This window comes from Pseudomonas sp. TH41, assembly GCF_016650695.1.
Lineage (GTDB): Bacteria > Pseudomonadota > Gammaproteobacteria > Pseudomonadales > Pseudomonadaceae > Aquipseudomonas.
The window spans coordinates 802643-859608 of the sequence record NZ_JAEKFH010000005.1; the positions used below are offsets into that span (position 1 = coordinate 802643).

General features: G+C 59.9%; 58 protein-coding genes (2 of these 58 running past the window's edge). 9 read left to right on the forward strand and 49 right to left on the reverse strand.

All coding sequences use genetic code 11. The annotated features are described in order from the left end of the window. Both JFU37_RS22110 and JFU37_RS22115 read left to right on the forward strand, forming a co-directional pair. Positions 1 to 774 carry the 3' portion of an ion transporter gene (locus JFU37_RS22110; RefSeq protein WP_201118767.1) on the forward strand. 51 nt of this gene lie to the left of the window's left edge, so 774 of the gene's 825 nt are visible here — the last part of the coding sequence; its start codon lies off the left edge, out of view; its stop codon occupies positions 772 to 774. Between the two features lie 212 nt (positions 775 to 986). Beyond that, positions 987 to 1985, forward strand: a complete 999-nt coding sequence (locus JFU37_RS22115; protein ID WP_201118770.1) for a sulfate ABC transporter substrate-binding protein — start codon at positions 987 to 989, stop codon at positions 1983 to 1985. Between the two features lie 178 nt (positions 1986 to 2163). Here JFU37_RS22115 and JFU37_RS22120 read toward each other — a convergent pair whose 3' ends face one another. Beyond that, positions 2164 to 2793 (reverse strand): hypothetical protein, encoded by a 630-nt coding sequence (locus JFU37_RS22120; RefSeq protein ID WP_201118772.1) that lies wholly within the window; start codon positions 2791 to 2793, stop codon positions 2164 to 2166. Positions 2794 to 3028: 235 nt separating this feature from the next. Between JFU37_RS22120 and JFU37_RS22125 the strand changes: the two genes are divergently transcribed. Beyond that, positions 3029 to 4234: an MFS transporter gene (locus tag JFU37_RS22125; RefSeq protein ID WP_201118774.1), complete on the forward strand. Its 1206-nt coding sequence runs from the start codon at positions 3029 to 3031 to the stop codon at positions 4232 to 4234. A gap of 94 nt (positions 4235 to 4328) precedes the next feature. Here JFU37_RS22125 and JFU37_RS22130 read toward each other — a convergent pair whose 3' ends face one another. Together JFU37_RS22130 and JFU37_RS22135 are read right to left on the reverse strand one after the other, a co-directional pair. Beyond that, positions 4329 to 4733, reverse strand: a complete 405-nt coding sequence (locus JFU37_RS22130; protein WP_201118776.1) for a type II toxin-antitoxin system HicB family antitoxin — start codon at positions 4731 to 4733, stop codon at positions 4329 to 4331. Then, a complete protein-coding gene (locus JFU37_RS22135) occupies positions 4733 to 4945 on the reverse strand; it encodes a type II toxin-antitoxin system HicA family toxin (protein ID WP_201118779.1) in 213 nt (70 codons plus the stop codon). The genes JFU37_RS22130 and JFU37_RS22135 overlap by 1 nt, the downstream gene beginning before the upstream one ends. Positions 4946 to 5280: 335 nt before the next feature. Here JFU37_RS22135 and JFU37_RS22140 point away from each other — a divergent pair, with 335 nt between their 5' ends. Both JFU37_RS22140 and JFU37_RS22145 read left to right on the forward strand, forming a co-directional pair. Further along, positions 5281 to 6000: an SDR family oxidoreductase gene (locus JFU37_RS22140; RefSeq protein WP_201118781.1), complete on the forward strand. Its 720-nt coding sequence runs from the start codon at positions 5281 to 5283 to the stop codon at positions 5998 to 6000. 149 nt (positions 6001 to 6149) lie between these two features. After that, positions 6150 to 7028 (forward strand): LysR family transcriptional regulator, encoded by an 879-nt coding sequence (locus JFU37_RS22145; RefSeq protein ID WP_201118783.1) that lies wholly within the window; start codon positions 6150 to 6152, stop codon positions 7026 to 7028. A 203-nt stretch (positions 7029 to 7231) separates the two neighbouring features. Here the strand turns inward: JFU37_RS22145 and JFU37_RS22150 are convergent, their stop codons facing one another. From JFU37_RS22150 to ccmA, 10 genes are all read right to left on the reverse strand, one after another. Then, positions 7232 to 7636 (reverse strand): hypothetical protein, encoded by a 405-nt coding sequence (locus tag JFU37_RS22150; protein WP_201118786.1) that lies wholly within the window; start codon positions 7634 to 7636, stop codon positions 7232 to 7234. 14 nt (positions 7637 to 7650) lie between these two features. Further along, positions 7651 to 8853, reverse strand: a complete 1203-nt coding sequence (gene ccmI, locus JFU37_RS22155; protein WP_201118796.1) for a c-type cytochrome biogenesis protein CcmI — start codon at positions 8851 to 8853, stop codon at positions 7651 to 7653. Beyond that, positions 8850 to 9320, reverse strand: coding sequence for a cytochrome c-type biogenesis protein (locus JFU37_RS22160; RefSeq protein WP_201118798.1), 471 nt, complete (start codon positions 9318 to 9320; stop codon positions 8850 to 8852). The genes ccmI and JFU37_RS22160 overlap by 4 nt, the downstream gene beginning before the upstream one ends. Beyond that, positions 9317 to 9853, reverse strand: coding sequence for a DsbE family thiol:disulfide interchange protein (locus tag JFU37_RS22165; protein WP_201118800.1), 537 nt, complete (start codon positions 9851 to 9853; stop codon positions 9317 to 9319). The genes JFU37_RS22160 and JFU37_RS22165 overlap by 4 nt, the downstream gene beginning before the upstream one ends. After that, positions 9850 to 11838 (reverse strand): heme lyase CcmF/NrfE family subunit, encoded by a 1989-nt coding sequence (locus JFU37_RS22170; protein ID WP_201119501.1) that lies wholly within the window; start codon positions 11836 to 11838, stop codon positions 9850 to 9852. Before JFU37_RS22170 ends, JFU37_RS22165 begins: the two co-directional genes overlap by 4 nt. Positions 11839 to 11844: 6 nt before the next feature. Then, complete coding sequence (ccmE, locus tag JFU37_RS22175) at positions 11845 to 12300, reverse strand: cytochrome c maturation protein CcmE (RefSeq protein ID WP_054596313.1); 456 nt, start codon at positions 12298 to 12300, stop codon at positions 11845 to 11847. Then, positions 12297 to 12473 carry a heme exporter protein CcmD gene (gene ccmD / locus JFU37_RS22180; protein WP_008055370.1) on the reverse strand — a complete coding sequence of 59 codons (177 nt, stop codon included), beginning with the start codon at positions 12471 to 12473 and terminating at the stop codon, positions 12297 to 12299. The genes ccmE and ccmD overlap by 4 nt, the downstream gene beginning before the upstream one ends. Then, on the reverse strand, positions 12470 to 13225 hold the full coding sequence (locus JFU37_RS22185; protein WP_201118801.1) for a heme ABC transporter permease: 756 nt from the start codon (positions 13223 to 13225) through the stop codon (positions 12470 to 12472). The genes ccmD and JFU37_RS22185 overlap by 4 nt, the downstream gene beginning before the upstream one ends. Before the next feature lie 79 nt (positions 13226 to 13304). Continuing rightward, a complete protein-coding gene (ccmB, locus tag JFU37_RS22190) occupies positions 13305 to 13973 on the reverse strand; it encodes a heme exporter protein CcmB (RefSeq protein ID WP_059407539.1) in 669 nt (222 codons plus the stop codon). Further along, positions 13970 to 14605 (reverse strand): cytochrome c biogenesis heme-transporting ATPase CcmA, encoded by a 636-nt coding sequence (gene ccmA, locus JFU37_RS22195; protein WP_201118802.1) that lies wholly within the window; start codon positions 14603 to 14605, stop codon positions 13970 to 13972. Before ccmA ends, ccmB begins: the two co-directional genes overlap by 4 nt. A 196-nt stretch (positions 14606 to 14801) precedes the next feature. Between ccmA and fliK the strand changes: the two genes are divergently transcribed. Together fliK and JFU37_RS22205 are read left to right on the forward strand one after the other, a co-directional pair. After that, positions 14802 to 16376, forward strand: coding sequence for a flagellar hook-length control protein FliK (gene fliK, locus JFU37_RS22200; protein ID WP_201118803.1), 1575 nt, complete (start codon positions 14802 to 14804; stop codon positions 16374 to 16376). Next, on the forward strand, positions 16373 to 16702 hold the full coding sequence (locus JFU37_RS22205) for an EscU/YscU/HrcU family type III secretion system export apparatus switch protein (RefSeq protein ID WP_201118804.1): 330 nt from the start codon (positions 16373 to 16375) through the stop codon (positions 16700 to 16702). Before fliK ends, JFU37_RS22205 begins: the two co-directional genes overlap by 4 nt. Before the next feature lie 123 nt (positions 16703 to 16825). Here JFU37_RS22205 and JFU37_RS22210 read toward each other — a convergent pair whose 3' ends face one another. The 14 genes from JFU37_RS22210 to flhA form a co-directional block, all read right to left on the reverse strand. Beyond that, positions 16826 to 17218, reverse strand: coding sequence for a DUF2802 domain-containing protein (locus tag JFU37_RS22210; RefSeq protein ID WP_201118805.1), 393 nt, complete (start codon positions 17216 to 17218; stop codon positions 16826 to 16828). Next, a complete protein-coding gene (locus JFU37_RS22215; RefSeq protein ID WP_131061597.1) occupies positions 17219 to 17704 on the reverse strand; it encodes a chemotaxis protein CheW in 486 nt (161 codons plus the stop codon). A gap of 73 nt (positions 17705 to 17777) precedes the next feature. Then, positions 17778 to 18668, reverse strand: coding sequence for a CheW domain-containing protein (locus tag JFU37_RS22220; protein ID WP_201118806.1), 891 nt, complete (start codon positions 18666 to 18668; stop codon positions 17778 to 17780). A gap of 299 nt (positions 18669 to 18967) precedes the next feature. Beyond that, entirely contained in the window at positions 18968 to 19756 is a 789-nt protein-coding gene (locus JFU37_RS22225) for a ParA family protein (protein ID WP_201118808.1), read from the reverse strand. Positions 19757 to 19799: 43 nt separating this feature from the next. Next, positions 19800 to 20693 (reverse strand): flagellar motor protein MotD, encoded by an 894-nt coding sequence (gene motD / locus JFU37_RS22230; protein WP_201118810.1) that lies wholly within the window; start codon positions 20691 to 20693, stop codon positions 19800 to 19802. A gap of 15 nt (positions 20694 to 20708) precedes the next feature. Then, entirely contained in the window at positions 20709 to 21449 is a 741-nt protein-coding gene (locus JFU37_RS22235; protein WP_201118812.1) for a flagellar motor protein, read from the reverse strand. Beyond that, complete coding sequence (locus JFU37_RS22240; RefSeq protein WP_201118814.1) at positions 21449 to 22588, reverse strand: protein-glutamate methylesterase/protein-glutamine glutaminase; 1140 nt, start codon at positions 22586 to 22588, stop codon at positions 21449 to 21451. Before JFU37_RS22240 ends, JFU37_RS22235 begins: the two co-directional genes overlap by 1 nt. Before the next feature lie 49 nt (positions 22589 to 22637). After that, positions 22638 to 24896 (reverse strand): chemotaxis protein CheA, encoded by a 2259-nt coding sequence (locus JFU37_RS22245; protein WP_201118817.1) that lies wholly within the window; start codon positions 24894 to 24896, stop codon positions 22638 to 22640. Positions 24897 to 24943: 47 nt separating this feature from the next. Then, positions 24944 to 25732 (reverse strand): protein phosphatase CheZ, encoded by a 789-nt coding sequence (locus tag JFU37_RS22250; protein ID WP_201118819.1) that lies wholly within the window; start codon positions 25730 to 25732, stop codon positions 24944 to 24946. A 22-nt stretch (positions 25733 to 25754) separates the two neighbouring features. Next, on the reverse strand, positions 25755 to 26126 hold the full coding sequence (locus JFU37_RS22255) for a chemotaxis response regulator CheY (protein ID WP_003183998.1): 372 nt from the start codon (positions 26124 to 26126) through the stop codon (positions 25755 to 25757). 167 nt (positions 26127 to 26293) lie between these two features. Beyond that, positions 26294 to 27034, reverse strand: coding sequence for an RNA polymerase sigma factor FliA (fliA, locus tag JFU37_RS22260; RefSeq protein ID WP_007894214.1), 741 nt, complete (start codon positions 27032 to 27034; stop codon positions 26294 to 26296). Further along, complete coding sequence (gene fleN, locus JFU37_RS22265; RefSeq protein WP_008001746.1) at positions 27031 to 27861, reverse strand: flagellar synthesis regulator FleN; 831 nt, start codon at positions 27859 to 27861, stop codon at positions 27031 to 27033. The genes fliA and fleN overlap by 4 nt, the downstream gene beginning before the upstream one ends. Positions 27862 to 27977: 116 nt before the next feature. Then, positions 27978 to 29306: a flagellar biosynthesis protein FlhF gene (flhF, locus tag JFU37_RS22270; RefSeq protein WP_201118822.1), complete on the reverse strand. Its 1329-nt coding sequence runs from the start codon at positions 29304 to 29306 to the stop codon at positions 27978 to 27980. Between the two features lie 11 nt (positions 29307 to 29317). Then, the gene (gene flhA / locus JFU37_RS22275; protein ID WP_201118824.1) at positions 29318 to 31447 is read right to left on the reverse strand and encodes a flagellar biosynthesis protein FlhA; all 2130 of its coding nucleotides are present in this window, start codon (positions 31445 to 31447) and stop codon (positions 29318 to 29320) included. Between the two features lie 474 nt (positions 31448 to 31921). Between flhA and JFU37_RS22280 the strand changes: the two genes are divergently transcribed. Then, positions 31922 to 32320, forward strand: a complete 399-nt coding sequence (locus tag JFU37_RS22280; protein WP_201119502.1) for a DUF6124 family protein — start codon at positions 31922 to 31924, stop codon at positions 32318 to 32320. 125 nt (positions 32321 to 32445) lie between these two features. On the opposite strand, the gene flhB is transcribed toward JFU37_RS22280, so the two are convergent. The 20 genes from flhB to JFU37_RS22380 form a co-directional block, all read right to left on the reverse strand. Next, complete coding sequence (flhB, locus tag JFU37_RS22285; RefSeq protein ID WP_201118826.1) at positions 32446 to 33585, reverse strand: flagellar biosynthesis protein FlhB; 1140 nt, start codon at positions 33583 to 33585, stop codon at positions 32446 to 32448. Between the two features lie 3 nt (positions 33586 to 33588). Further along, positions 33589 to 34371 carry a flagellar biosynthetic protein FliR gene (gene fliR, locus JFU37_RS22290; protein WP_201118828.1) on the reverse strand — a complete coding sequence of 261 codons (783 nt, stop codon included), beginning with the start codon at positions 34369 to 34371 and terminating at the stop codon, positions 33589 to 33591. A 3-nt stretch (positions 34372 to 34374) separates the two neighbouring features. Next, positions 34375 to 34644: a flagellar biosynthesis protein FliQ gene (gene fliQ, locus JFU37_RS22295; RefSeq protein WP_201118830.1), complete on the reverse strand. Its 270-nt coding sequence runs from the start codon at positions 34642 to 34644 to the stop codon at positions 34375 to 34377. Then, positions 34641 to 35399, reverse strand: a complete 759-nt coding sequence (gene fliP, locus JFU37_RS22300) for a flagellar type III secretion system pore protein FliP (protein ID WP_201118840.1) — start codon at positions 35397 to 35399, stop codon at positions 34641 to 34643. The genes fliQ and fliP overlap by 4 nt, the downstream gene beginning before the upstream one ends. Beyond that, on the reverse strand, positions 35399 to 35863 hold the full coding sequence (gene fliO / locus JFU37_RS22305; RefSeq protein ID WP_201118843.1) for a flagellar biosynthetic protein FliO: 465 nt from the start codon (positions 35861 to 35863) through the stop codon (positions 35399 to 35401). Before fliO ends, fliP begins: the two co-directional genes overlap by 1 nt. Continuing rightward, the gene (gene fliN / locus JFU37_RS22310; protein ID WP_201118845.1) at positions 35864 to 36322 is read right to left on the reverse strand and encodes a flagellar motor switch protein FliN; all 459 of its coding nucleotides are present in this window, start codon (positions 36320 to 36322) and stop codon (positions 35864 to 35866) included. Positions 36323 to 36377: 55 nt separating this feature from the next. After that, positions 36378 to 37346 carry a flagellar motor switch protein FliM gene (gene fliM, locus JFU37_RS22315; protein ID WP_201118848.1) on the reverse strand — a complete coding sequence of 323 codons (969 nt, stop codon included), beginning with the start codon at positions 37344 to 37346 and terminating at the stop codon, positions 36378 to 36380. Between the two features lie 9 nt (positions 37347 to 37355). Then, complete coding sequence (gene fliL / locus JFU37_RS22320) at positions 37356 to 37856, reverse strand: flagellar basal body-associated protein FliL (protein ID WP_201118850.1); 501 nt, start codon at positions 37854 to 37856, stop codon at positions 37356 to 37358. 565 nt (positions 37857 to 38421) lie between these two features. After that, positions 38422 to 39792 (reverse strand): flagellar hook-length control protein FliK, encoded by a 1371-nt coding sequence (locus JFU37_RS22325; RefSeq protein ID WP_201118852.1) that lies wholly within the window; start codon positions 39790 to 39792, stop codon positions 38422 to 38424. Positions 39793 to 39875: 83 nt separating this feature from the next. Beyond that, complete coding sequence (locus JFU37_RS22330; RefSeq protein WP_201118855.1) at positions 39876 to 40244, reverse strand: Hpt domain-containing protein; 369 nt, start codon at positions 40242 to 40244, stop codon at positions 39876 to 39878. 30 nt (positions 40245 to 40274) lie between these two features. Further along, complete coding sequence (locus JFU37_RS22335; RefSeq protein WP_201118857.1) at positions 40275 to 41981, reverse strand: ATP-binding SpoIIE family protein phosphatase; 1707 nt, start codon at positions 41979 to 41981, stop codon at positions 40275 to 40277. Between the two features lie 5 nt (positions 41982 to 41986). Next, a complete protein-coding gene (locus tag JFU37_RS22340; RefSeq protein ID WP_201118859.1) occupies positions 41987 to 42292 on the reverse strand; it encodes an STAS domain-containing protein in 306 nt (101 codons plus the stop codon). 202 nt (positions 42293 to 42494) lie between these two features. Continuing rightward, positions 42495 to 42944 carry a flagellar export protein FliJ gene (gene fliJ / locus JFU37_RS22345; RefSeq protein ID WP_201118861.1) on the reverse strand — a complete coding sequence of 150 codons (450 nt, stop codon included), beginning with the start codon at positions 42942 to 42944 and terminating at the stop codon, positions 42495 to 42497. A 6-nt stretch (positions 42945 to 42950) separates the two neighbouring features. After that, complete coding sequence (fliI, locus tag JFU37_RS22350) at positions 42951 to 44309, reverse strand: flagellar protein export ATPase FliI (protein ID WP_201118863.1); 1359 nt, start codon at positions 44307 to 44309, stop codon at positions 42951 to 42953. Next, on the reverse strand, positions 44299 to 45099 hold the full coding sequence (fliH, locus tag JFU37_RS22355; protein WP_201118866.1) for a flagellar assembly protein FliH: 801 nt from the start codon (positions 45097 to 45099) through the stop codon (positions 44299 to 44301). Before fliH ends, fliI begins: the two co-directional genes overlap by 11 nt. A gap of 7 nt (positions 45100 to 45106) precedes the next feature. Next, positions 45107 to 46126 (reverse strand): flagellar motor switch protein FliG, encoded by a 1020-nt coding sequence (fliG, locus tag JFU37_RS22360; protein ID WP_201118868.1) that lies wholly within the window; start codon positions 46124 to 46126, stop codon positions 45107 to 45109. Further along, complete coding sequence (gene fliF / locus JFU37_RS22365) at positions 46119 to 47906, reverse strand: flagellar basal-body MS-ring/collar protein FliF (RefSeq protein WP_201118870.1); 1788 nt, start codon at positions 47904 to 47906, stop codon at positions 46119 to 46121. Before fliF ends, fliG begins: the two co-directional genes overlap by 8 nt. Before the next feature lie 15 nt (positions 47907 to 47921). After that, a complete protein-coding gene (gene fliE / locus JFU37_RS22370; RefSeq protein ID WP_008072611.1) occupies positions 47922 to 48251 on the reverse strand; it encodes a flagellar hook-basal body complex protein FliE in 330 nt (109 codons plus the stop codon). 237 nt (positions 48252 to 48488) lie between these two features. After that, a complete protein-coding gene (locus JFU37_RS22375; protein ID WP_201118873.1) occupies positions 48489 to 49874 on the reverse strand; it encodes a sigma-54-dependent transcriptional regulator in 1386 nt (461 codons plus the stop codon). Between the two features lie 5 nt (positions 49875 to 49879). Next, positions 49880 to 51085 (reverse strand): sensor histidine kinase, encoded by a 1206-nt coding sequence (locus JFU37_RS22380; protein ID WP_201119503.1) that lies wholly within the window; start codon positions 51083 to 51085, stop codon positions 49880 to 49882. Between the two features lie 437 nt (positions 51086 to 51522). Here JFU37_RS22380 and JFU37_RS22385 point away from each other — a divergent pair, with 437 nt between their 5' ends. Next, positions 51523 to 55020 (forward strand): glycosyltransferase, encoded by a 3498-nt coding sequence (locus JFU37_RS22385; protein WP_201118875.1) that lies wholly within the window; start codon positions 51523 to 51525, stop codon positions 55018 to 55020. A gap of 61 nt (positions 55021 to 55081) precedes the next feature. Here JFU37_RS22385 and JFU37_RS22390 read toward each other — a convergent pair whose 3' ends face one another. Both JFU37_RS22390 and JFU37_RS22395 read right to left on the reverse strand, forming a co-directional pair. Continuing rightward, complete coding sequence (locus JFU37_RS22390; protein ID WP_201118877.1) at positions 55082 to 56557, reverse strand: sigma-54 dependent transcriptional regulator; 1476 nt, start codon at positions 56555 to 56557, stop codon at positions 55082 to 55084. 168 nt (positions 56558 to 56725) lie between these two features. Then, positions 56726 to 56966, reverse strand: partial view of a flagellar protein FliT gene (locus tag JFU37_RS22395; protein WP_201118879.1) — the 3' portion only. Its footprint extends 56 nt past the window's final position; the window shows 241 of its 297 coding nt (coding positions 57-297); its start codon lies off the right edge, out of view — the gene reads right to left on this strand; its stop codon occupies positions 56726 to 56728.

Here is a 56966-nt window from a genome sequence, read left to right on the forward strand (position 1 = left end):
AGCGACACCACGGCAGGACGTCGCTTCGACGGCATCCTGCTGTTGATCATCCTCGCGAGCATCATCATCGTGATGCTCGACAGCATCGACGCTATCCATCAGAACTACGCCAATGTACTGGCGTACATCGAGTGGGGCTTCACGATCATCTTCGCTATCGAATACGGCTTGCGCCTGTACTGCTCGCCCAAGCCATTGCGCTATGCGTTCAGCTTCTATGGGTTGGTGGACTTACTGGCGATCGTGCCCGGCATCCTCGCGCTGTATTACGCCGATGCGCAGTACCTGCTGATCATCCGGATCATTCGGATGCTGCGGATTTTCCGTGTACTCAAGCTCAGCCCGTACCTCAAGCAAGCCAACTATTTGATGTCGGCGCTGCGCGGCAGCAAACAGAAAATCGTGGTGTTCCTGGTCAGCGTCTGCACATTGGTGACCGTGTTCGGCACGCTGATGTACGTGATCGAAGGTCCGGAACACGGCTTCACCAGCATTCCCAAAGGCATCTATTGGGCTATCGTGACGTTGACCACTGTGGGCTTCGGCGACATCGTGCCGAAGACACCGCTGGGTCAGGTGATTTCGTCGGTAGTGATGATCACCGGTTACTCGATTATCGCGGTGCCGACCGGAATTTTCACCGCCGAACTGGCCACCGCCATGCGCGGCGAACAGCTGCAACACGACTGCCCGGTGTGCCAGAAAAACAGCCATGAACATGGCGCGGCGTTCTGCTCACGTTGCGGCAATCAGTTGTTCAAAAAAATGGAATAAGCAAAGTTATTTTTAATCTTTAAAGGACTATGTGAGCCCGGCTATAGTCGCTAGCAAAATGGTGGCAACACCTCTTCGATGACTGACAACTAACCCGTAGGAGCTGCCGAAGGCTGCGATCTTTTGATCTTGCTCTTAATTGACCTCGCAAGGATCAAGATCAAAAGATCGCAGCCTGCTGCAGCTCCTACCCAAAAAACAAGGAATGCGCAGTGAAAAAAATCTTTGGCGCCTCACTTCTGGCCGCCGGCCTGGCACTGACCAGTGTGGCTCAGGCCGCACCGACCCTGCTTAACGTTTCCTACGACGTGATGCGAGACTTCTACAAAGACTACAACACTGCCTTCCAGAAACATTGGCAAGCCGAGCACAACGAAAACATCACCTTGCAGATGTCCTTCGGCGGCTCCAGCAAACAGGCGCGCTCGGTGATCGACGGCCTGCCAGCTGACGTCATCACCATGAACATGGCCACGGACATCAACGCCCTGGCGGACAATGGCAAACTGGTCCCCGACAACTGGGTCACCCGCCTGCCGAATAACAGTGCACCGTTCACCTCGGCCACCGTGTTCATCGTCCGCAAAGGCAACCCGAAAGCCCTGAAAGACTGGCCCGACCTGCTCAAGGACGGCGTTCAAGTGATCGTGCCAAACCCGAAAACCTCGGGCAACGGCCGCTATACCTACCTGTCGGCCTGGGGTTATGTGCTGAAAAACGGCGGTGACGAAAACAAGGCCAAGGACTTCGTCGGCAAACTGTTCAAACAAGCGCCGGTGCTGGATACAGGCGGTCGCGCAGCCACCACCACGTTCATGACCAACCAGATCGGCGACGTGCTGGTGACCTTCGAAAACGAAGCGGAAATGATTGCCCGTGAGTTCGGCCGTGACCAGTTCGAAGTGATCTACCCAAGCGTTTCTGCTGAAGCCGAGCCGCCGGTGTCGGTGGTCGACAAAGTGGTCGAGAAGAAAGGTACTCGCGCAGCGGCTGAGGAATACCTGAAGTACCTGTGGTCGCCGGAAGGTCAGGAAATTGCAGCGGCAAACTACCTGCGTCCGCGTGATCCGGCGGTGCTGGCCAAATACACCGATCGCTTCCCGGCTGTAGACTTCCTGTCGGTGGAGAAGACCTTTGGTGACTGGCGCACCGTGCAGAAGACTCACTTCAATGATGGCGGGATCTTTGACCAGATTTACAGCGGCCAGTAAGTCCTGAGCCCAACAAAAAGGCGACCTGAGAAGGTCGCCTTTTTTATAGCCGCATGCTCGGCCCTGTAGGAGCTGCCGAAGGCTGCGATCTTTTGATCTTGATCTTGATCTTGATCTTTTCGGAACCAATGAAAATCAAGATCAAAAGATCGCAGCCTTCGGCAGCTCCTACAGGCCTTTACATCGGTGGCGTGACGCCGTCCTTGCCGGCCGAGATGGATTGAGCCGTCAGCGTTCCGTCAGCACTTTGGGTGACGAATGTCACGATTTTCACTCCCACCTTCAGCAAGCTGCGATCACCCGGCACCAGGTTCACGATCGGCACATCTTCCGGCACCAGAATCTTCTGCTGGCCGCCCTTGTAATTGACGGTCAGCACACGGCCATTGCTCACGACCAAATCGCCCACACTGCCATTGGTCATGCTGCTGCCTTTGGCCAAATCAAAGGGCCGATGGCCGTCGCCGCTGCCGGCCAGTTCCGGTGGGAAGACGTGGACTTCCAGCGCCTTGAGGGTGCCATCTTCCTGCGGAATGGCCGCCGAACCGATGTAGCTGCCGGGTTTGATGTCGTCGATATTGGCCAGGGTGACGGCGCGGATTTTCGTGTCATTGGTCAGATTAATGATCACGTTTTCACCGCTGTTGACGTGGACTTTCAACACGTCGGGGCTGACCCCGGTGATCTCGCCGCGCACGCCGATGCGCATGCCTGGCGCGTCGGCCGCCTGGGCCAGGCCCGCGGTAAATAAGGTGATCAAGGTAAACGCTGAAGCGCCGCGAATCAGGTGACGGAACATCGCATTCATGAAAGTGCCTTCCGGTTATGAAACGTTAGGTGTGAACATAAGCATGCTATCGAACAGGGTGTAAGTGAATGTATCATCCACGCTCTATGTCCGGACGCAAGGTTCATCGGCGGTCAGCCAGGCCTGCGTCACTCATTCCGCAATGGAATGAGTGCTATCACGCCAACCCCTCTTCCGCCGTTTTGGCCTGCCGCTTAGCCTGCGCGCATTCCCCAATTGTTCAGCGAGACCTGTTATGAACCCAGCGACCCAAGTGCCTCACGGCACCGCGACGATGACCCGAGGCATGGTGCTGCTGTTCGCCTTCTGCTGCGGCGCCATTGTTGCCAATATTTACTACGCCCAGCCGATCATTGGTTTGATCGCACCGGACATCGGCCTGACCAGCACCATGGCCAGCCTGATTGTTTCGCTGACCCAGATTGGTTACGCGCTGGGCCTGTTCTTCCTGGTGCCGCTGGGTGATCTGCTGGAGAACCGCCGGTTGATGATCATCACCACTATGGTGGCGATTGCCAGCCTGCTGGGTGCAGCGTTGACCGATCAGCCGAACCTGTTTTTGCTCATCTCGCTGTTGGTGGGTTTCAGTTCGGTGTCGGTGCAAATCCTGATTCCACTGGCCGCGCACCTCGCGCCGGAAGAATCCCGTGGCCGAGTGGTCGGCGGGATCATGGGGGGGTTGCTACTGGGGATTCTGTTGGCACGGCCCGTGTCCAGCGTGGTGGCTGACCACTTCGGCTGGCGGGCGATGTTTGTGATTGCGGCGGTGTTGATGGCGGCGATCAGCATCGTGCTGGCGCTGACCATTCCCAAGCGCCAGCCTGATCACAGCGCTTCTTATGGCCAGTTGCTGGGTTCTCTGTGGACGCTGTTGCGCCAACAACCGGTATTGCGTCAGCGCGCGTTTTATCAAGGTTGCATGTTCGCCACCTTCAGCCTGTTCTGGACCGCCGTGCCGCTGGAACTCGCGCGTAATCATGGATTGTCGCAAACCCAGATCGCGATCTTCGCCCTGGTCGGTGCTATCGGCGCTATCGCCGCGCCCATCGCCGGTCGACTGGCCGATGCCGGACACACCCGCAGCGCTTCGCTGCTGGCCTTGTTGTTCGCAAGCCTGAGCTTCCTGCCGGCGTTCGTCCATCCGGTCTATAGCGTCATCGGCCTCGCGGTCACCGGCGTGGTACTCGACTTCTGCGTGCAGATGAACATGGTCCTCGGCCAACGCGCGGTGTACGCACTCGACGCCAAAAGCCGCGGTCGTCTGAACGCGCTGTACATGACCAGCATCTTTATCGGTGGCGCGTTTGGGTCCTCGGTGGCCAGTGCGGTGTATGAACACGGCGGCTGGTTGTGGATCGTGATTGTGGGTAGCGTGTTTCCGTTGTTGGCGTTGTTGCGGTTTTTGAGTGTGTCCAAAGAGGCTTCGTTGGCGACGGCATAATCGCTAAAAGCTTCGCGAGCAGGCTCGCTCCCACAGGGTTACTGACAACTTGTGGGAGCGAGCCTGCTCGCGAATGCGATGTACCTGATCCCCCTCAATGTCGAACCAACTTCTCCATCGCCGCATCGGCCAGAAAGGAAGAGCGGCTTTTGACATTATGTTCACGCACATATCGATCAATGCGCTGAATAACATAGCCAGGCAACGTCACGTTGACCTTCTCGGTCTTGCCCATATACGGCGCGATGTCCAGCTCGAGCATTCCCCAGCCCATGTCGGCAAAATCCGGATTCCCGCGATGTGCAGCCGCCGATGTCGGCATCGGAATCGACTCCCCGTCAGCGGCCATCTCCTGAAGCATGATGTGCGCAATCTCGACGGCCGCATTGTAGGCGTCTTCAAACGTATCCCCGGCCGTTACGGCGCCTGGAATATCGGGGATCTGGATACCGATGGCGGTGTTCTCGTCGCCCCACTCGATACAGATTGGATATTGCATTATGGATCTCCTGCATAACTGGCTTCCGGGCAATACAGCCCGGCTCGCCTCCTGATGCTTTTGACCGTCCCGATCGGCAAATCCTTTTTCGGATGCGGGACGGGTATCGTGTACGGGTTGTATCGGTGTTTGAAGAGGTGATGACTGCCGGTAATCCGATCCAGTATCCAGCCGGCCTCCTCCAATTCCTTGATCAATTGCCTGCTCTGCACCAATAGCCTCCTTGCTCAGGCCCAACAAACGTAACCCTAGAGTTATCTTTACTCAAGCACATAAATCCGTATGGCGACGTTCGGTTGTTTTACAGCATGTGATTCATACCGCTTCATTCCGCCCAGGCATGACTCCTATGCCCTCCGCTTGCGTTCCGCCCTCACTGCCTCATGCCGGCGCGGTATGTCATCGGTCAGGATGGCGTAATTCGTTACGCCGAGGTCAACCCGGATTACACTCAGCGTCCTGAGCCTGAAGCGATGCTGGATGCTATTCGCGGCTGACCCTTTCAACTGCCGCCTGACCCGCGGCACGTTCGTTCGAGGAGCTTGCAATGACCCGACGTACCTTTCTCATCACCGGCGCCAGCAAAGGCATTGGCCGAGCAGTGGCCGAGCATCTGGACCGTGCGGGTCATCGGGTGGTTGGCATTGCTCGATCACCTGACTTGAGCTTTCCGGGCATGCTGTTTCCGCTGGACCTGAGCGACAGAGCGCTGACTCAGGAAGTGCTGGCGGATCTGGCCAGGACCTACGAGTTCGACGGCCTGGTGAACAACGTCGGCTTGGTGCGCCCGCAAGGGCTGGGCGAAATCGACCTGGATACGTTCGATGACGTGATGCGGGTCAACCTGCATTCGGCCTTGCAGGCCACTCAAGCCCTGCTGCCAAACATGCGCGCCAACGGCTGGGGCCGGGTGGTGAACATCTCCAGCTTGACCGTGCTTGGCATCACCCAACGCACGGCTTATGCAGCCGCCAAAGCGGCGCTGATCAGCTTCACGCGATCATGGGCGCTGGAGCTGGCGCAAACCGGTGTCACCGTAAACGCTGTGGCGCCCGGTCCGACGGAAACTGAACTGTTTCGTGCGAACAATCCGCCGGGCAGTGAGGGCGAGGCGCGTTACCTGACCGGCGTGCCGATGGGACGTTTGGGACAGCCACAGGAAATCGCGGCGGCGATTGCGTTTTTGTTGTCGGAGCAGAGCGGGTTTATTACCGGGCAGACCTTGTTTGTCGACGGAGGCGCTTCGATCGGCAAAGCTTCATTCTGACCGGCAACACAAATCCCCTGTGGGAGCGAGCCTGCTCGCGAAGGCGGCTCCACATCCAACAATGATGTTGGCTGATACACCGCTTTCGCGAGCAGGCTCGCTCCCACAGTGGATCTTTGGTGATTTTCAGCACTGCACAAGGACTTAAGATGGATCGCCTCAGCGCAATGGAAACTTTCGTCTACGTGGTGGAAACCGGTTCATTTTCCGCCGCTGCCCGGCGCCTGAATATCGGCCAGCCCGCCGTGTCGAAGGCCATCGCACAACTGGAGGCGCGGCTGGCTGTTCGGCTGCTTTTGCGCTCGACCCGCGGGCTGACGCCCACCGAAGCCGGTCTGGCGTTTTTCGAACGGTCCAAGCGCGCCATCGAAGAAGCCGATGAGGCCGACAACGCCGCACGCGGTGCCGCCAGCGGCCTCACCGGCAACTTGCGCATTTGCGCCGCTGTGACCTTCGGCCGACTGCACATCGTTCCACACCTCGGACCGTTCCTTGAGCAAAACCCGGAACTGAACATCGACCTGATGCTCGACGACCGCAACGTCAATCTCGTGGAAGAAGGCGTCGACATCGCCCTGCGCATGGGAGCCTTGAGCGACTCCGGCCTCACGGCCCGCAAGATCGCCGAATGCCGGCGCGTGGTGCTGGGTACCCCGGCGTACTTCGAAAAACACGGTGAACCCACCTGCCCGGCTGACCTGTGCACGCATCAGGCAGTCGTTTACACGTTGGGCGGTGGCGCCCATTGGCAGTTCCGCAACAAGACAGATGAGCAAGCCGTGATTATCAACGGCCGAATCCGCGTCAATGCCGCCGAAGGATTGCGTGAAGCCGTGCTCGCCCACCAAGGGCTGACCATGGCGTCCGAGTGGATGTTTGCGCCGGAGTTGACCAGCGGTGCGGTCAGGGAAGTGATGAAGGATTGGCGGCTGCCGAATCTGGACCTGTGGGCCGTGTTCCCGACCGGCAGAATGGCCAGCGCCAAGGCTCGTGCGTTTGTGGAGTATGTGCAGGGGTTGTTGGCTTGAGAAATCGCCGAATCAAGATCAAAAGATCGTCCGAACGCGGCCCGAGCCTTCGCCAGCTCCTACATTGACCGCGAACACCCTATCGTCGCACACGATCCTGTAGGAGCGAGCTTGCTCGCGATGAACGTGAACGATGACGCGTAGGCCTGGAAAATGCGCCGCCTTCGAATTCATCGCGAGCAAGCTCGCTCCTACCTCTATGGTTACTGCCCGAATTGCCGTCCCAGGCCACCCGGCACGCCATGGATATCCGTTTCTTCCCATGGCCCGTTCGGGCTGATCGACCGGCTCCAGCCGTTATCCCAGCGGTAGTAGGTGCGCTGGCGGTAGAACGTATTGGTCTGGTCATCCAGCACATAAACACCGAGCTTCGGGTCCCAGTGGCTGTTGCCACCCGGTGGCGGCGCGAAGCTGGCGGAGGTGCGTGGCAGCGGTTTGGCGGGCTTGGCTGGAATGCCCGGCTTGCCGGGCGTGGGTGATGTAGACGGCGTGGGTCTGGGCTGCGAGGGCGGAATCGGTGGCAGCGACGTCGGCTCGGGCCGTTGGACCGCACACGCGCTTAACCCCAGAACCAGGCTAATGAGGGTGATGCGAGCGATGGCGGTCATGGCGGTGCTTCCTGTTATTTATCCGGGCTGTCGATGGTCAGTTGTTGCGGCGCGGTCGTGCTGCTGGCCAGAGGCTGGCTACGACCGATCCACTCGCCGGCAGTCGGTTGGCCGGCGCGGGAGATGCGCGCAACCAGTTGGACTTCAGGGAAGTTCGACAGTTTCAACTGCGGCATCATTGCGTCGGCATCGCCCAATTCGACGGTTGCCGGCAAGTCGGCCACGGTCAGGCGCTTGGCGGCCAGCGGTGCCGGTGGACCCGAGGTGGCGCGGGCAAAGATGAACACGCTGTCGCCCGGTTGGACGTTGGCTTTCAGGCCTGGCGCCAGATCCACGCGGACCTTGAGCAGCGCCGCAACCTTGGCCGCAGGTGCCTGGGCAACCTTGCCGCCGCTGGCTTCGAGTTTCTCCGTGGCCCGGGTGATCCCGCCTTGCAACGCCGTACGGGAGTTGTCGTCCGGCGGCAGTTGCGCCAGCAGCCGATTCCAGTAGTCGATGGCGTCTTGATAGCGCTGGCTTTCAAACGCAGCAATACCGAGCAGACCAAGACTGGTGACTTCTTTCGGATCAGCTTTCAGCGCTTCATCCGTCAGCGCCTGAACCTTGTCCGACCACTTCTTGCCGTCGGCGAAGTATTGGGCTTGAGCCCATTGCCCGAGCAGTTCCGGCTGACGGCCGGCCAGGTTCACGGTGCGTTCGAAGATCTTCGCCGCGTCGGCGGGACGGTCCTGAGCCATGTAGGTACGACCGAGGAAATACAAGCCTTCAGCCGAATCCGGTTGAGCCGCGACTGCGCGTTCCAGGCGACGGGTCATCTCTTCCATCGATTGTGGCGCCTGGGAGAATTCGCGGGTCAGTTCGACTTTGTCGCTGGCCCCGAAATGCAGGTACAGCCCGAGACCCAGCACCGGCACCAGAATCGCCGCCAGCAATGGCAACGGCTTGCCCAGTCGCGACACGCGCGGCGCCTCGACGCCTTCGGTATCCGCCAGCAACTCACGGGCCGCTTCGGCGCGACCGGTGTCCATTTGCGCGGCGTCGAGAACGCCCTCTTCCTGCTGAGTCTGCAACTCAGCCACGCGCTCTTGATACAGCGCGACGTTCAGGGCAGTACGATCCTCTTCAAGCTGGGCGCGGCGGCCACGCAGAACGGGGATCAGCAGAAAACTCAGGGCAACCAGAAGTAGCAGACCTGCAGCGAGCCAGAAATCAATCATTCTTGGTTTTTATCCAACAGGTGGTCGAGGCGCTCGCGCTCATCAGAGGAAAGCTCATCCTTGGTATCAGCGCGTTGCACGCGACGGCGGCGGACGATCACCGCGATGATCACAAAACCGCCCAGCAACAAGCCGGCCGGGCCGAACCAGAGCAAGGCGGTCTTGGCGTTGAGGGCGGGTTTGTAGCGGACGAAATCACCGTAGCGGTCGACCATGAAGTCGATGATCTGCTGATCGTCCTTGCCCTCGCCGAGCATGCGAAAAATCTCTTTGCGCAGGTCCGCGGCGATCGGTGCGTTGGAATCGGCGATGTCCTGATTCTGGCACTTGGGGCAACGCAGTTCCTTGGTCAGCTCGCGAAAACGCTCGCGATCGCCTTCTTTGGCAAACTCGTAGGTGTCGATGGCGGCGTGAGCCACGCCGGCCATGCTCAAACCCAAAACGGCGGCAGCTATCCAGCGCTTCATGGCTTGGCCTCATCCACCAGCGCCTGATACTTGGCCGCCAGTTTTTCGCGCCAGACCTGCTCGTCAATCACGCCGACGAATTTGTCGCGGATGATGCCTTTGGCGTCGATAAAGAAAGTTTCCGGAGCGCCGTACACACCGAGATTCAGGCCCAGGGTGCCTTCATCATCGCGGATGTCGAGTTGATAGGGGTTGTGGAATTCCACCAGCCACTTCAAGGCGTCGGTGTTGACGTCCTTGTAGTTGATGCCATAAATCACCACGCCCTGCTGGGCCAGTTTGTTCAGCACCGGGTGCTCGACCCGGCAGGAAATGCACCAAGTGCCCCAGACGTTGACCAACGCCGGTTTACCCAGAATGTCGGCCTGGCTCAAGGTCTTGTCGCCCTGCACGGCCGGCAGGGAAAACTCCGGGAACGGCTTATTGATCATCGCCGAAGGTAACTCGGCCGGGTCCAGGTACAGCCCGCGATAAAGAAACACAGCGACCACCAGAAAAATCACCAGTGGCAACAGCATCAACCAACGTCTCATGCAGTGGCTCCCGTCATGCCCAGTGCTTCACGCACGCGGCTTTTCACCTTGACCCGATAACGGCGATCCAGCGCCGCCAGCAACCCACCCAAACCGGTCAGCAGACCACCGAACCAGATCCAGCGCACAAACGGTTTGACGTGGACGCGCACGGCCCAGGCGCCATCGCCCAGCGGTTCGCCGAGCGCAACGTAAAGGTCGCGGGTGAAACCGGCGTCGATCCCGGCCTCGGTCATCACCGAGTTCTGCACGGTGTAGAGACGTTTTTCCGGATGCAGCACGCTGACTTCCTTGCCATCGCGGATCACCCGAATAGTGCCTTTGTCGGAAGTGAAGTTCGGGCCTTCGACGTGCTTGGCGCCTTCGAACACAAAGTGATAACCGGCCAGGTCCATGGACTCGCCCGGTGCCAGGCGCAAATCGCGCTCGGCACTGTTCTGGCTCGACAGCACGACACCCAGGGCGCACACGGCGATGCCCAAGTGCGCGACCTGCATGCCCCAATAGCTGCGGGTCAGGGTCGGCAGGCCTTTGATCAGACCTTTGTGACGAGTCTTGTCGACGATGTCACGCACACCGGCCAGCAATACCCACGCGGCAAGCATAAAGGTCGCGATCACCGCCCAGTTGAAATCGCCATAGGCGACGCCGGCCACGACGGCCAACGCGGCGCTGCCGAGCAACACAGGAGTGAGCATGCCCATCAGCCATTTGACCGGGGTGTCTTTCCAGCGCACCAGCATGCCGACCGCCATCACTACCATCAGCAACGCCATCAACGGAATGAACAGCGCATTGAAGTACGGCGGGCCAACCGACAGCTTGGCGCCCGTCATCGCATCCAGAATCAGTGGATACAACGTGCCGAGCAGGATCATCGACGCGGCCACCACCAGCACCAGGTTGTTGCCCAGCAGCAGGGTTTCCCGGGACCAGAGGTTGAAGCCGACGTGGCTCTTGACCACCGGCGCACGCAGGGCGAACAACGTCAGCGAACCACCGACCACAAACAGCAGGAAAATCAGGATGAACACACCGCGCTCAGGGTCGGATGCAAACGCGTGAACCGAGGTCAGCACGCCGGAGCGCACCAGGAAGGTCCCGAGCAAGCTCAACGAAAACGCGGCGATGGCCAGCAACACCGTCCAGCTCTTGAACACGCCCCGTTTTTCCGTGACCGCCAACGAGTGAATCAGCGCCGTACCCACCAGCCAAGGCATGAAGGAGGCGTTTTCCACCGGGTCCCAGAACCACCAGCCACCCCAGCCGAGTTCGTAGTAGGCCCACCACGAGCCGAGGGTGATACCAATGCCGAGGAAAGCCCAGGCGACGATGGTCCACGGACGCGACCAGCGAGCCCACGCGGCATCAAGGCGACCGCCCATCAGCGCCGCGATGGCGAAGGCGAAGGCGACCGAGAATCCGACGTAACCCATGTACAGCATCGGTGGGTGAACGATCAGGCCGATATCTTGCAGCAGCGGATTGAGGTCGGCGCCATCGCTGGGCACTTGCGGCAGGATGCGCTTGAACGGGTTGGACGTGAGGATCAGGAACAGCAAGAAACCGGTGCTGATCATGCCCATTACTGCCAAAACCCGCGCCAACATGACCTGCGGCAACTGCCGGGAGAACACCGACACCGCGAACGTCCAGCCGCCGAGAATCAATGCCCAGAGCAGCAACGACCCTTCGTGCGCGCCCCAAACGGCGCTGAATTTGTAGTACCAGGGCAATGCGCTGTTGGAGTTGCTGGCGACATAGCCGACGGAGAAGTCGTCGGTCATGAACGCGCAAGTCAGGCAACCGAAGGCAAACACCAGAAAGGTGAACTGGCCCCAGGCAGCTGGCTGAGCGAGGCTCATCCACAAACGGTCACCGCGCCAGGCTCCGAGCAATGGCACGATGGCCTGAACCAGCGCGAAACACAGCGCCAGAATCATGGCCAGGTGGCCCAGTTCGGGAATGAAGATTCCAGACGTCATCATCAGTTAGCCCTCTTTGGCGGGAGTGGGTGCCGACTGGCCGCTATCTTTCAGCGCCTTGGTCACTTCCGGCGGCATGTATTTCTCATCGTGCTTGGCCAGGACTTCGTCAGCGACCACCACGCCGTCGGCGTTGAGTTTGCCCAAGGCAACAATGCCCTGCCCTTCGCGGAACAGATCCGGAAGGATCCCGCGGTAGGTGATGGTCACGGATTTGTTGAAGTCGGTGACGATGAACTTCACGTCCAGCGAGTCGCCGGAACGTTGCAGCGAGCCTTTCTCGACCATGCCGCCCGCACGGATGCGCGTGTCTTGGGGAGCTTCACCGTTGGCGATCTGGGTCGGGGTGTAAAACAGATTGATGTTCTGCTGCAGGGCGCTCAGGGCCAGGCCGACGGCAGCGCCGACACCGACCAGGATGGCGAGAATGATGATAAGACGCTTTTTACGCAGCGGATTCACTTGCCGTTCTCCCGGCGCAGACGACGCGCCTCTTGTTGCAGATACCGCTTGCGGGCCAGGATCGGCGCCGCCACGTTAAGGGCCAGCACTGCCAGGCAAATGCCATAGGCTGACCAGACATACAGGCCATGATGGCCCATGGCGAGGAAGTCGCCGAATGAAGCAAAACTCATCGAGCGGCCTCCAGACTGTTCTGCACTTCTGCCTTAACCCAACTCGCCCGGGCTTCGCGCTTGAGCACTTCGAGGCGCATGCGCAGCAGCAATACCGCGCCGAAGAAACAGTAGAAACCCAGCACCGTCAGCAGCAACGGCAGCCACATCTCGGCCGGCATTGCCGGTTTTTCGGTGAGGGAGAAGGTCGCGCCCTGATGCAGGGTATTCCACCACTCCACCGAGTATTTGATGATCGGGATGTTGATCACGCCGACAATCGCCAGCACCGAGCAGGCTTTGGCGGCGCTGTCACGATTACTGATCGCGTTGCCCAGCGCAATAAGACCGAAGTACAGAAACAGCAGAATTAACATGGACGTCAGTCGTGCATCCCAGACCCACCACGAGCCCCAGGTCGGTTTGCCCCAGATCGCACCGGTGACCAGCGCCACGGCGGTCATCCAGGCACCGATGGGGGCCGCGCATTGCAGGGCGACATCGGCCAGTTTCATCTTCCACACCAGTCCGACGATGCCGCACACGGCCAGCATGATGTAGCAGGACTGCGCCAGCATGGCGGCCGGAACATGGATATAGATGATGCGAAAGCTGTTGCCTTGCTGGTAGTCCGGCGGCGCAAAGGCCAGGCCCCAGACGACGCCAACGCCGATCAGCAGCAACGCCGCGACGCTCAGCCACGGCAGCAGTTTGCCGCTGATGCCGTAAAACCATTTGGGCGAGCCGAGCTTATGAAACCAGGTCCAGTTCATTACTGTTTCCATCACGGTTGCTGCTCTTCAACACGAGGCAGCAAAGGGTCTTTACTGGTTAATTTTTAACCAGACCTCATTATTCGCCGACACTGATCTTCAGGCCAGCAGCTATTGCAAAGGGTGTCAGGGTTATCGCCAGGGCGGTCAGGCTACCAAGCCACAACAGATAACCGGTCGCCGGCATTCCCTGTAATGCCGCCTGCAAGGCGCCACTGCCGAGAATCAACACCGGGATATACAGCGGCAGAATCAGCAGCGCCAGCAACAGGCCACCCCGCTTCAATCCCACCGTCAAGGCTGCGCCCACCGCACCGAGCAGGCTCAGCACTGGTGTACCGAGCAACAGGGAAAGCAGCAACACTGGCAGACAGGCGGTTGGCAAACCAAGCATCAACGCCAGTAAAGGTGCGAGCAAAACCAGTGCCAGGCCGGAAAACGACCAGTGTGCCAGCACCTTGGCCAAAACCAGAAGAGGCAGGGGGTGCGGCGAAAGGACCCACTGCTCAAGGGATCCATCTTCGAAATCACTGCGGAAAAGCCCGTCCAGCGAGAGCAGAACCGATAAAAGGGCCGCTACCCAGACCAGTCCCGGAGACAAGGTTTGCAACAATTGAGACTCGGGGCCGACCGCCAACGGGAACAGGGACACCACGATCGCGAAGAATACGAGCGGATTGGCCAACTCCGCAGGGCGGCGGAACAGCAAACGGGCCTCACGGGCGACCAACAGGCCGAAAACACTCATACGGCCCAGTTCCCCAGATCAATGTCGCGATAGCCGGCCGGCATTCGAGTCAGCGTGTGGTGAGTGGTCAACACCACCATACCGCCCCGTTCACAGTGGGCGGCCAGGTGTTCTTCGAGTTGTGCGACGCCTTGTTTGTCGAGCGCGGTGAACGGTTCATCGAGGATCCACAGTGGCGGGCTGTCCAGGTACAAGCGCGCTAACGCCACGCGTCGTTGTTGCCCGGCAGACAGGGTGTGGCAAGGAACATCCTCGAAACCTCGCAGTCCGACCGCCGCCAGCGCCTGCCAGATAGCGTCATGGGAGGCCGGTTGATGCAGGGCGCACAGCCAGCTCAAGTTCTCTTCCGGGGTCAGCAGGTCCTTGATGCCGGCGGCATGGCCGATCCACAACAAATTGCGCGCCAGCTCGCTGCGTTGCTCGTTCAGCGGCTGGCCGTTGAGCAGCACTTGACCGGCGGTCGGTTGCATCAGGCCGGACAGCAAGCGTAAAAGACTGGTCTTGCCGCTGCCATTGGGGCCGCTGATTTGTACCATTTCGCCACTGGCCAGTCTCAATTCGAGATTTTCGAAGAGCAGCCGAAGGTCTCGCTCACAAGCGAGGGCAACGGTTTGCAGGACTGGACTGGTCAAGAGATCACGGGCCTTTACGGTTCAAGTCGGCGGCGGAGCGGCCGCTAAAGAGATGCAGCATAGATGCATTGGCGGCCTGTTCTAGAGAGCTGCGTCAAACAATTGCAATGTTTTCGCCACTCCCCGAAAGACGGGCGGCATTATACATGCCATGCCCGACTCTAAAGAGTGCAATTTCCTCAGGTTGTGACCGCGTATGACAGGCGAAATGAACATTCTCCCGCTACCGCAAACAGCGCCCGCGACCACGCGACCGCTGGTGGTGAATGGCGATTTGCTCCAGCTGCAGACGCCGATGGAGGGCTTGATCACCGCCGGTCAGACGGCGCAAGCCGAAGTGCTGTCGCTCAAGCAGGCGGATCAGACGTTTCAATTGTTGCTCAAGGTCACCCTCGACAGCGGCCGCCAGACCACGGTCCAAGCCACCAGCACCCAACCGTTGCCACAAGGCACCAGTCTGGCGATCACCCAGCCCTCGGCAAGCAACCTGGCGATCACGGTGCAACAGGCCATCGCTTCCAGCGTCGCCACCCTCACCCGCATCGACACGGCACAACTGCCGGTCGGCACCTTGCTACAAGGCAAAGTGTTGACCTCGCAAGTGATGCCGCAGGTTGCGGGCCAGCCGACGGTGTTTCGTTCGATGGTCAGCCTGCTCAACACCGCGTTGAGTGGCAGCACGCTGAGTATCGACAGCCCGACACCCCTGCGCATCGGCACGCTATTGAGCGCCTTGGTCCAGGACACGCAGACGCTGAAATTCGTGCCATTGAGCAGTCGCCAGGAACAGCTGGCAGTCACCCAACAACTGGTCAGCCAGCAAAGCCGCCAAGGCTCGCTGGATGGTCTGATCAGCGTCCTGCAAAACCTGCCGCAGTCCGATCAGACTTCCAGCGACCTGCGCGCTGCCGTAGACAAATTGCTCGCCGGCCTGCCCGATGTTCAGCAGCTGAGCTCACCAAAAGGTCTGGCCCAGGCGCTGGCCAGTAGCGGCCTGTTCCTCGAAGCAAAACTGCTGACCGGGCAAAACCCGACGCTGGCGCCGGACATGAAAGGCGATTTGCTCAAGCTGATCGCCCAACTGACACCGGGGCTGCCGACCAACACCACCCTCGGCGCAATCATCGCCGCCAACACCCTCGCCCAGACGATGCCGAGCTTCGTGCGCAGCGCCCTCGGCATGCTCGGCCAGGTCAGCGCCAAACCGCCGCCGACCAGTTTCCCGATCCCCGAGCGCTTGTTGCAGAGCATGGACGGTGAAGGTGATCTGGAACACTTGTTGCGACTGGCCGCGGCAGCGGTTTCGCGCCTGCAAAGCCATCAATTGTCGAGCCTGGAACAGACCGGTGTCACTGACGATGGTCGACTGCTCAGCACCTGGCAGCTGGAAATCCCGATGCGCAACGCGCAGGACATCGTGCCATTGCAGGTCAAGTTCCAGCGCGAAGAAGCGCCCGAGAAAGAACAACCGCACGAGCGCCGCGACGAACGCGAGCCCAAGCAACAACTGTGGCGAGTGGACCTGGCCTTCGACATGGAGCCGTTAGGCCCGTTACAGGTTCAGGCGCAGCTGATCAAAGGCAGCCTCTCCAGCCAACTCTGGGCCGAACGCCCGTACACCGCCCGCCTGATCGAAAGCAATCTGGCCGGGCTACGCGAACGCTTGCTGGCCTCAGGCCTCAACGTCGGCAATCTCGACTGCCACCTCGGCACACCGCCGCAAGGCCCACAAACCCGCCTCGAACAACGCTGGGTCGACGAAACCGCATGAGAAATTCCGACACACCACGCCAGGCCATTGCCCTCAAATACGACGGCACCCACGCCCCTACTCTCACGGCCAAAGGTGATGAAGAACTGGCTGAAACCATTCTGAAGATCGCCCGCGATTATGACGTGCCGATCTACGAAAATGCCGAGCTGGTGAAGCTGCTGGCAAGGATGGAATTGGGGGAAAGTATTCCGGAGGAGTTGTATCGCACGATTGCCGAGATTATTGCGTTTGCGTGGCGTCTGAAGGGCAAGTTTCCGGCGGGGCATGATGCTTATGTGGTGATGGTGGAGAAGGACATTACCGAGCGCGGGGATGATTATTGATTCTTTGATTCTTTGTTGAATGCAAAAAGATCGCAGCCTCGTTTCACTCGACAGCTCCTACGGGGTTATGTGTACACCTGTAGGAGCTGTCGAGTGAAACGAGGCTGCGATCTTTTGATCTTCTCAGTTCTTGTGAAGCTTGCTCATCAACTCCGCCTCAGCCTGGGTCAACCCACAAGACTGAGTCAGTTCATCGACGCTGGCGCCCATCCCCACCAATCGTGCCGCCTGGGCAAACGACAGGCTCGACGGATCGCGCTGTTCCAGCTGAGCCAGCTTGTCCGGCAACGGCCCGACCACCGCACGCAGTTCGTGCAGGTCTTCACCCATGCGCACGTTGCCGCTCTGGTAGTTATCGACGCGCTTGGCCAGGTCCTTGATGCGTTGATCACGCAGCGCATCGCCCTTTGCCTGTTGCGCGGCGATCAGCCGTTGGCCGCGAATGTACGCCAGAAACATCGCCAGCGTGCCTGCCCAAAACAGGAACAGGACAATGACCGCCACCTCAAGAATCAATCAGATGTTCTCCAGGTCCGACCATTCTTCTTCGCTCATCATCTTGTCCAGCTCGACCAGGATCAGCAGTTCATTGTTCTTGTTGCACACGCCTTGAATGAACTTGGCGGACTCTTCATTACCCACGTTCGGCGCAGTTTCGATTTCCGACTGACGCAGGTAAACCACTTCGGCGACGCTGTCGACCATGATCCCGACAACCTGTTTGTCGGCTTCGATGATAACGATACGGGTGTTGTCGCTGATCTCGGCATTCATCAGGCCGAAGCGCTGGCGGGTGTCGATCACGGTGACCACATTACCGCGCAGATTGATGATGCCCAGCACGTAGCTCGGGGCACCCGGGACCGGGGCGATTTCGGTGTAACGCAGGACTTCCTGAACGCGCATCACGTTGATGCCGTAGGTTTCATTGTCCAGTTTGAAGGTTACCCATTGCAGGATCGGATCTTCGGAACCCTTTGCAGACGACGCCTTATCATTCATACCCTGACCCCTCGAAAAACCGCCCTAGCGGTGTGTGTTCTGTGCGATGGCAAGCAACTTGCCCCGCGTGTTTTTATGTCGGTTTATGGGGCGGCTTGCTGCCGCCCAAGTCCATGTGCTTCGCCCCGCCACTGGCGATCAACTCGGCCAATTCGGAAACGTCGAGCAATGCACACATGTGTTCAATCACCGTGCCTGCCAGCCATGGCCGTTGACCACGATGGCTGCGCCATTTGATTTCGTTCGGGTCCAGGCGCAACGAGCGGCTGACTTGATGCACCGCCAGCCCCCACTCATAGCCCTGAACCGAAATAACGTATTGCAGGCCCTGACGGAAATCTTCGCGATAGCGATCGGGCATGACCCAACGCGCGGTATCCAGCACTTTCAGGTTGCCGGCCTGGCTCGGCAGGATCCCGAGAAACCATTCCGGCTGGCCGAACAGCGGCGTCAGTTCGTGACCGGCCAGGGAATAAATCGAGCCCAGGCACACCAGCGGCACCGCAAGGGTCAAACCGGCCACATCGAACAGCAGGCATTCGAACGGCTCGGCAGCCCAAGCCGGGCGACCGTCGGTTTCCACCGGTGGCGGCGTATTGCTGGGCGGCAGATGGACTTCGACTACCGGTGGCACCAAGGCTTGCAACAACGGTGCGATGGTCGACACTGGCGCCAGAACCGGTGCCGGCGCCTCGATCACTGCGACCGGCGTTTTTGTCACTGGCGCCGCTACCGGCGCCGCAACCACCTCAGGTTTGTGTGCATCGCGAGCCTGCTCTTCGAGCACCGCCGCCTGGAACTCGTCCAGTGCAGCTTCAACCTCGACAGCCTCAACAACCGCGACCACTTCTACAAGCGCTTCAACTTCAACTGACAGTTCTTCGGTCGCATCCTGCAGCAAGCTGTCCAGATAAGACTGGAGCGCCAATTGCGGACGCGAAGTAATCTTCACCGGCCGGTTCATGCGCACACCTTTGTAGGAGCTGCCGCAGGCTGCGATCTTTTAGCCATTTCAGGAGCGCTGCAAAGCAAGATCAAAAGATCGCAGCCTGCGGCAGCTCCTACAGGGATTGGGTTCATGTCAGGCCCCCTGCGGAACAGCTCGCTGCGCGAGCGAGAGGTGACCTTCACTGGCCGGTTCATTGGCACACCCCCACCGTAGGAGCTGCCGCAGGCTGCGATCTTTTGACCATTTCAAGAACGCCGCACAGCAAGATCAAAAGATCGCAGCCTGCGGCAGCTCCTACAGGGATTGGGTTCATGTCAGGCCACCTGCGGAACGAGCTGCTGAGCAAGCAAGTGCTTGAGCAGTGCGCGGTAAGCGAGAACGCCACGGCTCTTGCCGTCGAATTGCGAAGGCGTCAGCCCTGCCCGACTGGCGTCACGCAAGCGGGTATCGACCGGGATGTAGCCCTGCCAGATTTCTTCCGGGTACTTGTCACGCAAAACCCGCAGCGTCCCCAGGGACGCTTGGGTGCGGCGGTCGAAAAGGGTCGGCACGATGCTGAAGGGCAGCGCCTGTTTGCGTGAGCGATTGATCATCGCCAGCGTGTTGACCATCCGTTCCAGGCCTTTGACTGCCAGGTGTTCGGTCTGCACCGGGATCACCAACTGCTGGCTCGCCGCCAAGGCATTGACCATCAGCACGCCGAGCAACGGCGGACTGTCGATAACCGCGTAATCGAAGTCCTGCCACAATTGCGCCAGGCTCTTGGCAATCACCAGGCCCAAACCGCTCTGGCCTGGCGACTGGCGTTCAAGAGTCGCCAGCGCGGTGCTCGACGGCAACAACGAAATACTGTCGTGACTGGTGGGCAACAACAACTGACCGGGCAAACCTTGCGGCACGCTGCCCTTGTGCAGAAACAGGTCGTAGCTGCTGTGTTCCAGGCTGTCGGGGTCGTAGCCAAAGTAACTGGTCATGGAGCCGTGGGGGTCGAGATCGACCATGACCACGCGCTTGCCCGCCTCGGCCAGTAAACCGGCTAAAGCGATAGAGGAAGTGGTTTTACCGACACCACCCTTTTGATTGGCGACTGCCCAGACTCTCATTCAGATAGTTCCTCCCGGTCGACAGGGTCGACCGAGAAATAGCTCAGCGTGTTAATGCGGGTGACGGAGAATTGACGGCGCTCTCTCGTCCCGGCGACTTGACTGGGGTCGGTGCAGTTTGTGTGCCAGCACGCTTTAATGCCGCATCCGGTTTCGCATTTGCGGTACCGGTACCGGTAAGGCTACGACGGACATCAAGATTTCGTGACACCACCAGCACGACGCGACGGTTACGCGCCCGGCCTTCGGCGGTGGCGTTGTTGGCCACTGGCTGGAATTCACCGTAACCCACCGACGCCAGACGACCCGGGTTCACACCCTGCATCGCCAACATACGCACGATACTGGCCGAACGGGCTGACGACAGCTCCCAGTTGGTCGGGTATTGCGAGGTACGGATTGGTTGGTCGTCGGTGAAACCTTCGACGTGAATCGGGTTGTCGAACGGCTTCAGAATCCCGGCGACCTTGTCGATGATGTTGAATGCGATATCACTGGGCATGGCGTCACCGCTGCCGAACAACAGGCTGGAATTGAGTTCGATCTCGACCCACAGTTCGTTGCCGCGCACCGTCATCTGGTTGGAGCTGATCAAGTCGCCGAACGCCGCGCTGATGTCATCGGCGATGCTCTTGAGCGGGTCATTGGCCGCCTGGGCGATGCCGGCATCGATCTGCTCGCTGTCCTTGACCAGCGGCTTGGCCGGGGTCACGGTCTTCGGTCGCTCGTCACCAACCGGGATCGGCTTGAGCGCATGGTCGGAGTCGGTAAAGACCCCGATCAATGCTTCCGAGATAACTTTGTATTTGCCTTCGTTGATCGAAGAGATCGAGTACATCACCACGAAAAAAGCAAACAGCAAGGTGATGAAGTCGGCGTAGGACACCAGCCAACGCTCGTGGTTGACGTGTTCTTCAGGCTGACGACGACGAGCCATAATCCATTACCCCCATCAATCCATGAAGCCCTGAAGCTTCAACTCAATAGAGCGAGGGTTTTCACCTTCGGCGATCGACAGCAGGCCTTCAAGCAACATTTCGCGATAACGCGACTGGCGCAACGCGGCGGACTTGAGTTTGGCGGCAATCGGTAGCAGCAGCAGGTTGGCACTGGCCACACCGTAGATGGTGGCGACGAAGGCCACGGCGATGCCGCTGCCCAGTTGCGACGGATCACCCAGGTTGCCCATGACATGGATCAGGCCCATCACCGCACCGATGATGCCGATGGTCGGCGCATAGCCGCCCATGCTTTCGAAGACTTTGGCAGCTTCAATGTCGCGGCTTTCCTGCGTGTAGAAATCCACTTCCAGAATGCTGCGAATCGCTTCCGGCTCGGCACCGTCCACCAGCAGTTGCAAGCCTTTGCGCGAGTAGCTGTCGGGCTCGGTATCAGCCACCCCTTCCAGACCGAGCAAACCTTCCTTGCGCGCCGTCAGGCTCCAGTTCACGACACGATCGATACCACCGGCCAGGTCCACGCGCGGCGGAAATAGGATCCAGGCCAGTATCTGCATGGCACGCTTGAAGGCGCTCATCGGTGATTGCAGGAGCGCTGCACCGATGGTCCCGCCGAGTACGATCAACGCCGCCGGGCCGTTGGCCAGCGCACCGAGGTGCCCGCCCTCAAGGTAGTTGCCGCCAATAATGGCGACGAACGCCATGATGATCCCGATAAGGCTTAAAACATCCATCAGATACACGCCTCGACCAAGTGCTTGCCAATGTCGTCGAGGCTGTACACCGCATCCGCGAGTTCAGCTTTGACGATGGCCATCGGCATGCCGTAGATCACGCAGCTGGCTTCGTCCTGAGCCCAGATCGAGCTACCGCCCTGCTTGAGCAGACGCGCGCCTTCGCGACCGTCGGCGCCCATGCCGGTCAGCACGACCGCCAGAACTTTGTCACCGTAGGTCTTGGCCGCGGAACCGAAGGTAATGTCCACGCACGGTTTGTAATTCAGGCGCTCGTCGCCCGGGAGGATTTTCACCGCACCACGGCCGTCGATCATCATTTGCTTGCCACCCGGTGCCAGCAACGCCAGGCCCGGACGCAGGATGTCGCCATCCTCGGCTTCCTTGACATTGATGCGGCACAGCTTGTCCAGACGTTCGGCGAACGCTTTGGTGAAGGCGGCCGGCATGTGCTGGACCAATACGATCGGCGCCGGGAAGTTGGCCGGCAACTGGGTCAGCACCCGCTGCAGGGCCACCGGGCCGCCGGTGGAGGTGCCAATGGCAACCAGTTTGTAGGCTTTGCGTTTCGGTGCTGGAGAGGACGGGCTGTGCGATGCAGGGGCGTGCGTACGCGCCGGGATCGGTGCCGGTGCCGGACGCGCCGGTACGCTGCTGCCATAACTGCTGACGCTCGCAGGCGCCGGTGACGGGGCTGGCGTGGCGACGTGTGCCGGCGCGCTGTAGGTGTTGGCACGACGGTTACTGCGCGAGATGCTGAGAATCTTCTCGCACAGCAGTTGCTTGACTTTCTCGGGATTGCGCGAGATGTCTTCGAAATTTTTCGGCAGGAAATCCACCGCGCCAGCGTCCAGTGCATCCAGGGTGACCCGGGCGCCTTCGTGTGTCAGCGAGGAAAACATCAATACGGGTGTCGGGCAGCGCTGCATGATGTGCCGCACGGCCGTGATGCCATCCATCATGGGCATCTCGTAGTCCATGGTGATCACATCTGGCTTGAGCGCCAGCGCCTGATCGATCGCCTCTTTTCCGTTGGTCGCCGTGCCGACGACCTGGATATTCGGATCCGCCGAAAGAATTTCCGAGACGCGGCGGCGGAAAAACCCCGAATCGTCCACCACCAGGACTTTGACTGCCATAAACACTCCGTTAGACGGAGCGAGGCTCAGTCGCCCCGCCCCATCAGAATCAAATACGCCGTGCGGCGTAACGCTTGAGCATGCTCGGAACATCGAGAATCAGTGCAATGCGGCCGTCACCGGTGATGGTGGCGCCGGACATGCCCGGAGTTCCCTGGAGCATTTTGCCCAATGGCTTGATGACCACTTCTTCCTGGCCCACCAACTGATCGACGACGAAGCCGATTCGCTGGGTGCCCACCGAAAGGATCACCACATGGCCTTCACGCTGCTCTTCGTGAGCGGCGGAGCTGACCAGCCAGCGCTTGAGGTAAAACAGAGGCAGCGCCTTGTCCCGCACGATCACCACTTCCTGACCGTCCACCACGTTGGTGCGCGACAGGTCGAGGTGGAAAATCTCGTTGACGTTCACCAGCGGGAACGCAAACGCCTGGTTGCCGAGCATGACCATCAGCGTCGGCATGATCGCCAGGGTCAACGGGACCTTGATGACGATCTTCGAGCCCTGGCCCTTGGCCGAGAAGATATTGATCGAACCGTTGAGCTGGGAAATCTTGGTTTTCACCACGTCCATGCCAACGCCACGGCCCGACACGTCGGAGATCTCGGTCTTGGTCGAGAACCCTGGCGCGAAAATCAGGTTGTAGCATTCGGTATCGCTCAAGCGATCGGCCGCGTCCTTGTCCATCACACCGCGTTTTACCGCGATGGAACGCAGGACGTTCGGGTCCATGCCTTTGCCGTCATCAGAGATCGACAGCAGGATGTGGTCGCCTTCCTGCTCCGCCGCAAGGATCACCTTGCCGCCGCGGGACTTGCCCGAGGCTTCGCGCTCTTCCGGCGACTCGATGCCGTGGTCGACCGCGTTGCGCACCAAGTGGACCAGCGGATCGGCCAGGGCCTCGACAAGGTTTTTGTCGAGGTCGGTTTCTTCGCCGACCAGTTCCAGGTTGATCTCTTTCTTGAGCTGGCGAGCCAGGTCGCGAACCAGACGCGGGAAGCGCCCGAAGACTTTCTTGATCGGTTGCATCCGGGTCTTCATGACCGCGGTTTGCAGGTCAGCCGTGACCACGTCGAGGTTCGACACGGCCTTGGACATGGCCTCATCAGCGCTGTTGGCGCCCAGGCGAACCAGGCGGTTACGCACCAGTACCAATTCGCCGACCATGTTCATGATTTCGTCGAGACGCGCCGTATCGACCCGAACCGTGGTCTCGGCTTCGCTGGCCGGTTTTTCGGCGGGCGGCGCGGACGCTGCACGGGCCGGAGCCGCTGCAGCAGGTTTCGCTGTTTCGGCCTGAGGCTCGGGCGCCTTGGCTACCGGTTTCGGTGCAGGCTTGGCGACAGAAGCCGGCACTGAAGCAACAGCAGAAGCAGTCGCCGAACCGGTACCGACTTCAGTGAATTTGCCTTTGCCATGCAATTCGTCGAGCAGCGATTCGAACTCGTGATCGGAGATCAGATCGCCGCCCACCGCCGCTGCGGCTGGCGCTGCCGGGGTCGGTACCGCGGCAATGGCCGATTCCAGCGCGTCGACCGCAAAGTTGCCCTTGCCGTGCAGCTGGTCGAGCAGTGCTTCGAACTCGTCGTCGGTAATGTCAGAGCTGTCGCCTGCCGCTTTCGGGGCAGCCGCGGGTGCGGCGGGTGCGGATACCGCATCGACGGCGAACTGGCCTTTGCCGTGCAGTTGATCGAGCAACGACTCGAACTCGGCATCGGTAATTTCGTCGCTGGCGGCTGCATTGCCGGCAGGCAGCGAAGCAGGCTGCGCAGCCACCACGGGGGCCTCGGCTTGTGCCTTGACGGCATTCAGCGAGTCCAGCAGTTGTTCGAATTCGTTATCGGTGATGTCGCCCGACTCGCTTTCAGCGACAGGCGCTTCGAAGACTTCGGCAACCGGCGCCGATTCATCAGCGGTTTGCGGCTCGGCCAGACGGGCCAGAGCAGCGAGCAATTCAGGCGTTGCAGCCGTGATCGGGCTGCGTTCGCGGACTTCGGTAAACATGCCGTTCACCGCGTCCAGCGCTTCGAGAACCACGTCCATCAGTTCCGAGTCGACGCGACGCTCACCCTTGCGCAGGATGTCGAACACGTTCTCGGCGATGTGACAGCACTCCACCAGCTCGTTGAGCTGGAGGAAGCCGGCGCCCCCTTTTACAGTGTGAAAACCGCGAAAAATTGCATTGAGCAAGTCCGCATCATCAGGTCGACTTTCAAGCTCGACCAGCTGTTCGGACAGTTGCTCTAGAATCTCGCCGGCCTCAACCAGAAAATCCTGAAGGATCTCTTCATCGGCGCCGAAGCTCATTAAGGGTGTGCTCCTAACAGGTTTAAAAACCTAAAATGCCTAAAATTCTAAAACCCTAGGCTGGATAGCAAATCGTCCACATCGTCCTGACCGGACACAACGTCTTCTCTTTTATCGGCATGAATCTGCGGACCTTCACCCTGAGAGAGATGTTTTTGCGGATCTTTTTCTGCAAGCATCGCTTCACGGTCATGTTCGATGCCCGCAAAGCGGTCCACCTGACTGGCCATAAGCACGAGCTTGAGCAGGTTGTGTTCAACTTCGGTGACCAACTGGGTCACACGCTTGATCACCTGGCCGGTGAGATCCTGGTAATCCTGGGCGAGCAGAATGTCGTTGAGGTTGCTCGACACAACGCGGTTGTCTCGACTGCTGCGCGTCAGGAAACCATCGACTCGACGGGCCAGCTCGCGGAACTCTTCAGCCCCGACTTCGCGACGCATGAACCGCCCCCAGTCCGTGCTCAAGGCCTGGGCTTCCTCGCTCAGGCTGTTGACCAAAGGCGTGGAGTTTTCCACCAGATCCATGGTGCGGTTGGCCGCCGCCTCGGTCAGCTTGACCACGTAGCCCAGACGCTCCGTGGCATCAGTGATCTGCGAGACTTCCTCGGCTTGCGGCATGTTCGGGTCAATCTGGAAATTGACGATCGCACTATGCAGCTCACGGGTGAGCTTGCCCACTTCCTGATACAGGCCACGGTCACGGGTCTGATTGAGCTCATGGATCAGTTGCACAGCGTCGCCGAACTTGCCTTTTTCAAGGCTCTCGACCAATTCGACCGCGTGTTTTTTCAGGGTCGATTCAAAATCGCCCAGTGAAGATTCGTTATGCTCCATAGCTCCCCCGTGGCGCAGTCCATCAACCGATGCGTTCGAAAATCTTCTCGATTTTTTCTTTCAACGCCTGGGCCGTGAAGGGTTTGACCACATAGCCGTTAACACCGGCCTGGGCCGCTTCGATGATCTGCTCGCGCTTGGCTTCAGCGGTCACCATCAGCACCGGCAGGTGCTTGAGCTTTTCATCGGCGCGCACGTGGCGCAGCAGATCGATACCGGTCATGCCGGGCATGTTCCAGTCCGTTACCAGAAAGTCGATGCTCCCGCTGTTGAGAACCGGAATGGCAGTGGTGCCATCGTCGGCCTCGACCGTGTTGGTGAACCCAAGGTCACGCAACAGGTTTTTTATGATCCGCCGCATCGTTGAGAAGTCATCAACGATGAGGATTTTCATGTTCTTGTCCAATTCGACCTCCAAGCAGTCTTAAACGCGCCCAGCACCTGGACGCGCCATTTCAATCAATCTGGCAAAACACTCAATGACTGTCTGGAGCACAACAGATCGAGACCGGCGCAGTTCAACTCCACACCAGCCACGTTCGCAGTGTCCCCACACTGCCTTCAGCGCGCTCGCCACTCCCCCAAACGCCCCCGCAAACGGGCCGCGCACTGGCTATGTAACTGGCTGACCCGCGATTCGCTGACCCCCAGGACCTCACCGATTTCCTTGAGATTCAACTCTTCGTCGTAGTACAGCGCCAACACCAGTCGCTCACGCTCCGGCAAATTGGCAATCGCGTCCGCCAGCGCCGCCTGGAAGCGTTCATCTTCCAGATCGCGTGACGGCTCGAGATGAGCACTTGCGCCATCCTCGTGCAGCCCTTCATGTTCGCCGTCCTGCAACAGATCGTCGAAACTGAATAACCGGCTACCCAGGGTGTCGTTCAAAATCCCGTAATAATCGTCGAGACTCAATTGGAGTTCGGCCGCAACCTCGTGATCTTTAGCGTCACGACCGGTTTTAGCTTCAATCGAGCGAATTGCGTCGCTGACCATCCGGGTATTGCGGTGGACCGAACGTGGCGCCCAGTCCCCCTTGCGGACTTCATCGAGCATTGCGCCGCGGATTCGTATGCCCGCGTACGTCTCGAAACTCGCGCCTTTGCTGGCGTCGTATTTGGTCGATACTTCCAACAGCCCGATCATCCCGGCCTGGATCAGGTCTTCGACCTGGACACTGGCCGGCAGACGTGCCAGCAAGTGGTAAGCAATGCGTTTAACCAGTGGCGCGTAACGCTCGATCAGCTCGTACTGCGCGTCACGTGCCGATTTCTTGTAAAGGTTGTAACCGCTGGCTGTCATAGAACCGGTCCTGCCGTTTGTTGCACGAGGCGTTCGACGAAAAACTCCAGGTGCCCACGGGGGTTGGCAGGCAGCGGCCAGGTATCGACTTTCTGTGCAATGGCCTTGAACGCCAGAGAGCACTTGGAACGCGGGAACGCTTCATAGACGGCACGTTGCTTCTGGACGGCCTTGCGCACGCTTTCGTCGTACGGCACCGCACCGACGTATTGTAAGGCGACGTCGAGGAAGCGATCCGTGACCTTGGTCAACTTGGCGAACAGGTTGCGACCTTCCTGCGGGCTCTGGGCCATGTTGGCCAGGACGCGGAAGCGGTTCATGCCGTAATCGCGGTTAAGCAGTTTGATCAGTGCGTAGGCGTCCGTGATCGACGTCGGCTCGTCGCACACCACCAGCAGGACTTCCTGCGCGGCGCGGACAAAACTGACCACCGAGTCACCAATGCCCGCGGCGGTGTCGATCACCAATACGTCGAGGTTGTCGCCGATATCGCTGAACGCCTGGATCAGGCCGGCGTGTTGAGCCGGGCTCAGATGAACCATGCTCTGGGTGCCGGACGCGGCCGGGACGATGCGGATGCCGCCGGGGCCCTGCAACAGAACGTCGCGCAGCTCGCAGCGGCCTTCGATCACGTCGGCCAGGGTACGTTTGGGTGTCAGTCCCAGCAGGACGTCGACGTTCGCCAAACCCAGGTCGGCGTCCAACAGCATGACGCGACGGCCGAGCTCAGCCAGGGCCAGTGACAAATTCACTGACACGTTAGTCTTGCCGACGCCACCTTTGCCGCCGGTCACCGCGATCACCTGTACGGGATGCATGCTGCCCATGTTATTTCTTTACCTTGTCTTGCATAGACGGAGGCCACATTACTGGCTGCGCGTTCACAAACGGAACAATGCATGGCAGACCATCGATGTAGGTACAAAAACTGTTCATTAGTACCTCAGCCGACCTGTTTGGTCGGGCTGTGGTAAATATCAGCGAACATGTCAGCCATGGCTTCTTCGCTGGGTTCTTCCTGCATTTGCACACTCACGGCGCGACTGACCAACTGATGACGGCGCGGCAGATGCAAATCATCCGGGATCCGCGGGCCATCGGTCAGGTAGGCCACCGGTAATTCATGGCTGATGGCCAGGCTCAATACCTCGCCCAGGCTTGCCGTTTCATCCAGTTTAGTCAGGATGCAGCCAGCGAGCCCGCAGCGCTTGTAACTGTGATAAGCGGCCGTTAGAACCTGTTTCTGGCTGGTGGTTGCCAAAACCAGATAATTTTTCGATTTGATGCCACGACCCGCGAGGCTTTCGAGCTGCATGCGCAGTGCCGGATCGCTGGCTTGAAGGCCGGCGGTATCGATCAGCACCACACGCTTGCGCAGCAATGGATCCAGCGCCTGCACCAGCGACTGGCCCGGGTCGACGTGTGTCACCGACACATTGAGGATCCGGCCGAGGGTCTTGAGCTGTTCCTGAGCACCGATACGGTAGCTGTCCATGCTCACCAGCGCGATGTTTTGCGCGCCGTACTTGAGCACGTAGCGGGCGGCCAGCTTGGCCAGGGTGGTGGTCTTGCCCATGCCGGCAGGACCGACCATGGCAATCACACCGCCCTCTTCCAGCGGCTCGATCTCCGGCGTGGAGATCATCCGCGCCAGGTGCGCCAGCAACATGCGCCAGGCCTGACGGGGCTCTTCAATGTCGGTAATCATCGCCAGCAAATCACGCGACAACGGGCCGGACAGGCCGATGCGTTGCAGACGACGCCAGAGGTTGGCCTGGGCGGGACGGCTGCCTTGCAGCTGATTCCACGCTAACGAGCCAAGCTGTACTTCCATCAATTCGCGCAGGCTATTGAGCTCGAAGCGCATCGAATCGAACGCCCGAGGATCGACACCGGTCGAGGCTGGTGCAGGGGCCGGCGCAGGACGACGAGGTTCGGCGTATGTCGGCTCGATCAATGGCTCGGCAGCGGTCAGTGGCAGGCCGGCGAACAACTGGCGGTTAGTGCTCTTGTCGCTCTCGCCGTCGCCTCGCAGGCTCAGTTCGGCCTGGGCGGTCACGATCCGCGACTGGGTCTTGCGCAGCTCGTCTTCGAGTTCCATGTTCGGAACACGCGGGGCCAGCGCCGACAACTTGTAATCCAGGGCAGCCGTCAACTCGACACCACCGGCGATCCGGCGATTGCCAATGATAGCGGCGTCAGCGCCCAGCTCATCACGAACCAGTTTCATGGCCTGACGCATATCGGCGGCGAAAAAACGCTTAACTTGCATAAACCACTACCTCAGCCGTTGGGCCCTACTGTCGCAACGATGGTCACTTGCTTGTTGTCCGGAATTTCCTGGTAAGCCAACACATGCAAACCCGGGACTGCCAGTCGGCCGAATCGCGAAAGCATGGCGCGAACCGGACCGGCTACCAGCAGAATCACCGGTTGACCTTGCATTTCCTGACGCTGCGCCGCATCGATCAACGAACGTTGCAGTTTCTCAGCCATGCTTGGTTCCAGCAGAACGCCTTCTTCCGAGCCTTGTCCTGCCTTCTGAAGACTATTGAGCAATATCTGTTCCAACCTTGGCTCCAAGGTGATAACTGGCAGCTCGGAGTCAGTCCCTACAATGCTTTGGACGATAGCGCGAGAGACGCCAACGCGCACCGCGGCCACCAATGCGGCAGTATCTTGACTCTTGGCGGCATTGTTGGCGATTGCTTCGGCAATGCTGCGAATGTCACGAACCGGCACTTGCTCAGCCAGCAGCGCTTGCAAGACCTTGAGCAATTGCGACAGCGAAACCACGCCCGGCACCAGCTCTTCCGCCAGTTTCGGCGAGCTTTTCGCCAGCAACTGCATCAGTTGCTGCACTTCTTCGTGGCCGATCAGCTCGCTGGAGTGCTTGTACAGAATCTGGTTCAAGTGCGTGGCCACCACCGTACTGGCATCGACCACCGTATAACCGAGCGATTGCGCCTGGGAACGTTGGCTGATTTCGATCCAGACCGCCTCCAGGCCAAAAGCCGGATCTTTGGCGGTTATGCCATTAAGCGAACCGTAGACTTGCCCAGGGTTGATCGCCAGTTCGCGATCCGGGTAAATCTCCGCTTCGGCCAGGATCACCCCCATCAGCGTCAGGCGATAAGCACTCGGCGCCAGGTCGAGGTTGTCACGGATGTGCACGGTCGGCATCAGGAAGCCGAGGTCCTGGGACAGCTTCTTGCGCACGCCTTTGATCCGCGCCAGCAGCTGGCCACCCTGGTTGCGGTCCACCAGGGGAATCAGGCGATAGCCGACTTCCAGGCCAATCATGTCGATCGGGGTGACGTCGTCCCAGCCAAGCTCCTTGGTTTCCTGAGCGCGGGCCGGCGAAGGCAACAGTTCCTGCTGACGCTTGACCTCTTGCAGGGCTTGAACCTTGATGATGTTCTGCTTCTTCCAGAACAGGTACGCACCGCCGGCCGCCAGGGCCGCCATGCTGAGGAAGGAGAAGTGTGGCATGCCCGGCACGAGGCCCATGACCGCCATCAAACCAGCGGCCACCGCCAGCGCTTTGGGCGAGGCGAACATCTGGCGATTGATTTGCTTGCCCATGTCTTCCGAACCGGAAGCACGGGTCACCATGATCGCTGCAGCTGTCGATAAAAGCAGTGATGGCAATTGCGCCACCAAACCGTCACCGATGGTCAGCAGCGCGTAAACCTTGCCGGCATCGCCGAAGCTCATGCCGTGCTGGAAGATACCGACTGCCATGCCGCCGATCAGGTTGATGAACAGAATCAGCAGGCCGGCAATGGCGTCACCGCGCACGAATTTGCTGGCACCGTCCATCGAACCGTAGAACTCGGCTTCCTGAGCCACTTCCATCCGGCGCAATTTGGCCTGGTTCTGATCGATCAGGCCGGCGTTCAAGTCGGCGTCGATCGCCATTTGTTTACCGGGCATCGCGTCGAGGGTGAAGCGCGCGCTCACCTCGGAAATCCGCCCGGCACCTTTGGTCACCACGACGAAGTTGATGATCATCAAAATCGCGAAGACCACGATACCGACCACGTAGTTACCGCCGATCACCACCTCGCCGAAGGCCTGGATCACCTTGCCGGCGGCGGCATGGCCGTCCTGCCCGTGCAGCATCACCACCCGCGTGGAGGCCACGTTCAGCGCCAGTCGCAACAGTGTCGCCACCAGCAGAATGGTCGGAAACACCGCAAAATCCAGCGGCCGCAAGGCGTAGACGCAGACCAGCAGAACGACAATCGACAAGGCAATGTTGAACGTGAAAAACACGTCGAGCAGGAACGGCGGCACCGGCAACATCATCATCGCCAGCATGACCAGCAGCAACAACGGCACGCCCAGATTGCCCCGACTTAAGTCGGCAATGTTGGTGCGGGCACTGTTGAGTAACTGAGAGCGATCCACCGGTTTTCCCCGTTCCTTTAAAGCAAACTTTTGACGCCTGAAGCAGGCGTAGAGCCGGTACTGCAAGAAGCTTTCCAACTTTAGTGGAGGCGGGGAATAGAGGTGTGTGCAAGCCCGGAAGATCAAAAGATCGCAGCCTTCGGCAGCTCCTACATTGAAATGCGTACACCTGTAGGAGCTGCCGAAGGCTGCGATCTTTTGATTTTCAAATCAGGAATGCCTGGACTCACTGCTTACCTCTGTAGCAGCTGCCGAGCCTGCGAGGCTGCGTCCGGCTGCGTAGCAGTCGTGAAATCCTGGCGAGGACTTCGTCCTCGAACGCAGCCTCGCGGGCTCGGCAGCTGCTACAAGCGTCGCTCGGAAATCGTGCTGCCTGTCCGGTGAGCCAAGCTCGATGCAGAAGCCAATCGAACGGGCAAACCCCAGCGAACCTATCAGTTCTGCTAGTACCCGATCCGTGCGAAACCGCCAATACTGAGTGCCAGTCCTTCGGACCTTTGGAGCACTCATTCAAGCAAAGTAACGCCCAATCCGCCGAAAACCGAAGACGTTTGCACAGCCACCCCAATCGATCCGCAAAAACTCCACGAAGCTGCCGACCGTGCTCTCGATGACTTCGTCAACCTGCCCGCCCGCATAAACGCCACCGCTCGAAAGCCCAGTACAATGTTCGTCATTGCGCCCGGCATCGATACCGAAAGCCTGCTGGCGCACGCCTGTGAATCCCTGGCTTCGGCGAGTGTGTTGGCCAGTGATTTCGCGGGATGTCTGGAGGGGCCGCAGCGCAATACGATGCTGGCGATTCAGCAGATCATCATGCTGGGAGAACTGGCGGTGAATCGCGCGCTGGATAACATCGATCCGCAGGGCTAGCGAATGGCTTGAGCCGAGGCAATCCCCTGTGGGAGCGAGCTTGCTCGCGATGGTGTGTCAGTTGACATTAATGTGTCTGACACACCATCGCGAGCAAGCTCGCTCCTACAGGAGTTATCGCTGTATCAGGAATCGCGGCGCAAATCCGGCGGAATCGGCAAATCGTCCTTGAGCGGATCCGGGCGCTTGCCCTTGCCAGCTCGGTGCTGACGGATCTGGTAGACATAGGCAAGGACTTGGGCAACGGCCAGATAAAGCCCACCCGGAATTTCCTGCTCCAGCTCCGTGGAGTAATAAATCGACCGCGCCAGCGCCGGCGACTCCAGCAACAACACCTCATTCGCCACGGCAATTTCGCGGATTTTAAGCGCCAGGAAATCACTGCCCTTGGCAATCAGCGTCGGCGCCCCGCCCTTGTCCGGGTCGTATTTGAGCGCCACAGCGTAGTGGGTCGGGTTGGTGATGACCACGTCAGCGTCGGGAATCGCCGCCATCATCCGGCGCTGGGACATCTCACGCTGCAACTGGCGAATCCGCTGTTTAACTTCTGGCCGTCCTTCCTGATCCTTGTGCTCGTCGCGCACTTCCTGCTTGGTCATCAGCAGTTTCTTGTGGCTCTCCCACAGCTGCACCGGCACGTCCACGGCGGCGATGATGATCAGGCCGCAGGCCATCCACAAGGTGCTCCAGCCGACCACTTGCAGGCTGTGAGTGATCGCTTGATCCAGCGGTTCATGGGCGATGCGCAGCAGGTCGTCGATGTCTGAGGACAATACGGCCAGCGCCACGAACAACACGATGAAAAACTTTGCCAGGGCCTTGAGCAGCTCCACCAACGACTTGGTCGAGAACATCCGCTTGATCCCCGGGCCCGGGTTCATGCGACTGAACTTCGGCGCCATGGAGCCCGGGGCGAACAGCCAGCCGCCGAGCGAGATCGGGCCAATCAACGCGGCCAGCAGCAAGGTGATCATCACCGGCTGAATGGCCACCAGAGCGATCTGTCCGGAGTGCAGCAGGAAGGTGCCCATGCTGCGCTGATCCAGAATGACGTCCCGCGAGAGCGAGAAGTTAAGCCGCATCAGCTCCATCATGTCCTGCGCCAGTGCGCCGCCGAAAATCAGCAGCGCGCCGGCACCGGCGAGCATGATCGCCAGGGTGTTGAGCTCCTTTGAGCGCGCGATCTCACCCTTCTCACGGGAGTCCGTTTTGCGCTTCGCCGTGGGGTCTTCTGTTTTGTCCTGACCGCTTTCACTCTCAGCCATGGCTCAGCTCGCCCGCGCCAGTTCGCGTAAAAACTGCAAGGCCTCGACGACCAGCGGCTGATACTGATTGAGAATGTCCGCCAGTGCGACCCAGAGAATAACCAGCCCAAGCACCAGGATCAGCGGGAAGCCGATGGAGAAGATGTTCAGCTGCGGTGCCGCCCGGGTCATCACGCCAAAGGCAATGTTGACCACCAGCAGCGCGGTGACCGCTGGCAGCACCAGCATCAACGCAGCCCCGAGCACCCAGCCCAGTTTGCCGGCCAGTTCCCAGTAATGATTGACCATCAAGCCGCTGCCGACGGGCAAGGTAGTGAAGCTTTCGGTGAGGACCTCGAAGACCACCAGATGGCCGTTCATCGCCAGGAACATCAGCGTCACGAGCATGGTGAAGAACTGCCCGATCACCGCCACCGACACGCCGTTGGTGGGGTCGACCATGGACGCGAAGCCCATGCCCATCTGAATCGCGACGATTTGCCCGGCGACCACAAAGGCCTGGAAGAACAGCTGCAAGGAGAAGCCCAATACCGCGCCGACGAGAATCTGCTCGGCAATCAGCAGCAGGCCGCTCAAGTCCAATGCATTGACCGGCGGCATCGGTGGCAGGCCGGGCGCAATCACCACGGTTATCGCCAGGGCAAGATAAAGACGCACGCGCTTGGGCACCAGGGTCGTACCAAACACCGGCATGACCATCAGTAGGGAGCCGACGCGAAACAGCGGCAACATGAACGTTGCCACCCACGTGCTGATCTGGGTATCGGTCAGTTGCAGCAGCGACATGGCTTAGCCAATGACCTGAGGAATACTGCCGTACAACTGCAGGATGTATTCCATGAAGGTCTGCACCAGCCATGGGCCGGCCACGATCAGCGTCACCAGCATCACCAGCAAGCGCGGCAGAAAGCTCAGGGTCTGTTCGTTGATCTGGGTGGCGGCCTGGAACATCGCCACCAGCAAACCGACCAGCAAGCTCGGGATCACCAGCACCGCGACCATCATGGTGGTCAGCCACAGCGCTTGCCGGAAGATGTCTACCGCAACTTCTGGCGTCATGGCGAGACACCGCCGAAGCTGCTCGCCAGCGTGCCGATAATCAACGCCCAGCCATCCACCAGCACGAACAGCATGATCTTGAACGGCAGGGAAATGATCAGTGGCGAAAGCATCATCATCCCCATGGCCATCAGCACACTGGCCACGACCAAGTCGATGATCAGGAATGGAATAAAGATCATGAAGCCGATCTGGAACGCGGTTTTCAGCTCGGACGTGACGAATGCCGGGACCAGAATGGTCAACGGCGCCTGATCCGGCGACGCGATATCGGTGCGCTTGGACAAGCGCATGAACAATTCCAGATCGCTGCTGCGTGTCTGGGCGAGCATGAAGTCCTTGATCGGCACCTGAGCCTTGGCCACGGCATCCTGAGCAGTCATTTTTTCCGCGAGATACGGTTGCAAGGCGTCCTGATTCACTCGGTCAAACACCGGCGCCATGATGAACAGGGTCAGGAACAGCGCCATGCCCGTGAGGATCTGGTTCGATGGCGTCTGCTGCAGGCCCAGGGCCTGACGCAAAATCGAGAAGACGATGATGATCCGGGTAAAACTGGTCATCAGCATGACGAACGCCGGAATGAAACTCAGCGCGGTCATGATCAGCAGGATTTGCAGGCTGACCGAGTATTCCTGAGCACCATTGGCGTTGGTGCCCAGGGTGATCGCCGGAATCGACAACGGATCGGCGGCGAACGCCAGCGGCGCGACCAGCATCAGGGCCAGCGTCAAGACGATGCGTAGCGCACCCATTACTTCTTATCCTTCTGATCCTTGCCGAGCATCTCCAATAGACGCTGGGCAAACTCCGGAGTCGCTTTTTCAGCACCGCTCGGCACTTGCACCGGCTCCTTGAGCACATGCAACGCGGTGATGGTGCCGGGGCTGAGGCCGAGCAGAATCTGCTCGTTGCCCACTTGCACCAGCATTAAACGGTCACGAGGGCCGAGCGCGCGGGAACCGATCAACTCGATCACCTGCCCTTTACCGGCCGGCCCGGCCTGCTGGACCCGGCGCAACAGCCAGGCGAGGAAGAAGATCAACCCCAGCACCAGCAGCAAACCGAATACCAACTGCGTCAATTGCCCGGCCACACCGCTGCTGACCGCTGGCGCAGCCGTCGTGGTGGCAGCAGCGGTGGCCACCGGCTCGGCAGCCAGAACGCTGAACGGCAAGGCCAGCGCTAACCCCAGCAAAGAACCCAGAACCTTTTTCACTTAGCGCAGCTTCTTGATGCGTTCGCTTGGGCTGATCACGTCGGTCAGGCGGATGCCGAACTTCTCGTTGACCACGACCACTTCGCCGTGAGCGATGAGCGTGCCATTAACCAGCACGTCGAGAGGCTCACCGGCCAGACGGTCAAGCTCGATCACCGAGCCCTGGTTGAGCTGCAGCAGGTTGCGGATGTTGATGTCGGTGCTGCCGACTTCCATGGAAATCGACACCGGAATGTCGAGAATCACGTCCAGGTTCGGGCCTTCCAGGCTGACCGGGTCGTTGTTCTTCGGCACGCTGCCGAACTCTTCCATCGGCAGACGGTTGGACCGCGAACCGGCGGCGTCGGCGGCCAGCAAGGCGTCGATGTCGTCCTGGCCGGCATCACCGGTTTCTTCCAGGGCCGCAGCCCATTCATCAGCCAGCGCCTGGTCGTCCTGGGTATTCATATCGTTAGCCATCATTTGTCCTCGGCGGGCAAAAATTCAGTAGTTAAAACGAATTGGGAGGCGCCGCTCAGCGGCGCTCGATCGGCTCGATCACTTGCAACGCGAGGTTGCCTTTGTGCGAGCCCATCTTGACCTTGAACGCAGGCACGCCGTTGGCGCGCATGATCATTTCTTCCGGCATGTCGACCGGGATAATGTCCCCCGGCTGCATGTGCAGGATGTCCCGCAGACGTAACTGGCGACGGGCGACCGTGGCGCCGATTGGCACGTCGACGTCCAGCACGTCCTGGCGCAAGGCGTTGACCCAGCGCTCGTCCTGATCGTCGAGGTCCGACTGGAAGCCGGCGTCGAGCATTTCGCGCACTGGCTCGATCATCGAGTACGGCATCGTCACGTGCAGATCACCGCCACCGCCATCGAGTTCAATGTGGAACGTCGACACGACAACCGCTTCGCTCGGACCGACGATGTTGGCCATGGCCGGGTTCACTTCCGAGTTGATGTACTCGAAGTTCACTTCCATGATCGCCTGCCAGGCTTCCTTCAAATCAACGAAGGCCTGCTCCAGCACCATACGCACCACACGCAGTTCGGTCGGGGTGAATTCACGCCCTTCGATCTTCGCGTGACGGCCGTCGCCGCCGAAGAAGTTGTCCACCAGCTTGAACACCAGTTTGGCGTCGAGGATGAACAGCGCAGTGCCGCGCAACGGTTTGATCTTGACCAGGTTGAGGCTGGTCGGGACGTACAGCGAGTGCACGTATTCGCCGAACTTCATCACCTGCACGCCACCGACGGCAACGTCCGCCGAGCGGCGCAGCATGTTGAACATGCTGATGCGGGTGTAGCGGGCGAAACGCTCGTTGATCATTTCCAGGGTCGGCATGCGTCCACGGACGATGCGATCCTGGCTGGTCAGGTCGTAGCTTTTAACGGTGCCGGGTTCGGCAGCGATATCGGTCTGAACCAGACCATCGTCGACGCCATGCAACAGCGCATCGATCTCATCCTGGGACAGCAGGTCCTGCACGGCCATGTCGTGTTCCTACTGCAGTACGAAATTAGTGAAAAGCAGCTGTTCGATGACCACTTTGCCGAGTTCTTTCTGCGCCACTTCCTGGACGCTGGCCGTGGCTTTCTGACGCAACATTTCCTGGCCGACCGGCGACGCGAGGGTGGCGAAGTCCTGGCCGGAGAACAGCATGACCAGGTTATTACGGATCACCGGCATGTGGACTTTGAGCGCATCCAGATCGGCCTGATTGCGCCCCTGCAGGGTAATGCTCACCTGCATGTAACGCTGACGGCCGTTCTGGTTGTAGTTGGCCACGAACGCCGGGGCCATGGGCTCGAAAATCGCTGGCTGCTTGCCAAGAGGCGCTGTATCCGCCACGACGACAGGTTTGCTCTGGGCGCTGTGCATGAAGTACCAGGTCGCCCCCACGGACAAGCCGATCGCCAGCAGCAGGGCTACCACGATCGCGATGATCAGCTTGAGTTTGCCTTTGGTTGCGGGGTCTTTTACTGCTGCGTCGCTCTTCGCCATGCCAATAATCCGTCACTATTCGGGTTTTCACAGTCGCACGGCAAGGCAAGAGCAAGTGTTATGCCATGTAGGAGCGAGCTTGCTCGCGAAAAACCCGAGGTCGCCGCTGGGTGTCAGGTTTGGCGGGTTAACGTTGGCGACCATCGCGAGCAAGCTCGCTCCTACAGGGGGGTCGACGGCGCTGGAGCCAAATGCCTGTAGGAGCGAGCTTGCTCGCGAAAAACCCGAGGTCGCCGCTGGGTGTCAGGTGTGGCGGGTTAACGTTGGCGACCATCGCGAGCAAGCTCGCTCCTACAGGGGGGTCGACGGCGCTGGAGCCAAATGCCTGTAGGAGCGAGCTTGCTCGCGAAAAACCCGAGGCCGCCGCTGGGTGTCAGGTTTGGCGGGTTAACGTTGGCGACCATCGCGAGCGAGCTCGCTCCTACAGAGGGTCGACGGCGCTGGAGCCAAATGCCTGTAGGAGCGAGCTTGCTCGCGAAAAACCCGAGGCCGCCGCTGGGTGTCAGGTTTGGCGGGTTATCGTTGGCGACCATCGCGAGCGAGCTCGCTCCTACAGGGGGGGGGATCAGGCGTAATAATCGACGGCGCTGGAGCCGATCACGCTGGTCGCCGTTGCTGTTACTTCAGCAACATTCGATGCGACCTCTGCCTCCATGGAATCAACTCGACCACCACTGGCGCTGGTGCGCCCGCCCTGGCCTTGGCCCTGCTGCGCCTGATTCTGCCCCTGCCCCTGCCAGCCACGGGACTGATCGGAAACGTTGACGTCGACCTGGCCCATGCCCTGCTGCGCAAACATGTCACGCAAGCGGTGCATCTGGCCGTCCAGCGCTTCACGAACGCTTGGATGCGCACTCATGAATGTCACTTGGGTCTGCTGGTCCGGAATCATGTTCACTCGAATGTCGAGGCGCCCCAGCTCGGCCGGTTGTAACTGGATGTCGGCCGCCTTGAGATTAGCGCTGGACAAGTACATGACCCGGTTAACCACTTCTTCGGTCCAGCCGCTCTGATGCATGGCGATCGGCTGGTTCACCGGCACCGCATTAGCGGTTTTCGGCGTGGCAGCCTGTGTCAGCGCCGCCAGACGGCTCGCAAAATCATCGACACGGGTATCGCTACTGGCGGACTTCAGGTCCTTGAGACCGTCCTCAATAAGACCACTGAAGGCCTTGTCGCCGCCCTGACTGGTGCTGTCTTTGTCGGCTTGCACATCGAGCATGCTCGCCATGGCCGCAGTAAAGTTTTGCGCCGAGGTTTGCTCACCGTCGGCCTGGGCCTGGGCCGAGGTCGCCACCGCTTTAGGCTGAGCCTGGCTGGAAGCGGAAACGTGCCCGCTTTGCTCCATGGCCATGCGCACGGCTGGCAGTGCGTCGAGGGGATCGGCTTCGGGGTCGAAATCGGTATCCGTGGTGGCGACGGCCGCTGTCGAGGATGCTGGGGTGAGCGCTGCCGCGGCAACGACCGGCGGTTGCTCGGTAGCTGCCGCGGGCGGAGTGGTCGGCACTGGCGCTGCAACCGTCGACTGTATCGCCTGCATCAACGCTGGATCGAGCGCCGGGTCAACAGGCGCGGCATCGGTCACCGGCGTCTGAGGCGTATCCGACGCGTCATCGCTGGCGGCCTGGTCGTCGGACGGCGCCGGTTTATCGGCGGGCAAGGAATTGCCGCTATCGGCAACCGCCGGTTCCGGGGCGGCAGACTTGTCTTTGCTGACGTCTTTTTTGCCGGCACTGTCCGGGGCGTGATCACGTGCCGGCTTAGTCGGCCCGTTGTTCACAGCAGGGAGTTTGTTCTGGGCTTGATTGGCGTAGACCTTGGCGAAGCTGTGCGCCTTGTCCGCAGGGTCAGCGGCCACCGCCGGGGTATTGGCGGAGGCGGCTTGAGTCTTGGCCCGCGCGGCAGCCTGAAGCAGGATATTGGGGGTAACGGGCATGACACGGTCTCCGCTGCACTGGGATCGTAGGTACAGTTGACCGAGATTACTGCAAGGGTCGGGCCAGCTTTTGTCAATTGGCGCTAATAGCGCCGGACAGTGGGCTTGGCGGCGAGAGAGCGCTGGCGTTCCGCCTCATAGAGGGGTCGGACGATGGCGAATTCACGGTCGATTTCACTGACGAGCTGTTCAATACCGACGAGACTTTTGTTTTTGGCCTGCTGTTCGAGCCTATGACATAACTCGGCCAAGCGAATGGCGCCCATATTACTGCTGCTGCCCTTGAAACTATGGGCAGTCTCCATGAGCTGCGCGGCATCGTCAGCCTTGAGCAACAGATTCAAACGCTCTTCGGAATCGGCGAGAAAGGTATCCAGCAACGCTGGATACTCGTCCTCCATGACTTCCTGCAACGCGCTCAGCACGTTTCGGTCCAGATGTGTGTCAGCCACTTGTTCACTCCTTGATCAAGAATGCGTGGATTATGCCAGAGCCTCCCAGAAAAACTCCACGCGGGCACTTCGCCCATCGTCGGACCAACTGGCGTTGCGGCCCAGTTGACGAATAAGGCTGACCCCGCGCCCCGACAAACGGATGCCATCGAGGGGCCGCGCCATCACCTTCGCCACATCGAATCCATGGCCACTGTCTTCGACACGAATCGTCAGGCAACCGCCCTCGTTGTTTGGCGCCACCTGCAAATGCACTCGCACATAGCCATCCTGCAACGCGTCCAGCCGTGCGTTGCGCTGTTGATAATAGCGAGAAAAACCTGAGGCATCGCGCTTGAGGCTCGAGTCCAGACCCAGCACGCCATGCTCCAGCGCATTGGAATACAGTTCAGCCAACACACTGTAAAGCGCTCCGCTCTGGGCCCGTAGACCATGGACCTCAAGCAGCAATTGCAGAAGATACGGCAGCGGATTGAAGCGTTTGAGCGTGGCGGCGCGAAACTCGAAGCTCAGCGACCAGTCCAGTGGGCAGGACTGGCCGCTGTCGGAATAGACCAGGGCCGGCGGACTCAGCTGCGCAGCTTCCAGCAACCGGACTTCGACCATACTGACATCGTCGCGCGCCACACCGCGAAAGTCCCTTAGCGCCTGTTCGATCTCCTCGAACAGCTCATCAGGCTGGCGATTGGCGGCAAACACCTGCTGCAAGCGCTCTACGCCGAATAACTGTTCGTTGGCGTCACAGGTATCGATCACCCCGTCGGACAACAGGAAGACCCGATCCCCGACCGCCATCGGAAACACTTCAGTGCGGTCATCAAACGTTGACGGGCTCAGCACGCCGAGCGGTAAATGCCGCGCTTTCAGCGGCGTGCGCGTGCCGCTGGCCATACTGTGGAGGTAACCGTCCGGCATCCCGCCATTCCAGACTTCCACCGAGCGTCGCTGAAAACTCAGGCACAGCATCGTTGCACAACAGAACATGTCCACCGGCAGGATGCGCTTGAGCTTGGCATTCATCTCGCGCAGGGTTTCTGACAAGCCGTAACCTTTGGCGGTCATGCCATAAAAAACTTCGGCCAGCGGCATGGCGCCGACCGCCGCCGGCAAACCGTGGCCGGTGAAATCGCCGAGCAGCACGTGCATGTCGCCGGCCGGGGTGAACGCAGCCAGCAGCAGATCGCCGTTAAACAACGCATAGGGCGATTGCAGGTAGCGAATATTCGGGGCATTCAGGCAGCCGGAGTGGGCCACTTTGTCGAACACGGCCTTGGCCACGCGCTGCTCGTTGAGCAGGTAATCGTGGTGCCTGGCGATCTGGTCGCGCTGCTGCAATACGGTGGCCTGCAACCGCCGCAAGCGGTCCATCGCCTTGATCTTGGCGGCGAGGATTACCTGGTTGTAAGGCTTTGCCAAAAAATCGTCACCCCCGGCCTCCAGACAACGGGCCAGCGCTTCGCTTTCGCTCAACGAGGTGAGAAAGATAATCGGCACCAGGGTTTCCCCGGCCAACACCTTGATCTGTTGCGCCGCCTCGAAACCGTCCATCACCGGCATCATCGCGTCCATCAACACCAGTTGCGGACGTTGCTGGCGAAACGCTTCGACCGCTTCGGCACCGTTGGCCGCCGTGAGCACTTCATGGCCCTGGCGACGAACGATACTCGACAACAGCATGCGATCGGCCGCGCTGTCTTCAGCGATCAGTATCGTCAGCGACTCGAACGGCGCAAGCATGACGCTCACGCCAGGTCGAAAATTTGTTCAAAGTTGGAGATGGCGAGAATTTTGCGCACATCGGCATTGGCGTTGCTCAATGTGATCTCGGCATTCTCGCCGCCAGCGTGATCACGCAATAGCAACAGCATGCCGAGCGCTGAACTGTCGAGGTAGGTGGCGTCTTTCAAGTTCACCTCGAAGGATTCGGGCTTTGGCTCGAGGTTCTCGTAGGACTCGCGAAATGCCTGATGCTTGGCGAAATCGAATCGTCCCTTGATCGATATCGTCAGCTTTTGCCCATCCTGGGATACTTCGGTAACGACTGACATTGAACGGCTTCCTTGTCATTGGGGAGGGGAACGTACGTGTACAAGGTTTAGCATTTGGCGGAGATGGGGGCAAGTGTAGGAGCGAGCTTGCTCGCGATGAACCCGAGCGCGCATGGGGGTATCAGGAAAACAGCGTTATCGTTGACGACCATCGCGAGCAAGCTCGCTCCTACAGGGGGGGTGCACTGCCAGCGCCAAACAATCAATACGGATCCTGACGCGGCAACCGCTGGGACAATTCATCCAGCAGCTTCTGCTCGCGTTTGTCTTCCAGCTGCCGCGCTTCATACGCGTAACGTTGAACGAGCTTACGCAGGCCTTCGACCCGGGCAAACGCCTGTTGCCAGGATTCCCGCGCCTTGTTCAGATTGTTCTGATGCCAAACCAGGCTTTGTCGCTGCTGATCGATGGCGGTGCCCAGTTGTGCAAGGAAACCTTGATACCCCAGCAGCCATTGCCCCGACACACCGCTGCTGCCGCGCACGATCCACTGTTCCTGATAATCGAGGCGAAACGCTTCAAGGTCGGCGAGTTTGCTTTCAGCCAAGCGAACCTGACCCTGAAAGTGCCCCAGCCGCTGGACCGCCGTTTTTTCGACCTTTTCGGCCATTTCGACCACTGGCGCCAGACGCCCTGCCCGACTCTGGGCCATGATCGATTAGCCCCCAGCCGCAGGGGCGAAGATCGAGCCGAGATAGGCTTCGCTTTCACCCAGGCTGATGCTGTCGTTCAGGCCCTGGCGCAGGTATTTGACCAGCTGCGGTTGCAGGGAAATCGCCAGGTCGGTCTCCCGGTCACCGCCGGCGACGTAGGCACCGACGCTGATCAGGTCTCGGCTCTGTTGATAGCGCGACCACAGCTGCTTGAAGTATTGGGCACGCGTCATGTGCTCCGGCGACACCACCGACGGCATGACCCGACTGATGGACGCCTCGATGTCGATGGCCGGGTAATGCCCTTCCTCGGCCAGTCGCCGGGACAGCACGATGTGCCCGTCGAGCACCCCCCGCGCAGCATCGGCAATCGGGTCCTGCTGGTCGTCGCCTTCGGACAAAACAGTGTAGAACGCGGTGATCGAGCCGCCGCCCTTCTCGGCGTTACCGGCCCGCTCCACCAGCTTAGGCAACTTGGCGAACACCGACGGCGGATAACCCTTGGTCGCGGGTGGTTCGCCGATGGCCAGGGCAATTTCCCGCTGGGCCTGGGCGAAACGGGTCAGGGAGTCCATCAGCAACAGGACGTTCTTGCCCTTGTCGCGGAAATACTCGGCGATGCGCGTGCAGTACATGGCCGCGCGCAAACGCATCAGTGGCGCATCGTCCGCTGGGGACGCCACGACCACCGAACGCTTGAGCCCTTCTTCACCGAGGATGTTCTCGATGAACTCTTTAACTTCACGACCCCGCTCCCCGATCAGCCCGACGACGATGATGTCGGCCTCGGTGAAGCGAGTCATCATGCCCAGCAGCACACTCTTGCCGACGCCCGTACCGGCGAACAGCCCAAGCCGTTGCCCACGGCCGACCGTCAACAAACCGTTGATGGTGCGGATGCCCACGTCCAGCGGCTCGCTGATCGGTTCGCGCTTGAGTGGATTGATGGTCGGGCCGTCCATCGGCACCCAGTCTTCGGCCTTCATCCCGCCCTTGCCGTCCAGCGCACGACCGGCGCCGTCCAACACCCGACCGAGCATGCTCATGCCCATCGGCAAGCGACCGGTGTCGGCCAACGGAACCACACGAGCCCCGGGAGCGATGCCGGCGACACTGCCCACCGGCATCAGAAAGACTTTGCTGCCAGAGAACCCCATGACTTCGGCTTCGACTTGTACCGGGTGATAGCTGTCGTCGTTGATGACCATGCAGCGGCTGCCCATGGCGGCGCGCAAGCCTTCGGCTTCGAGGGTCAGGCCGACCATGCGCAGCAAGCGGCCTTCGAGGATCGGTGCGCCGGCCAACTCCGTGGCCTCGGCGTAACTGCCAAGGCGCTTGGCGAAGCTGGTGCGATCAAGGCGCATCGGGAGCGTCCGGCGCTGGCACGACCGCTGGCTTGTCGTCGATCGGCAGCTCCAGGCTCAGGTCCGGCGCGGCCGGGTGCAGCGCCTGCTCGTGCAATTGATCGAACAATTTGTCCATGACCCGCGCAATACGGGTTTCGACCGTAGCGTCGATGCGGCTGTGCTCGGTCTCGACCCGGCAACCACCCGGCAACAGGGCCTCGTCCTCGACGATGCGCCAGGTTTCCTCATGGCGCTCGCGCAGGGCTTTGACCTGTTCGAAATCCTGTGGATTGATGTACAGCCGCACGTTGCCCACACCCAGCGGCAGGAGTTTGAGCGCTTCGCGCATGACGTGCTCAATCTGTGTCGAGTCGATGGCCAGTTCGCGCTGAATCACCTGTTTGGTGATGTGCTGCACGAGGTCGACCAGCGACTTTTCAATCTGGGTGTCCTGCTCGGCGATGGGCTCGAACAGGTGGCCCATCAACTGCTCGAGGCCGGCAATCTTGGCTGCCAGCGCCACTTCGGCTTCCTGACGGACCTTGAGCGTGGTGCTGTGAAAACCTTCTCTTTCGCCCGTGGCGAAGCCTTCGTTGTAGGCTTCCTGGCGAATGCTTTCGAGCTCTTCAAGCGTCAGTGGCTGGACTTCATCCAGCGGCACTTCTTCCATTTCCGGAGGCTCGGGCTCAGGTTCAGGCTCGGGCTCCGGCACAAGCGGGTCGAAACTGGGCAGCGACCAGACATCGAAACCACCGGTGTCCTTGGCCCGGATCAGGTCGGTCTGGGACTCATCATGTTTGGACGACATAGTGACCTTAGATCATCTCTTCGCCGCCCTTCCCGCCGAGAACGATTTCTCCGGCTTCGGCCATACGGCGGGCAATGGTGAGGATTTCTTTCTGCGCCGTTTCCACGTCGCTGACGCGCACCGGGCCTTTGGCCTCGAGGTCGTCGCGCAACAGTTCGGCGGCTCGTTTGGACATGTTCTTGAAGATCTTCTCTTTGACGCCTTCGTCCGAACCCTTGAGGGCCAGTACCAGCACGTCGGAAGACACTTCGCGCAACAGGGCCTGAATACCACGGTCGTCGACATCGGACAGGTTGTTGAACACGAACATGAGGTCTTCGATCTGACCGGACAGGTCCTCGTCGACTTCGCGGATCGAGTCCATCAACTGACCTTCGATCGAGCTGTCGAGGAAGTTCATGATGTCGGCCGCGCGCTTGATGCCACCCAGGGTGGTGCGCGATGCATTCGAGTTGCCTGAGAACTGCTTCTCGAGAATCTGGTTGAGTTCTTTCAGCGCGGCTGGCTGCACGGTATTCAGCGAGGAAACCCGCAGAATGATGTCCAGTCGCACCTTGTGGTCGAAGTTGCCCAGCACTTCGCCGGCCTGGTCGGGGTCGAGATACGCCACGACGATCGCCTGGATCTGCGGGTGCTCGTAACGGATCACGTCGGCAACGGCGCGCGGCTCCATCCACTTCAGGCTGTCGAGGCCGCTGGTGTTGCCGCCCAACAGGATGCGGTCGATCAGGCCGTTGGCCTTGTCCTCGCCAAGGGCCTGGGTGAGCATTTTGCGCACGTAGTCGTCGGAGCCGACGCCCAGGCTGGTCTGGTCGCCGACGATCTCGACGAACTCGCTCATGACCTGCTCGACCTGCTCGCGGTGCACGTTGCCCATCTGGGCCATCGCCACACCCACACGCTGGACCTCTTTGGGCCCCATGTGGCGCAACACTTGGGCAGCATCGGTCGAACCGAGGGACAGCAGCAGAATCGCGGCTTTGTCGACCTTGGTCAGTTTGGCGGCAACGGCTCGGTTATCACTCATCTGCGTTAATCCACTCTTTCACGACCTGGGCCACACGACCCGGATCTTCTGCCACCAGACTCTTGATTGCGTTCAACTGTGCGTCATAGCCTTCGCTCGGGCTCGGCAGCAGGATGCTTTGCGGGCCACCGAGGCTGACGCGGTCGTTGGCCAGTTCTCCGTCCAGGCCGCCCATGCCACCCAACTCGGCGTCGCTGCCGATGCCGGCCAGCTGCTTGCCTTTGCCGCCACCGGTGATGTTGTTGAGTACCGGGCGCAGCACACCGAACACCAGCACCAGGATGAACAAGACACCCAGCACTTGTTTGACGATGTCCCAGAACCACGGTTGGGAGTAGAACGGAATTTCGGCAATCACTTCACCGCGCTCGGCGGAGAACGGCATGTTGATCACGCTGACGCTGTCGCCGCGGCTAGCGTCGAAGCCTACGGCGTCCTGCACCAGACGCGTGAAGCGCGCCAATTCGTCGGCGCTCCACGGCGCGCGGGTGGTTTCACCGTTGGCAGCGTTGATCTTGACCTGGTCATCCACCACCACCGACACCGACAGGCGATTCAAACGGCCCTGCTGTTGTTTGGTGTGGCTGATGGAGCGGTCGAGCTCGAAGTTCTTGGTGGATTGTTGACGCTTGTCCGCCGGGTAAGGTGCCAGCATCGGCTGCCCGGTGGCCGGGTCCATGATTTGCTGGCCGTTGGCGTCAATCAGTGGCTGGCCTGGCTGCACCATGCCGGCTGACGCGGCAGCGCCACCGGTGGTTTGCGGCGCGGAGGCTGGCGATGGTGGCTGGTTGCTCAGTGCGCCCGGCACACCTTGCGGGCCATTGCTGGCGGTGCGTTGTTCATTCACCGACTGCTCGCTGCGCAACGCCGGTTGATCCGGGTTGAACTGCTCGGAGGTCGACTCGATGGCACTGAAATCCACGTCGGCCGAGACTTCGGCTTTATAGCGATCGTTGCCCAGCACCGGCTGCAGAATGTTGTGCACACGCTGGGTGAGCATGCTTTCCATGCGACGGCTGTAATCGAATTGCTTGCCGGCCATGGTCAGTTCAGAGTTTTCCGCCTGGTCCGAGAGCAGCGTGCCCTTCTGGTCGACGACGGTGATCTGGGATTTGCTGAGTTCCGGAACACTGGTCGCGACCAGGTTGATGATCGCCAGCACCTGACCCGGCTCCAGCGAACGACCGGAATACAGTTCCACCAGCACCGAAGCGCTCGGCTTGCGCTCGTCGCGCACGAACACCGAACTTTTCGGAATCGCCAGGTGCACGCGGGCACCCTTGACGTTGTTCAGGCTGGAGATGGTCCGGGCCAGTTCGCCTTCGAGGCCACGACGATAACGGGTGGCCTCCATGAACTGGCTGGTCCCCAGGCCCTGGTCCTTGTCGAGGATTTCAAAACCGATGTTGCCGTCGCTGGGAGTGACACCAGCGGCTGCGAGCTTGAGCCGCGCACGGGACAGGTCATCGGCCTTGACCAGCAAGGCTCCGGAATTGGGTTCAACGGTATAAGGGATATCGGCAGAGGCCAGGGTATCCATGACCTGTTTGGCATCCATACCGGCAAGGCTGCCGTACAAAGGCCGGTAGTCCGGCTGTTGGGACCACAACACCACGGCAAAGCCAATCGCCACGCTCGCAGCCAGGCCAACCAACAGGCCCACCTGACGCAGCACGGTCATCTCGGAGAGGTTTTCCAGGAAGGACAGCCCGAACAGCGGCGGTTTGCCGCCTATTGCGGTGGCCTTGGCCGGAACGTTATCGACGACTGCTTCTGCCATGACTCAATCTCGTCCTTAAACCGGCATCTGCATGATGTCTTGGTAGGCCTGAACCAGCTTGTTCCGCACTTGGGTCAACGCCTGAAAGGAAACGCTGGCTTTCTGCGAGGAAATCATCACGTCCGTCAGGTCGACGCCGCTCTTGCCGATTTCGAAGGCACTGGCCAACTGATTGGACGCCTGTTGAGTGTCGTTCACTTTATTGACGGCCTGACCGAGCATGTCGGAAAAGCTGCTGCCACCCAGTTCAGGGACTGCGGCAGTCGATTTCGGCGCAGACATGGCATCCATTTGCATGGAACGCATATCCAGCATCAACCGATTAAATTCAATACCTTGGCTCATGGTCTACTCTCATTGACGACCCGCAATTTTTTGACACTCACTCGGCGGGTAGTGAGGTGTTAGCAACAAGGGTGCCAGCTTAATGGTCGTTTTAAACAAAAGCCCGTCCCGAGCGCTCACCCAATCTGTAGGAGCGAGCTTGCTCGCGATGGACTTAAGAGCGCCGCGTTTATCCTGCAAACCCGCGTTATCGTTAACGACCATCGCGAGCAAGCTCGCTCCTAAAAAAAAATGGGGTCAGGTGGCGAACAGGTAGGCTTCCACGTCCATTCCAGCATCACGCATTTGCGCCAGCTTGTAGCGCAGTGTGCGCGGACTGATCCCCAAACGCTCGGCCGCTTCTTTGCGGCGGCCGCGCTCGGCGCGCAAGGTGTCGATGATCATCTGGAACTCACGGCGACGCAGGTCATCGCCCAACGCCCCCGCAGACTCTGATTCAACCTCCACGGCTCGCACTGGCACCGGCGCCAATGCCGGTAATGGCGCACAAGCGACCGGCCCGGACAGACAGAAATCCTGAGGCTGGATCAGACCACCCTGTTGCAGAATCAAGGCACGCTGGATCGCATTGTCCAGCTCGCGCACATTGCCCGGCCATGGATAAGCGATCAGGCACGCCTGAGCCTCGGACGACAGTCTCGCCGCGGCATGCTTCATCTTATTGACGTGTTTGGCCAGCAGTCGCTCGGCCAGCGGCAGGATGTCAGCGGTACGCTCGCGCAGTGGGCGCCAGGCCAATGGAAAGACTGACAGGCGATAGTAAAGATCTTCGCGAAAACGCCCCGCGGCCACTTCCCCGGCCAGGTCACGGTTGGTGGTCGCGACGACACGAATATCCAAGGCAATCGGCTTGCGTGCACCGACCCGCTCGACTTCGCGCTCTTGCAATACACGCAGCAACTTAGCCTGGAGACCGAGGGGCATTTCGGAAATTTCGTCGAGCAGAATGGTTCCACCGTCAGCCTGCTCGAACTTGCCGGCCTGGGCCGCGATGGCGCCGGTGAACGAGCCCTTTTCATGGCCGAACAGCGTCGCTTCAAGCATGTTGTCAGGAATGGCGGCGCAGTTGATCGCAATGAACGGCTGACTGGCGCGATGGGAGTGCTGATGGATGTAGCGCGCCAACACTTCTTTACCAGTCCCGGACTCACCGGAGATCAATACGGTGGAATCACTGCGCGCGACACGCGCGGCCAACTCCAGCAATTGCGCACTGGCCGGCTCGAACGCCACAGGCCCCTCGCTCTCGGTCGCGCCGAGACTGCCCAGCGCATGCCGCGCCACCAGGTCGAGCAACGCCTTGGGCTCAAATGGCTTGACCAGATAATCTGCGGCCCCCTGACGCATCGCATCGACCGCCCGCTCAACGGCGCCGTGAGCCGTCATCAGCAACACGGGCAATTGAGGCTGGCGAGCACGCAGCAATCCGAGCAACTGATGGCCGTCCATGCCCGGCATGTTGACGTCGCTGACCACCAGATTAAAGGCCTCGACGCCCACCGCCGCCAGCGCCTCTTCCGCCGAACCGACGGCCTTGTAATCGTGCCCGGCGAGCAACAGCGTATCCGCCAGCGCCTCACGGAGTGCGCGGTCATCCTCGACCAGCAGAACCTTGATTCCCATGCCCTTCACTCCGCGCCCTGAGCACTGCGCTTGTCATCAGAAAAAAGCGGCAGAATCACCTGCGCGCACGTGCCACGCCCCAGCCGTGAACGCAGGAGCAATTCTCCCTGATGGGCGCGAGCCACTGCCTTGACCACGGTCAGGCCGAGGCCGGTCCCGGTGGTTTTGGTGGTGAAAAACGGCTCGCCCAAACGGGCCAGCACCTTGGCGTCAATGCCGCTGCCACTGTCGCTGATACACAGACGCAGGTTGTTGCCTCGGGTATAGAGGTGGACCTTCAAACGAACGTTGCCGGGACTCGCCTGGATGGCGTTCTCGATCAGATTCAGGATCGCCCCGACGAGCGTGTCGCGATTGCACAGCAGCTCGCCCGAATGACTGTCGCACTGCCAGCGGATCGGCAAATCCTGTACGTGAGTCAGCGCCGCCGCTTGCAGCGCCTGCATCAACAGCTTCGGCGTGACGCGATCGGTCAGCGGCAATTCGCCGCGCGCGAACACCAGCATGTCGCGAACCTGATGCTCCAGCTCATGCAGACGCTCTTTCAGGCGTCCGGCAAATCGCTGCTGAGTGGCGACAGGCAACTCTTGCTCAGTCAAATGACTGGCGTAAAGCAACGCGGCGGACAACGGTGTTCGAATCTGATGGGCCAGCGACGCGACCATGCGACCGAGGGACGACAGACGTTCATGGCGGGCCAGTTGATCTTGCAGGTGACGGGTCTCAGTCAAGTCGTTGAGCAGCACCAACTGACCGGGCTCGGCATCCAGCGAGCGCGTGGCAATCGACAAGCGACGACCATCCTTGAGGGAGATTTCATGGCCATCGTCTTCACGCGGGGCAAAGCAACGCGCGATGATCTGGCGCCACAACTCGCCTTCGAGGGGCAGGCCGAGCAATTCACAGGCGGCGGGGTTGGCTTCGCGCACGATGCCCTGGGCGTCGATAACGATGACACCGCCAGGCAATAGATCCAGAAGGTTTTGCAGGCGGTTGGCCAGGCGTTCTTTTTCCGCCAGTTCTTGCATGCGTTGAGCACTGACAACTGCCAGCTCACCCTTGAGCTCGGTGACCCGGGCTTCGAGCATGCTGTAGGAGTCAGTCAACTGGCTGGACATCTGGCTAAACAGCGCGAACGCCTGCTCAAGGCCAAGCCGGCTCGCCTGCTCTACGGACGACGGTTGCCCCGAAGCGTCAGGGACAGAAGACATCTGGGCGGCTTGGGGCATCGTGCACTCTCGCTAGGCTGACCGTCAGTTAAACGGAACGTTGCGAGGGATGTAGCAATACCCGTGCCTAAACAGGCTCTCACGGATTACCGGAAAAAACGGAAAAGACGCTCTTAATCTTCATGAAAAAGAACTCGCTATCCCGGTAACGGTGGGCATAACGATGCCTGCAAAACGGCGATCAAGGGCTGGCGATCCGGGTGCAATCACCCGCCAGCCCACCACTGGCGTCGATGCTCGAAGTTGGAACGCTTCCTGCTTGGCCCCTTTGAATAGCAAGGAACAACATTTCATTGACGGTTGTGTGCCGGGACATTTTCACGTGCTGTTGTTCAATGTGCTGCACCACGCCGAAGTCGATTTCGATACAGCGCTGGTCCCCCCGACAAACACGCGCAGCATTTCAAATTGGTGTGAACATGACGAATACCCCCTCAGCCCAAGGTGCTTGCCTGGCTTCTGAAACCCGGCCCATCAACGCACACAGCAGCGCAGCCCCGTTCGTCGAAGAGTGCGAAGTGCTGGTCGTGCAGCAGCCACCTCTCGAAGACGGCGAGCCGCCAGTCGGCGTGGTCATCCATGCGTATCACCCCGATGGGCTGCGAGACATTTTGGTCCGCTTGATTAAACTGCATGAACGCCTGCACCTCTACGTAACCTGCGTGGCCGGCCGTGACGATACGGTACGTGCCCAGCTGGCGGCCAGCGGGCTGAGTTACTCGCTGTACCGGGTGCCCAACCACGGGCGGGATGTTTTGCCATTCCTGCAGGTGCTGCCGTTTTTACGTGCCGATAACATTCACACCCTGGTCAAGCTGCATACCCAGCGCCCGGTGCGCCCGGGTGTGGCGAACTCCTTGGCCCATGACCTTTTCGATGACCTGCTAAGCCCCGTACGCTTCCGCCAATCGGTAGAACACCTTGCCGACCCGGCGCGCCATCCACTGCTTGGCACCGAGAAATACTGGCTGCCGGTCACCAAAAACCTTGATGAAAGCACCCGCACACACCTGGTCACCCTGTCCGAGCGTGCCGGCTTTGACCCACGAGGAATCGACGATGCGCATTTTTTTGCCAGCACTATGTTCTTTGTGCGCACCGAAGCGTTGGCTCCCCTTGAACGGAAGCACCTGACGGGCAAAGATTTCGAAACTGAACGCGGCCAGCTTGAAGGTACCCTGGCACACGCCATGGAACGCTTTTTCGGCGTGCTGGCGAATGCCGGCCAACAGCAGCGCAATATCGACCTGTATCGGCGCTGGCTGGACACCCGCCAACTGGCTGCCGCCGAGTTCGAAGGTTTGCCGGCGCGACTTGCGAGCTGGCCGCGGCAACCGGACGTGTTGCTGGTGTTGACCGATACCACCGGCGACATTGCGTTGTTGCGCTCCAGCCTGGAAAGCATCGACCGCCAGCTTTATGGGGCGGCGGCCATCGTGGTGCTGTCCAATGCCGAACCGGTAGGAGTGACGCCGGCCGACAATCTGGTCTGGCTACCGCTGGCTGAATCCTGGCCGAGCCAGCTCAATGAGCTGCTGCAGGGCATCGAGGTCGACTGGTGCTACCTGCTGCGGGGCGGCGATCAACTCGATCCCCACGCGCTGCTATTGCTCGCCGAAGGCATCGCCCTGAACCCCGGCATCAGCGCTTGCTACAGCGATGAAGACTCGCTGACCGCAACCGGCTGCCAGGACCCGGTATTCAAGCCGGACCTGAACCTGGATCTGTTGCGCAGTTATCCATATGTCGGCCGAGCCCTGGCCTTCAGTCGCGAGGCCGTGCTGGCTGCCGATGGCTTCGATCCCGCCTTCACCGAACTGGCGCCCCATGACCTGCTCTATCGGCTGGTTGAAACTCATGGGCTGGGCACCGTCGGGCACCTCTCTGATGTGCTGGTGCACCAGGCAATCAACTTCGCCCAGTGGCTCGGCGAACCCCAAGTCATCGCACACTCCGCGGCTATAGTCGAGGCGCACTTGCAGCGCCTGGGCGTGGCTCATGAACTGCGCGCAGGACCTTTGCCGATGGCCAACCGCGTGGTTTACCAACACGCCGGGCAGCCGCTGGTGTCCATCATTATTCCCACCAAGGACTGCCTGCCGATGCTGCTCCGCTGCATCGAAAGCATCATGGAGAAAACCCGCTATACGAATTACGAACTGATCATCATCGACAACAACAGTGAAACCGCCGAAGCCCGGGACTGGTTCGGCGGTATGGAAAGCTTGAACGACGCCAAGGTGCGCATCCTGCGTTACCCGCACCCTTTCAACTATTCGGCGATCAACAATTTTGCCGTCAGCCAGGCCCGTGGCGATTACCTGGTGCTGCTCAACAATGACACCGCGGTCATTGATGGGGACTGGCTTGACGCACTGCTCCATCACGCCCAGCGGCCGGAAGTAGGGATAGTCGGCGCCAAATTATTATTCCCCGAAGGGACTATTCAGCATGCAGGCGTGGTACTCGGATTAGGCGGCGTCGCAGACCACCCATTCATCCGCGACCCAATGCAGTCCAACGGTTACCTTCACCGTTTGCAGGTTGACCAGAACTACAGCGCGGTGACCGCCGCCTGCCTGATGATCCCCACCGAGCTGTACCGTCAGGTGGGCGGATTGGACGAGGTCGGCCTGACGGTTTCCTTTAACGACGTCGATTTGTGCCTGAAAGTCGGCCAGGCCGGTCGACTGATTGTCTGGACGCCTTATGCGGTGCTGATGCACGAAAACAGCGTGAGCCAGCACACGGTCGACACCACCAAGCTGGAAGCCAAGCGCGAACGCTTCAAGCGCGAACAATCGGTGATGTACCAGCGTTGGCTGCCGCTACTCGCCAACGACCCGGCCTACAACCGCAACCTGACCCTGGAAGGTAGCGGCTTCGCCTCCAATTGCCGCAGCGAGGCCGTCTGGCAACCGCTCGCCAGTCGCGCGCTGCCTTACGCACTGTGCTACCCGGGCGACTTCTCCGGCTGCGGACATTATCGAGTGCGCCAGCCCTTCGCTGCCATGAAAGCCGCGCAGCTGGTCGAGGGCGCGGTGAGCGACTGGGGGCTTCTACCGGTAGAGTTGGAGCGCCTGGCGCCGGACACGATCATCTTCCAGCGGCAATACACGACGCCTCAGCTGGAACTCATGCAGAACACCAAGGCATTCTCCAAGGCCTTCAAGGTTTACGAGCTGGATGACTACATTCTCGACACGCCCACCGGATCAAGCCACGAACTGCCTCCCAAAGACATTGCCAAGCGCTTGAAGAAAGCCGTGGGTCTGTGCGACCGGCTGGTGGTGTCAACGCAGCCGCTGGCCAATGCACTGAAAGGTTTTAACGCCGACATTCGCGTGGTAGAGAACCGCTTGCCAAGCCAGTGGTGGAGCGGCCTGAACAGCCATCGCCAACGAGGCACCAAGCCTCGGGTCGGCTGGGCAGGCGGCTCGGGCCACGGCGATGACTTGCAACTCATTGCCGAAGTGGTTCGTGAACTGGCAGGGGAAGTGGAATGGGTGTTTATGGGCATGTGCCCACCGGCACTGCGTCCCTATGTCCACGAGTTCCATAGGGGCGTGAATATCGAGAAATACCCGGCGCACCTGGCTGGCTTAAACCTGGACCTGGCTTTGGCACCTCTGAAAGACACTATTTTCAACGCCTGCAAAAGCAATCTACGGCTATTGGAATACGGCGCCTGTGGCTTCCCGGTGATCTGCTCGGACATCCTCTGTTATCGCGGTGACTTCCCGGTAACCAGGGTGAGGAACAAGCCGAAAGACTGGATTGCCGCTATTCGCGAACATCTCGCTGAACCCGACGCCAACGCCGGGGCCGGAGATGCCCTGCGCAGCGTGGTACTCGATAACTGGATGCTCAGGGACGAACACCTGTTGGCGTGGCGAAACGCCTGGCTGACGGATTGAAAAAAAAGGCCAGCGTTGCGCGCTGGCCTTTTTTTGGTTTAAGGATTACCAGGAACAGGCGTCAATCATCCGCCTGTTCATCACCCTCGCGACGACTCATACCGTACTTGCGCATCTTTTCCACCAGGGTGGTGCGACGAATGCGCAGCCGTTCTGCCGCGCGCGCCACGATGCCATTGGCATCATCCAGCGCTTGCTGAATCAGCCCTTGCTCCAGACCGCCGAGGTAGTCCTTGAGGTCCAGGCCTTCTGGCGGCAGCAGGGCACCCGCCGCGAAGTCAGGCGCGTGACCATTGATGGCCACCCGCTCTTCAAGATCGCTGCGCAGGCTGTCGACCAGTTGTTCGTCTTCGTCGTCGACGTAGCGGAATTTCTTCGGCAACTCGACCACGCCGATCACCCCGTAGGGATGCATGATTGCCATGCGCTCCACCAGGTTGGCGAGTTCGCGGACGTTGCCTGGCCAGCCATGACGGCACAGCGACATGATCGCCGCGGAATTGAAACGGATCGAGCCGCGCTTTTCATGCTCCATGCGCGAGATCAACTCGTTCATCAGCAGCGGGATGTCTTCGACACGCTCGCGCAATGGCGCCATTTCGATCGGGAACACGTTCAGGCGGTAGTACAAGTCTTCGCGGAAGGTGCCGACCTCGATCATGCTTTCGAGATTCTTGTGGGTCGCCGCGATGATCCGCACATCGACGCTCTGGGTCTTGTTGCTCCCCACGCGCTCGAAGGTGCGCTCCTGCAACACCCGCAGCAACTTGACCTGCATTGGCAGCGGCATGTCGCCGATTTCGTCGAGGAACAGTGTGCCGCCATTGGCCAGTTCAAAACGTCCGGCGCGGCTGGTGATAGCCCCGGTAAAGGCGCCCTTCTCGTGGCCGAACAATTCGCTTTCCAGCAACTCGGCCGGGATCGCCCCGCAGTTGACCGGTACGAACGGCGCGTCGCGGCGCTTGGAGTGATAGTGCAGGTTACGCGCAACCACTTCCTTGCCGGTCCCGGACTCACCGAGGATCAGCACACTGGCATCGGTGTCGGCGACTTGCTGCATCATCTGGCGGACGTGTTGAATTGCCCGGCTGGTGCCGACAAGACTGCGGAAAAGATTGGGTTCACGGTGCCGACCGCGCTCACGGGCCTGGTCGTACATCTCGCGATAGACTTGGGCACGGTGCAGGGAGTCGAGCAATTTGCTGTAGCTGGGTGGCATTTCGAGGGTCGAAAGCACTCGGCGACGCTGGTCTTCCGGAAGGTCTATGGACGAATTATCACCCATTAACAAAACCGGAAGGAACTCATCCCAGGTAGAGAGTGTCTTTAACAAGCCCGGAAGTGCGCCAGGAGCATTGACCGTCCCGATGAGGACACAGATCACTTCACGACTTGATGACAAAGAGCCGACAGCCTGCTGCCAGTCATGGCTTCCGCAGGGTAAATTTTCTTCGCCAAGAAAATTTAAAATCACCGCTAAATCGCGGCGGCGGACGCTATCGTCATCAATCAGCAGAATTTTGGTTTCACGCCACATGCAATAGCAACTTCCCTAGTCAACTCAATGCCCAAATGCTGGGGCAAGCTAGACGCTTGCAGACACGTTACGCCTGTAGACGCCTGAAATCTGGAACCAGCCACTAGTTAAGTCAAAAAAACGTGCACAGTCAAATTTATGGCGCAGTATGTTTGGACTAATAGAGGATTAACCAAACAGATGGTAAACCTTTGCCGCGTTCTGTGCTTGATGGATCTGCGACATCTCGTCGACTATCGCCTGCCTTTCTCCTGTTGCCGCCTCAAGTAGCTGCTTGTACACCCCCAGCAACTCCTCAAGGTTATCGCGCAACGCGGCCTCGTCCAGTATCACCTCACTCAAAACGTCTTCCATGCAGGAACGGCAAGCCATGTCCAATTCACCGATGGCTTCCCAATTGCGCTCGGCC

Coding starts and splice junctions, on each gene's coding strand:
- JFU37_RS22120 (WP_201118772.1), bottom strand. CDS start 2,793: ATGAATGCGATGTTCCGTCACCTGATTCGCGGCGCTTCAGCGTTTACC.
- JFU37_RS22125 (WP_201118774.1), top strand. CDS start 3,029: ATGAACCCAGCGACCCAAGTGCCTCACGGCACCGCGACGATGACCCGA.
- JFU37_RS22130 (WP_201118776.1), bottom strand. CDS start 4,733: ATGCAATATCCAATCTGTATCGAGTGGGGCGACGAGAACACCGCCATC.
- JFU37_RS22140 (WP_201118781.1), top strand. CDS start 5,281: ATGACCCGACGTACCTTTCTCATCACCGGCGCCAGCAAAGGCATTGGC.
- JFU37_RS22145 (WP_201118783.1), top strand. CDS start 6,150: ATGGATCGCCTCAGCGCAATGGAAACTTTCGTCTACGTGGTGGAAACC.
- JFU37_RS22150 (WP_201118786.1), bottom strand. CDS start 7,636: ATGACCGCCATCGCTCGCATCACCCTCATTAGCCTGGTTCTGGGGTTA.
- ccmI (WP_201118796.1), bottom strand. CDS start 8,853: ATGATTGATTTCTGGCTCGCTGCAGGTCTGCTACTTCTGGTTGCCCTG.
- JFU37_RS22160 (WP_201118798.1), bottom strand. CDS start 9,320: ATGAAGCGCTGGATAGCTGCCGCCGTTTTGGGTTTGAGCATGGCCGGC.
- JFU37_RS22165 (WP_201118800.1), bottom strand. CDS start 9,853: ATGAGACGTTGGTTGATGCTGTTGCCACTGGTGATTTTTCTGGTGGTC.
- JFU37_RS22170 (WP_201119501.1), bottom strand. CDS start 11,838: ATGACGTCTGGAATCTTCATTCCCGAACTGGGCCACCTGGCCATGATT.
- ccmD (WP_008055370.1), bottom strand. CDS start 12,473: ATGAGTTTTGCTTCATTCGGCGACTTCCTCGCCATGGGCCATCATGGC.
- JFU37_RS22185 (WP_201118801.1), bottom strand. CDS start 13,225: ATGAACTGGACCTGGTTTCATAAGCTCGGCTCGCCCAAATGGTTTTAC.
- ccmB (WP_059407539.1), bottom strand. CDS start 13,973: ATGAGTGTTTTCGGCCTGTTGGTCGCCCGTGAGGCCCGTTTGCTGTTC.
- fliK (WP_201118803.1), top strand. CDS start 14,802: ATGACAGGCGAAATGAACATTCTCCCGCTACCGCAAACAGCGCCCGCG.
- JFU37_RS22205 (WP_201118804.1), top strand. CDS start 16,373: ATGAGAAATTCCGACACACCACGCCAGGCCATTGCCCTCAAATACGAC.
- JFU37_RS22215 (WP_131061597.1), bottom strand. CDS start 17,704: ATGAATGATAAGGCGTCGTCTGCAAAGGGTTCCGAAGATCCGATCCTG.
- JFU37_RS22220 (WP_201118806.1), bottom strand. CDS start 18,668: ATGAACCGGCCGGTGAAGATTACTTCGCGTCCGCAATTGGCGCTCCAG.
- JFU37_RS22225 (WP_201118808.1), bottom strand. CDS start 19,756: ATGAGAGTCTGGGCAGTCGCCAATCAAAAGGGTGGTGTCGGTAAAACC.
- motD (WP_201118810.1), bottom strand. CDS start 20,693: ATGGCTCGTCGTCGTCAGCCTGAAGAACACGTCAACCACGAGCGTTGG.
- JFU37_RS22235 (WP_201118812.1), bottom strand. CDS start 21,449: ATGGATGTTTTAAGCCTTATCGGGATCATCATGGCGTTCGTCGCCATT.
- JFU37_RS22240 (WP_201118814.1), bottom strand. CDS start 22,588: ATGGCAGTCAAAGTCCTGGTGGTGGACGATTCGGGGTTTTTCCGCCGC.
- JFU37_RS22245 (WP_201118817.1), bottom strand. CDS start 24,896: ATGAGCTTCGGCGCCGATGAAGAGATCCTTCAGGATTTTCTGGTTGAG.
- JFU37_RS22250 (WP_201118819.1), bottom strand. CDS start 25,732: ATGGAGCATAACGAATCTTCACTGGGCGATTTTGAATCGACCCTGAAA.
- JFU37_RS22255 (WP_003183998.1), bottom strand. CDS start 26,126: ATGAAAATCCTCATCGTTGATGACTTCTCAACGATGCGGCGGATCATA.
- fliA (WP_007894214.1), bottom strand. CDS start 27,034: ATGACAGCCAGCGGTTACAACCTTTACAAGAAATCGGCACGTGACGCG.
- fleN (WP_008001746.1), bottom strand. CDS start 27,861: ATGGGCAGCATGCATCCCGTACAGGTGATCGCGGTGACCGGCGGCAAA.
- flhF (WP_201118822.1), bottom strand. CDS start 29,306: ATGCAAGTTAAGCGTTTTTTCGCCGCCGATATGCGTCAGGCCATGAAA.
- flhB (WP_201118826.1), bottom strand. CDS start 33,585: ATGGCTGAGAGTGAAAGCGGTCAGGACAAAACAGAAGACCCCACGGCG.
- fliR (WP_201118828.1), bottom strand. CDS start 34,371: ATGTCGCTGCTGCAACTGACCGATACCCAGATCAGCACGTGGGTGGCA.
- fliQ (WP_201118830.1), bottom strand. CDS start 34,644: ATGACGCCAGAAGTTGCGGTAGACATCTTCCGGCAAGCGCTGTGGCTG.
- fliP (WP_201118840.1), bottom strand. CDS start 35,399: ATGGGTGCGCTACGCATCGTCTTGACGCTGGCCCTGATGCTGGTCGCG.
- fliN (WP_201118845.1), bottom strand. CDS start 36,322: ATGGCTAACGATATGAATACCCAGGACGACCAGGCGCTGGCTGATGAA.
- fliM (WP_201118848.1), bottom strand. CDS start 37,346: ATGGCCGTGCAGGACCTGCTGTCCCAGGATGAGATCGATGCGCTGTTG.
- fliL (WP_201118850.1), bottom strand. CDS start 37,856: ATGGCGAAGAGCGACGCAGCAGTAAAAGACCCCGCAACCAAAGGCAAA.
- JFU37_RS22325 (WP_201118852.1), bottom strand. CDS start 39,792: ATGCCCGTTACCCCCAATATCCTGCTTCAGGCTGCCGCGCGGGCCAAG.
- JFU37_RS22335 (WP_201118857.1), bottom strand. CDS start 41,981: ATGCTTGCGCCGTTCGAGTCGCTGACGATACTGATCGCTGAAGACAGC.
- JFU37_RS22340 (WP_201118859.1), bottom strand. CDS start 42,292: ATGTCAGTCGTTACCGAAGTATCCCAGGATGGGCAAAAGCTGACGATA.
- fliJ (WP_201118861.1), bottom strand. CDS start 42,944: ATGGCCCAGAGTCGGGCAGGGCGTCTGGCGCCAGTGGTCGAAATGGCC.
- fliI (WP_201118863.1), bottom strand. CDS start 44,309: ATGCGCCTTGATCGCACCAGCTTCGCCAAGCGCCTTGGCAGTTACGCC.
- fliH (WP_201118866.1), bottom strand. CDS start 45,099: ATGTCGTCCAAACATGATGAGTCCCAGACCGACCTGATCCGGGCCAAG.
- fliG (WP_201118868.1), bottom strand. CDS start 46,126: ATGAGTGATAACCGAGCCGTTGCCGCCAAACTGACCAAGGTCGACAAA.
- fliF (WP_201118870.1), bottom strand. CDS start 47,906: ATGGCAGAAGCAGTCGTCGATAACGTTCCGGCCAAGGCCACCGCAATA.
- fliE (WP_008072611.1), bottom strand. CDS start 48,251: ATGAGCCAAGGTATTGAATTTAATCGGTTGATGCTGGATATGCGTTCC.
- JFU37_RS22375 (WP_201118873.1), bottom strand. CDS start 49,874: ATGGGAATCAAGGTTCTGCTGGTCGAGGATGACCGCGCACTCCGTGAG.
- JFU37_RS22380 (WP_201119503.1), bottom strand. CDS start 51,085: ATGTCTTCTGTCCCTGACGCTTCGGGGCAACCGTCGTCCGTAGAGCAG.
- JFU37_RS22385 (WP_201118875.1), top strand. CDS start 51,523: ATGACGAATACCCCCTCAGCCCAAGGTGCTTGCCTGGCTTCTGAAACC.
- JFU37_RS22390 (WP_201118877.1), bottom strand. CDS start 56,557: ATGTGGCGTGAAACCAAAATTCTGCTGATTGATGACGATAGCGTCCGC.